We start from the raw sequence: 57,671 nt of genomic DNA, 5'->3' as shown, positions 1-57,671 counted from the left end.
GTGAAGCGTCGTCATGTTGCGGAATTCGAGAGTGACCGCCAGCGCCTCGCTCCCATGGATTTACGCCTGCGGGCTGCCTCGGGCCTGTCGGCAAGCGACATGCGCGACGATATCCTCTTTCCATGTCATCCCTGGCAGGCAGCGCGCCTGGAAGGAAACCCGGACTTTGCAGACCGGATACGATCGGGGGAAATCAGGATCACGCAAGCCACGGGCGATGCGGCCGCTCCGACCTCTTCGGTGCGTACTGTTTGGTTTTCGGATCAAAATCTCTTCGTCAAACTGCCAATCGAGGCACGGATTACGAACTTTCCTCGTGTAAATACCGATGAGCAAATCGCTCGCAGCGTGGCAGGCGCACGGGCAATTGCAGCGGTCGGGCCAGCCGTCGCGCGGGCCGGATTAACTGTGCTGGACGAGCCGGTCGGGCGTATTGTGCAGAGCTGCAAGGCAGGTGGTGGTTTCCGGTATCATCCCGAGACGGGATATTTGCTAAGGGACGCTGATTTTGGCAAAGGCCCGTCCCCTCTAGTTGTTGCCGGCCTCCTGGAGGCCAACCCGGCTAACGGCAAGCCAAATCTGGCAGAAGTCAGCGGACATTACCTGCAGGACCGCGAAAGCACTCATCGCTGGCTGACGGCGTATATGCGGATATCGCTCATCCCCTTGCTGCGCCTTTTCAGCGATACCGGCATCGCGCTGGAGGCGCATAGCCAAAACAGTCTTGTGCGCTTCGTGGATGGTTGGCCAGACCATCTCTTCATCCGCGATCTGGAGGGTATCGCGGTCGATCGGAGTGCGTTCGAACGCCGCTTCAGCGGCGAAGACGCTGCGCTTTTGGATCATGCCCTCTTCTATGATCGCAAGACGGTCTGGAGACGGTTCCTCTACTACGTGGTCGTCAACCATTTCTCCCACGTCGTCGCAACGGCAGCCGAGGTTTCCGGCATTGACGAAAGCGATCTATGGGGCAAGGCGAGGCGGGTTCTGGAAGAGGTTTCCGACTTGGCGGCCATCGGCGAACTTCTGGCGAGCAGCCAACTCCCTGCGAAAGCCAACCTGTTGAGTTGCCTCGGTGGATACGCCGATACGCCGAGTTACGTCCCTGTACCCAATCCCTTGCTGACAGGGAAGACCACAGCACCTTCCGATATCCGTCACACTATATTTGAGGAGGCGACCCCATGACGATCCAGTTCCAGGCGAAAACAGCACAAGTCTCCGCCCATGCCTTGCCGGATGCCCTGCATGCTGCGGGGAGCCGGGTTGTGTCGCAGACGCTGAGCGCATTTCTCACCGAAGGCCTCTTGCCGGATGCCGCGATTTTAGTCGCTCCCGCAACCGGCGGGACAGGGGAAGTATCGATACAGGCTTCCGACGGGGTGATCGTCTATCGCGCTCTTGTCAGGAGAACCGTCGCCTATGACCGATGGCTGGTGGAGGACGGCAGTGTCTGGCGGCTGAAATCGCAAGACGGCACCCGCTGCGACGATCCTCTGCTGCTTCTGGATGACCTGTTGCCTCTCGTCGTCGGCGACGCTTCGACCCACGAACGCTTCCGCGACGAAATCCGCAGGACATTTCTCAACCACACCGAAGCGTTGATTGCCAGTCGGCGTCGGGGAGGAGCGCTTGCCTCGCAAAGTTATGACGCAGCGGAGGCCAATCTTACCGATGGCCATCGCTATCATCCCAGCTTCAAATCCCGAACAGGTTTTTCACCCAAGGAAAACAGAAGCTACGGTCCGGAGTTTGCCAACGCTATCAAGCCGGTCTGGCTGGGAGTGCACAGGGACTTTTGCGCCAGCTCGTCCATTGCTGTGCCTGGAAACCAGGACCGACTTTTGCTCGCTTCCGCAGATGCACCCATGCTTGATGAGGATTTTCACATCCTGCCGGTTCATCCATGGCAATGGGAACGGGTGATCGAAGCTGCAACGATTGTCGCACGTGCCACTGGCCAGATCGTCTTTCTTGGAGAAGCACGGCACGACTATCTGGCTCAGCAGTCGATCCGGACCCTTGCCGATCAGACTTTGCCGGGGGCTTCCTCCCTCAAGCTTGCGCTTTCCATTCGCAATACCTCGACGGCGCGGACGCTGGCCGCTCACACCGTCCTTAATGCTCCGATCATCAGCGCCTGGCTGGAAGATGTTTTGCGCGGTGATCCATATCTTGATGCTTCGGGCACGATTCTTCTGCTGGAGCGTATGGGGACGACGGTGACCGCGCCGCTTGTGCTGGACAGGGGCGGAGATCTTCGCGGCGGTATGGCGGCGATCTGGCGGGATCCGGTACATAAATATCTTCGCGTGGAAACCGAAGCGGCATCGCCCTTTTCGATGCTGACCCATCTCGACGTTGACGGTCGCCCCTCCATCAAGCCTTGGATTGACGCCTTTGGCATGGAGAACTGGACACGTGAATTGTTGCGTGTTTCGGCAGTCCCCGTTGTGCATCTGCTGACGGCCCATGGCATCGCCTTGGAGAGCCACCAGCAGAACATGCTCCTGGTTCATCGAAACGGCTGGCCCGTGAGAGTTGCTCTCAAGGACTTCCATGATGGTGTTCGCTTCATACCGGAACGGCTGCGTGCCCGAGCGCCGGCCCTGGTTGCGACGCCAGCCGAACATGCCATGGTCAATCCAAATTCATATGTCGAGGCAAAAGATCCCAGCGACGTGCGTGACTTCATGTTCGATGCGCTCTTCGGGGTCAATCTCGCCGAGCTGGCATTCTTTCTCGAAAGACACTTCGAATTTAACGAACGCGCGTTCTGGCGCATGGCTGCCGGTGTCATCCATGAACACCTTCAAAATAACGAATCGGCAGGCAAAGGTGCAGTTTCGTTTGGCCTGTTTGACGATGAAGTCCTTGTAGAAGATCTGGCGCGACGCCGGCTCGATACCGGACAAGTCCCCCCTCGAAGCGTTCCGAACCCACTGATCCATGCTGGTGCAAGCGGTGAGGACGCGCGATGCTGACCGGGCGAACAAGGTTGCGCAATCTCCTAGATAACGGCAAAGCGGCGGGCGGGTTGTTCCTGTCGGTCCCCGCACCGACCATCGTTGAGGTGGCTGCTGTCGCAGGATTTGATTTCGTCCTCATCGATCTCGAACATACGCTGATCGACGGTCGAGAGCTTGAATTCCTGCTGGCAGCAGCGGACCGATCGGGCATCAGCGCGTTGGTACGCGTTCCGGACGCGCGCTCGGATCGCATCTTGCAGGTTCTTGATGCCGGGGCGGCTGGGATCGTGGTGCCACGATGCTCCAGCGTTGAAGATGCCAGGTCGGCGGTGGCACGAGCACGCTACGCGCCGCTCGGCTCGCGTGGTCTCAATGCGGGCCGTCTGGGCCGGTTTGGAGATTGCGACCTCGTGGAGTTTATCAACAAGCTGGATCGCGAGACCTTGATCATCGCGATGATCGAGGACAGGTCGGGTCTGGACGCCGTGGACGATATCGCGCGGATTGAAGGCATCGACGCAATCCTTCTCGGGGCCGCTGACTATTCTCAATCCATCGGCCTTCCGTGGCAGACAACCGCTCCGGAAGTCATTGACGCCGAGGCAAAGGTGGCTGGCGCAGTGAAAGCCGCAGGCAAGCATTTCTTCGTCATTCCTCGCCGTGACGAGGACGTGGAGCGTCAACTCACCCAAGGCGCGCTGGGTATTGTCGCGGCCAATGATCGCGGAATTTTGCGCCAGGCATTGACGCGGTCCGATCGGAGTTGGCGCAGCAAGTGCCTCTCACAGGCTCAAATTTCCAAGGAGAACGTATCGTGACGTATTTCAACCCTTCGCTTCAGCTTGTCGAGTCGCTGGTCAGGCAGGACCTTCCCGCCTGCGCCTATATCCACGATCTGGACGGGCTGGCGAGGCACGCCCGCGACATCGTGTCGAACCTGCCAGCGCAGAGCGAGTTCTTTTACGCCATCAAGGCGAATAGCGATCCGGCGGTACTTTCGACGCTGGCGCCGATCGTCGCCGGCTTCGAAGTCGCTTCGGCAGGAGAAATCCGCAAAGTGCGGCAAACCGCCGGCCCAAAGGTCCGTATCATCATGGGCGGTCCGGGGCGAACGGAAACTGATTTCATCGCCGCAATCGATCATGGAGTCGAGCGGGTCCATATCGAGAGTCTTCATCTCCTCCATCTGGCGGACATGGTGGCGGCTCGGGCCGGCATAAGGCTTCCAGTTCTGTTGAGAATCAACATGGCCGGCCCCGTTCCGGGCGCCACGATTACGATGGGAGGGCAGCCGACGCAATTCGGCATCGATGAGGCGCAGGTCGATGAGGCGCTTCAGCTCGTCAAGTCATGCCGGCACCTGCGCTTCGATGGCTTCCATCTCCACACCATCTCCAACAATCTGGATGCCGATGCGCATGCCATCTTCTGCAAGGAGGCGTTATTGAGGGCGCGCGATTGGGCCATACGAAATGGGCTTGAGGCGCGCGTCATCAATCTCGGTGGCGGCTGGGGAGTGGACTATGCCAATCTTGACCGAAGATTCGACTTCCGCCACCTCACTGAACAGCTTGCCGGCAGCATCCCTGCCGATAACACCGTGCTGCAGTTCGAATGCGGGCGCATCGTCGTCGCCTATTGCACGGTCTACGTTGCCGAGGTCATAGATGTGAAGACAACTCATGGTGAAACTTTTGCGTTGCTGCGGGGTGGTTCACATCATTTCAGGCTCCCCTCGGCCTGGCAGCATCGCCACCCGCACAAAATTTTCAACGGTCGCGCCTGGCGACGATCATGGCCGCGTCCCACGACCGGGAAAGCAGTTGTGACGTTTACCGGTGAACTGTGCACGCCGAAGGACGTCTTGCTGCGAAATGAAGAGGTTCACGACCTTGGCGTCGGCGATATCGTCTGCTTTCTGGCCGCAGGTGCCTATGGTTGGGACATTTCCCACCATGACTTCCTGAGCAATGCTCATCCGGAAAGGATATTCCTGAACGAGTCTGTCTCCAACGGTGACGAAAGGCTGATTGCATGACCTATTCAGAGTTGCTCCTGGTGCCACCATCGACCCTTTCTCCCCATGAGGAAATCATTCCCGATCGCGTCGCTGAAGTGACCGATCTTCTGATCCGGGATCAAAGCTGGACCAGCCCGATCTGCATTGAGCGCACAAGCCGATGCATCATGGACGGGCACCATCGTCACGCCGCAGCGTTACGTCTCGGACTAGCGCTCGTGCCGGTCGTCACGTTCGACTATGAGAACGTGCGGCTGGGGAGCTGGCGGCCCGACATGTCATTCGAACCCGACGAGATCGTCGAGCGCGCCCGGCGCGGCATTCTGTTTCCGCATAAATCGACGCGCCATGTGTTTCCACCGGTTCGGGTCGTGCCGGTTCCGTTGCATCAGCTTGTCATGCCCGGCGTAGAACGAGCAATATAAAGGGAGCCCCAATGATGGCCGTCATCAAGCCGACGGGTATTTCGACCGGCGCAAACAGGGTCCGTCCGAGACAATCGGCGATGATCATCAATATGGCTCCGATGAGAGCGCTGGCGGCCATCAGGTCGCGATATCGCCCCGGACCGAGGAGGCGAGCCGCATGTGGCGCCATTAACCCAACGAACGATACGGGGCCGAAGACCGCGGCAACCGTGCTGGCGCACAATGCCCCGGCCAGGAGATGGGCCCATTCCGCCGCCCGAAAATTCAGCCCGAGACTTGATGCTTTCGGCCGGCCCAGTGCCATTATGTCCGTAAGCGACAACAGCAGATAGGAAACAGGCACGATACAAATCAGGGCGCCGGCAAGAACCGTCAGGTCAGTTTTGCCAATGCCATAAGTTGATCCGGCGAGCCAGGTCGCGGCCTGACTTGCCTGAAAACCAGCCATGATGACCAAGGCGGTTGAAGCGGAGGCCGCAAATGCCGCCAGCCCAAGACCGATGAGCGCCATCGCCGACGGGGCGAGATTTCGCCGAAGCCCGAGGCTGGCAACAAAAACCGTGGCGGCAAGACCGCCAGCGACTGCTCCTGCCTGAACGCCGGGAAAGCCAAGTTCGGGAAAAAAAAGCAGTACGGCGACAGCGGCAAGGCCGGATGTTTGTGTGATGCCGATCAGTTCCGGACTTGCGAGCGGATTGCGAACGACCCCCTGAAGAAGGAGGCCCGAAAGCCCGAGAAGCGCGCCACCCAATGCCGCGCCGGCAACGCGCAATGTGCGGAGTTCCAGGATGCTATGCAGGTCTGTGGAGGGCACCCCGGCGAGGAAGGTCAGGGCGCTCCACGGCGAGATGAAGCGATTACCGCTGACAAGCCCCGCAATGCCCGCAAGGAGGAGCAGGATGACAAGAAAGGCGGGATGAGATAATCCGCGCAGGGCAGGAGCTGCCTGGTATCTGCTGGAAAATTCCGATGTGGTGCGATTTTCCTGTGCATGGCGCCAGGCCAGCAAGATGAGAACCGGCGCCCCGACGAGCGCGATCGGCACACCGACCGGCAATTCGATTGTGCTGGCCGACAGGTTCAGCACAAGAAGATCGGCCCCGACTGTCAACGCTATCCCGACGATCACGGCTGCAGGCAGCAAAAGGAGGTGTTTGGATATTCCCGCCAGACGTAGCAAGTTGGGCGCCACCAGCCCGACAAATACGACTGGTCCGGCGAGCGTGACGGCGAGCGCGGACAACCAGACGCCGAGAGCAAGCGCTATTCCGCGTATCAGAAGCAGGTTCTGCCCGAGCATTCTCGCGGTATCATCGCCGAGGCTAAGAATATCGAATTGTCTCGCAAGCATTAGCGCCACCAGAAATACCGGACAGAAACCGGCCAGAGCGCTGATTGCTGCCTGCCAATCCGTTTGAATGAGGCTTCCTCCGCCCCAAAGATGAAGGCTCGCGCCAGCCGTTTCATTCAAAAGTGAGATCGCCGCTGCTATCGCTCCTGCCATCAGCGATACCGCCATCCCCGACAAGGCAATCCTGACCGGCCCGGAACTGGCCCCGGAAACTGTCCAGGTGAGCCCGCCTGCCAGAACCCCACCCGCGGTGGCTGCCACGGCGTGTGGGACGAAGAGGGCGAGGGCGGGCACAACAGTAACGAGTGCAACGAACAGCTGTGCACCCGCCGTCACACCAAGAATCCCCGGCGATGCCAGCGGATTGCGTGTGGCTGCTTGAAAGAGCGTTCCGGCTACCGCGAGACACGCGCCGGTCAAAATGGCCGCCAGTGTCCGAGGAAGCCGAAGATAGTGCAGCATCATACTCGCTGGATCATCGGCCGATGCAGATAAAATGCTACGGAGGATAGTCGATATCGACGCTTCGATGCCGACCGAAGCGTGTAGATGTACAAGCGCCAGCGCTATTGACACGCAGGTTGCGATCACAACTGCGGGCGTTACCAATAGCCACTTATTCTTTGAGGAAGCGATCATCCCTGCTTGAGCGTTTCTGCCACTTTCGCGGAAAAGGCCTCGGCCGCCGGAATGCCGCCGAAAGGCCAAACCACGTCGGTCAGGCCAAAAAATCTGCCAGCACGCACAAATGGCATGCTTTGCCAGAGCGGGTTTCTTTCAAGCCTCGTAAGGCTGTTATCCGCACCGATCGCGACACCCAGAAACGTTACATCACCAAGAGCCAGCAACCGCTCTGGACCGACTGTCGTGAAGCCAAAACCTTCCGATGGCCCGTTCCAAGCGTTCTGAAGTCCCAGTCGCTCCAGCAGGCGGACGGGAAGCGAGTTCGAGGTGAAAAGACGAATATTGTTAACCCCGGACGGAAACTGGGCAAATACGATCCGCCGCGACAGGTCAGGGACTGATGCGAGTCGTCCGGCCCCCTTGGCGAGGAAATCGTCAAGACCGCGAACCGCATTGTCTGCGGCATCGCGGCGTCCAACTTTTTCGGCAAGCAACCGTAGTTCGTCAATCATAAGGGAGAGCTGGTCGCCGTTCTCCTTGCCGGTCCGGGTATAGTCGTAAAGGACCGTTTGGGCGATCTTTGAAAGTTGCGGCTGGATGCGCTCGTGTCGAAACTTGACACCCAGGATAAGATCGGGTTTCGCCGCGATGATTGCCTCAAGAGAGGGTTCCTGCCGGCGTCCCATATCCGCCGTTCCGATTGCTGCCAATTCCTGCGCGTCGGATGAAGTCTGCCCAAGATACTCCGCAAGATCGGCGACACCGACGAGAGGCAATCCGAGCGAACGAGTATGATCAGCATAACGCCATTCAAGGGCGACGACACGCGGCAGCGCCATTTCTGCGATCAGTCGCCCGGGGCGGAAGGCCGAGGCACAGGCGGCGCAGGAAAGAGCGGAAATAAATTTGCGTCGATTGAGGGCGATCATGTCGTTTCTCTTGGATGATTGGGAGCCCAGCCACGCGACGGAACGAGGAGCGGCGCTCCGTCGACAGGGTGAGCAAGCCGCAACATGTCGATGCCGAAAACACCACGTATGAACTCGGGCGTCAGGATGCGCTGGGGCGACCCTGTTGCGACACAGCGCCCCTTCGAAAGAACAATGACGTCGTCGCTATAGGCCGCTGCCTCGTTCAGATCGTGCAGAACCCAGCAGACGGTTAACTGCCGTTCAATCTGAAGCTTGCGAACAAGCTCCAGTATCTGAATCTGATAACGAAGATCCAGGTACGTTGTCGGCTCATCGAGCATCAGGATCTGCGTCTCTTGCGCAAGTGCCATGGCAATCAGCGAACGCTGACGCTCGCCTCCCGAAAGCGCTCCTATGGGGCGGCTGGAAAGATCAATGAGATCGGTGACGACGAGAGCCTCCTCAATGACCTCTCTGTCTCGCTTGGTCTCGGGCCGCCATATGGCACGGTGAGGGTGCCTTCCGCAGGCGACAAGATCGCGGACAGATAGCGCTGCGGGCGGCTGCATATCCTGTGGAAGAAACGCCAGCCACCGCGCGAAGTCGCGGCGACTGAAGGACGTAACATCACGACCTGAAAGGGTAATTTGCCCGGTTGTGGGTCGCTCCAGGCGCACCAGAAGTCTCATCAGGGAACTCTTGCCGGAGCCGTTTGGACCGACCAGAGCCGTGATTTTCCCTCCCGGTATCTCGCAGATGACCTCATTGAGAATGGTGCGACCGCCGGCGACGAACGAAAGCCCGGAACCGACCAAAGACGCGCCCGAGGAACATTCGGCTGTGCTGACCTGATAAGATGCGGCTACCATTCAACCTCATATGCGATTTTGAACGTTGTACCCGGCGATTTGATATGGCTCGTGTTGTTCGAATTTCTCAACAGCTGCGCATAGACGTTGTAGTAATCTTCATTGAAGATGTTGTCGATACCGAGACTGAGCTTGCCGCGCTCCAGCTTAAAATCACTTGCAAGGTTGAAAATCGCAAAGTCTTCCACCTTCGCGCCGCCAAATGCCACGCGGTCGTTGAAAGCGTCGTCGCGAGATCCGCTGTAGACGCCGTCGAGGCGCAACGACCACCAATCTGTCGGCATGTACTCGACATAACCTGTAACCTTGATCGGCGGAATGCGGAAACCGTCCAAAGCGATCTCGCGTCCGGTTGCGGTCGTTCGTTCACCATGCGTGTAGGTAAACGTTCCCCCGGCCGACCAATGGTCGTTGAAGCGGTAACTGGCCGCCAGTTCGATGCCCCTGATTTCTTCGGGATCCCGGTCCTGGATGAGAATGAAGTTTTCCGTGCGCAGGGCGCCCAGCTCAGACTTGCTCAGGAAGGCTGCGGCACTCCCGGTGAAATCTCCGACCGACGCCCGAATACCGACTTCGTAGTTGTCGTAGCTGAGGGGATGGATGTTGCTGCCCGTGAGATTGAAACCGCGCGGGGCCTGGCGAAGCTGCAGGCCGATGTCCGAGAGATCGTAGGACTGGGAAAAATCGGCAAACAAACTTATGCCGTCGATGAACTCGTAATTCACGCCGATGTTATAGAGCGCGCTGGAAAAATCGAGGCTGCCGCCTGCAATCGGATCGCCGATGATCGTTGTAAAATTGTCTACGGAGAAATGGGCCCATTGTTGTCGCACACCGCCACGCACCGTGACGCGATCTGTCGGTTTGACCTCAAGCTGGGCAAATAGCGAATACTGGTCGAGATCGAAAGGCGGTGTCCAGAGCGTCGTTCGCGTGCGATTGAAGACAGTTCCCCTGCTAAGGTCAAAAGCCGTACCATCAAAAAGATCGGCTGGGCCGACGGAGCTTTCCAATTGCGCATCCATTCCCCACATCAGATTGACGGGAAGTTCGTCACTGAGAGGAATGGGCGTGTTGAAAACAACGCTTCCGCCGTAAATGTCACTTTCGAAATAGGATTGGATGATCGCCGCGCGATTGCGAATGGCGCGCGCATCGGAAGGATAAAATCGCGATTCCGCTCTGCGGGCGAAGGCCTGGGCATCCAGTGTTCCGCCGAGAATATCCTCGTGTCTGTAGTCTATCGTTCCTTGAATATTGAACAGTCCGCCCTGTTCGTCGAGTGACAGTCCTTTCACGGCGCGAGCAGGAACAGTACCGGGCGGCAAGCCTGCAACGGTTGTGTCGGCCGCATAATCGCTGTCCTGCCTGATTTTCTTGACAATCAGCGAAGCGCCAAGGGTCTGATCATCGAAATGATGGCGTACCCGCCCGAAAAAGCTGCCGGAGACAGTATCGAAAAGATCGCCCTGGCTGGGCTCAGGCGCTATGCGGTCACCCTTGGCGTCGAATAGCCCGCGGTTGAAGTCACCTGATGCCGAAAAAGCAAAGTTGGTGTCCCCCGAGCTTCCTTGCACAGATTGCGAAAAGCGCGCATTCGCCCCCTGACCGCCGAAATTGGTGAGGCTGTTGCCGGTCTCCAGGCGTGATTTAAACCGTGTCTCGCCGCCGCCCTGGAGCGTCGTAATGTAAATGATGCCGCCTGTCGCGCCATTGCCGTAGAGAGCGGAGCCCCCATGGACGACCTCGATCTTCTCGATGGCGGAAACGTCAACATTGAACAGATCGCGGGAGGTGTCACGGTTGAGTTTCTGGGGAACACCATCAATAACGACGAGGGCGCTGCGCCCGCGTAGACCTTGACCGTATGTGGTGAAGGCACCGGTATACAGCGCCAGACCAGGGACTGCTTTTCCCAGAAGATCCGGCAAACTGTGCGACGTCGTGAGGAGTTTTTCGATATCCTCTTTTTCCAGAATCGTGACGTTGCGGGTCAGGCTCTCGGGAGCATTTCCAACACGATCGGCCTTGATCGTAATTGGCGCAAGGACGGTGTCGCCGCCGTTATCTTGTGCGAATGCCGAGAAAGTTGCGCTGCACAAGGCAAGTGTGGATACCGAAATTGAAAACAAAAAAGTCTTGGATAGCAATGATAAGTCCCCCATAATTCGATGGCTGTTACGAGCGCCACTCGCTCAGTAGGTTATTTGCATTCGGCCTGGCTCGTTCGGCTGGCCTTCGCGTTGGAGTGCCCAAAGGAAAAAGACCGATCAGCCGTTCGTGTGGATCGAGACCCATGATCTGCCTGACCCGTTCCGAGGAGCAGGGCCAGCCAGTAAGCCAGATCGAGCCGAAGCCTTCCGCGTGGACAGCGTGTAAAAACGTCGTCGCGACCGCACCTGCGCAAAGCAGTTGGTCCAGTTCGGGGAATGGTGCCGCTTTATCGGGACGCCAAACCAAAAACACTGTAGCCGGCGGTCCGATCAGCCACGCCCTCAACCGGGAGATCATTGCCGATTTCACGCCTTCGTTCTGTTCTTCAGCATCGTGCGCGCGAAGAAACTCTTCCAGGAGATCGCTAGCCTGATGATCTCTTACAAGAATGAACCGCCATGGCACCAAATTACCGTGATCTGGGACGCGGCTCGCGAGCATCAGGATATCGTTTAGTTTTTCATCGGATGGGGCGGGCGCACGCAACAGGGCAGGCGGAACGGAGCGGCGATTGCCCATATCTGCTTTTGAAAGCTCACTTGGCCAACTTTGATTTTTGGTTGAAACTTCCATATGGCGCAGGCCCGTTTTTCAATTTGTGCGGGCGCATAAAAGAGACGGATGGTATCCATGTCAATAAACTTGATGAAAATAGTCGTGTAAAGATTCTCGCTCAAACGAATTGGTGAGGCGGAACTGCAACTGCCGAGCTTCCGGCGTATCTCCGGCAGATCCTTCCGTGCCTAGACGAATAATCAGATTGCTCTCATCAATGCCAATTTTCGGCGGTTCACGAAAGGCGTCTAGGCGCAGTCCGCACCCATCAAGATGGGATTGAGCCGGACGTAATCAATCATTCGGTGTATGTCGGGGTCGCAACGATTAAGCGTTCTTCATATCCCTGATCGTTTCTTGCATCTTTTCGATCTCCGCCGTGATCTTGTTCGGATCGGCCTCACCGAGGAACGGCATGCTGGGGAGAAAGAGTGAGTTTTTATCCGAAGCCATTTTCTCGACCGCCTGCTCGATTTGATGAAGCTGACGGCTGGCCCGCTCTGCATAGTTTTTCTGACAAACGTTGGGACGCCACGCGCGATTGAGGACTGGAGATCGCCTGTCGCGCTTGCGGAGGTCCTCTTTTGCTTCGTCGAATTCGGCGCATGCGGTTGCCGCCTCGGTGAGCCTCTTCGGCAAGTCATCCTTTATCGACGCCAACTGAGTCTGCGCATTCTTGATCGCCTCTGCGGCCTCCTGAATTCGCCTCCGCTGCTGGTCTTGTTCCTGCTTGGCAAGTTCGGCCTCACGGCGCTCGTTCTCACGCGCGGCAAATGCCTTTGCTTCTTCCTGTGATTTTGCGCGGACGGTGGTCAGCCGCTGGGCAAATTTTGCTGTCTCAACGTGTTCGAGCTTTAAGTTTTTAGGGTTCAGAGCTGGATCACGCAGGCGCTCGCTGATCGTCTGGCGGCATTCGGTCTTCAGTTGGCCAAGCATTTCCTGTGGCATATCTTTGAAGACTGCCTCTTCCAGCCCTGAAAGAAGGCGTACGCATTCCTCGGCCTTTTTGGGGATCGTTTTGGGCGCATCGGCACTTGTCGAGAACAGGGAGGTGGAAGAAAATAACAAGAGGATTTGATCATCGCTCATTTCCGGCGCGGATTCGGTGCAGCTGGAAAGAGATAGTCCCCAAAAAAAGAGTGATGGCGATTGTGGACACAAGGCGCTTCATATGCAGATCTGACCTCGAATTATTATTTTACTGCAGGTTGTATGAATTAGATGACCGACCAATGCCAGCCTCTTTTGAGATTTTGTGGCATGGGAACTCCGGAAGCTCCGTCGGTCGTTAAGCGGAAAGCATTTGCAACCGCGCCACGCCTATATCTGTATAGGCGACTAGAGTGAAGTATCCTGTTCTTTCCAATTCGGACGAGAACACCGTCTGTCGTGGGCGAGCGGGGCTGACAACGAGGATCATGAGCGATTTTGGCATCCTGCGTGAGTGCAGATCAATCACCCATCGGGGATGCATTTCAATGCATATTGGACGTTTTTCTGCTTTAAATTGGCCGAAGTGTGTATTAATAATAGACGGATGATGGACCGACTACGAACCAGCCGAATACTAATCGAGCGCAAAGCGTATTCTCTGGTTGAGACATCGCTATCCGATACGCGCGTCGTTCTTATTGCCGGCCCTAGACAAGCGGGAAAAACGACGCTTGCGCGGCAATTTGAAGGCCCCGACCGGGCCTATCTCACTTTGGATGACGCGGGTACGCTGCAGGCTGCGCGTGCCGATCCTGTAGGTTTCATAAGAGGCGTCGACCGCGCTGTGATTGACGAGGTGCAGCGGGCTCCGGAACTGATGTTGGCGATCAAGGAAAGTGTTGATCGTGACGAAACGCCAGGGCGTTTCTTGCTGACAGGTTCTGCAAATCTAACGGCCATCCCATCCATAGCCGACTCACTGGCGGGCAGGATGGCAGTCATTCCGCTGCTACCTCTGGCGCAGGCGGAGATTCAGTCTGCACCGGGTCGCCTTTTGGATCGGCTGTTCGCGGGAGAAGCGCCGGTTGTAGAGACGGCCGCCGCCATTGGGACGGATTTGATCGACATTGTTGTAAGAGGGGGATACCCTGAGGCAATACGCAGACCGACACCGCGTCGACGGACTGCCTGGCTTGAGGACTATGTTGCACTCATTCTGGACCGTGACGTGCGAGACATCGCCAATATTGATCAACTCGATCGGATGCCCCGTCTTCTGAACATATTGGCCGAGCACGCTGGACAACTGGTCAATCATTCCAGCTTTGGTTCGGCGCTCGGGCTATCGAGTGTCACGACACAGAAATACGTTGCGATCCTTGAACGATTGTTCCTGATAAAGACACTGCCTCCGTGGTCGAACAATCGACTTAGTCGTCTAATCAAGACGCCGAAGCTGCACTTCATCGACACGGGATTGCTGGCGAGTATGCGAGAAGACGAAGCCGAACGGTTGCGGCTGGACCGCTTACGCTTTGGTGCTCTGTTGGAGAGTTTTGTTGTGTCGGAGTTGATGAAATTGGCGTCATGGAGCGAGCGACGCGTTTCATTCTCTCACTACAGGACGAAGGATAAGGATGAGGTCGATGTCGTTATCGAAGATCGGCGCGGTCGTATTATCGGAATCGAGGTTAAGGCGTCGGCAACGGTGAGAGCGCAAGACTTCCGTGGACTGCGCCAACTGCAGGAGGCTGTTGGTGACCGGTTCGTGAGGGGGCTGGTGTTGCACGATCATGATCGCGTGACGCCGTTTGGTGAAAAATTGCAGGCAGCTCCCACGTCGGTTTTATGGACGATGTAGATCGCGTAATCTATCTTATGGAACTTTTTCCGCCGGCTTGCCTCGCGTATCACCAAACGGAATTTGTTGGCCGCGGCGCTCGACGCATTTCTTTGCATGCATCCGCCAGCCTTGAACTTCTCGGCCATCGCCATACAGGTCGGATCACAGGTGTCGCCTATAATGAACGTTCCCCAAACTTCACTTTGACTTCATTGATGTCCTCGCACGGGCAAAATTTTTGGCTGTTGTCATCGGGTAGGTGCTGGTTTTCCTTCACATTCAGCCGGAAGCTCCATGCTTTTTCTCAGAGGGTTTGTACACTCCGCAGGCACGACCTACACGAACCTTGCCACCCGTCGCTTGGAGCTGTACCTGGCCGCTGTTGGGGAACCTAGTTGGTTTCCCGGATGTGACTGAACGTAAACCTCACTGACTGAACAAACTCGGTTGGATTTTCAAGCGCTGCAAAATGGCCCCCGAACGACGCTTGACTGAAATGTAGGAGGTTTTCGAACCGCTTTTCAGCCCAGCGTTTGGAGGTGCTCATGATCTCGTCAGGAAAAGCTGCCACTCCAGCCGGAACAGGCATTGGGTGGGAAGGCATGCCGGCACGTCGAAGACTTTGAGCAGTTTCCCAGTAAATCCTAATCGAACTGGGTCCTGTATTGGTCAGCCAATACAACATGATATTGTCGATCATCTCATCTAATGAGATAAATCGCTCGAGGCTCTCGTCCGATCCTGAAAGGTCTTGGAAAAGAGTGTATATCCACGAGGCCAGGCCGACCGGGGAATCTGCTATTCCGTAGGCTAGCGACTGAGGCCGAGTGCTTTGAAGCATATTATATGCAGAGAGTTCCTCGTCGTACCGACGAGCAATCGCGAGTAACTTTCGCTCCTCTTCATCGGCTTCCTGACGCTCCTCATCTGTAGGTTTGAATAGCACCATGTTGAGATGCAGGGCTGCCAGACCTTCTGGAGCCATGTACCCCATAACGGTGGTCACTCCCGCGCCCCAATCTCCGCCTTGCGCTACCCACTTCGCGTACCCAAGTCTTTGCATAAGCTTGGTCCAAGCGTTGGCAATGCGGGCTATGTCCCAACCTTCCTCGTTAGGTTGATCTGAGAATCCAAATCCTGGCAAAGACGGGATGATCAGATGGAATGCGTCATTTGCATTTCCCCCGTGGGTAACAGGATCGATCAAAGGTCCAATTACTTTTCTGAACTCCAGGATGGAGCCTGGCCAGCCGTGAGTCATTAGCATCGGTATAGCTTCAGGTTCGGCTGATCGAATATGCAGGAAATGGATGGCCACTCCGTCGATGACGGTTCGGAACTGATCAAATTGATTGAGGAAGGTTTCGCACTTTCTCCAGTCGTAGTTCCGAGACCAGTGTTGAACGAGGTTTTTCATCGTGTCTAGAGTGGGTCCCTGACTTGCATCACGTGCAGTTTCAGACGAAGGCCACCTAACGTTTTCGAGCCGAAAAGCCAGGTCATCCAACTGTGACTGCTCTACAGCAATCTCAAACTTTTCAATCAAGTTTTGCATATTCATTCCTAAACATTCGCTTTAACCGCCGGCTCGACGCGCTTCAGCGAGAAATTTCAGCGTCGACACCCACAAAATCTAGCGCCTCAACCATAGTTTAGGTCAAGCTCTATCTGTTGCATTTTATAGCGGGTAAACAAAACGCTTGACCGTAAGCGGCAAGCTGAGACTGAACCGCACCGGCTTTGCCGGAGACCCCAACTCGTGAGAAGTAGGGTCTATGACAAGCAAGACGACGAACAAATTCTCCCCTGAAGTCCGCGCCCGTGCCGTGCGTATGGTGACGGAGCATGAAGCCGAACATCCCGAGATGGTAATTGATCGTAACTACGATTGCCTTTCCGCCTGCAACAAGAGCGCGGATATGAGGCAATAACTCTCAGTCTGGCTCAAGGTGCGCTTGTCGATCCCTAGGAGATTTTGAGTGTATGACCGAAATGACGCATGCATCCGATCATGCCTGATTGTCGACTTTGAAGACAGGGTGTCCGGACGGATTACACAGGCCGCCCCTTTCTCGCCGGTTGCAGTTGGCAACATGCTCATCAATCGCGCATTCCGAGTTGGCATATCTATTGCTCCCGGCGTTATCCGAACCCTCGCGGGGCAGATGAGGAGCACCAGCGCTCAAGTCGCTCACGCTCTCCGTACCGCATGACAAGATGCTTAGCGCACCTGGGCTCCCCGGCACGCTAATTATTTTGACGGCCGAGCAGAACAGGAAAGACGATACGATTGAGAATCGGGACACCTAAGGAATTATATGAGGGCGAGGCGCGCGTCGGTATGACGCCCGACCGCGCGCAAGCTTTGTAGAAACTCGGATATGATTGCATTCATGAAACCGGTGCAGGCAAGGCGGCGGGTTTTTCCGACGACGCCTTATCGCGCAGCAGGTGTGACGATCATCGACAGCGCCGATGCGCTTTACGCCGGTTCCGACATCATCGCCAAGGTTCGTCCGCCGGAAACATCGGAGATTGATCGCCTATCTGCGAACAAGACGCTGATCTCGTTTTTCTACCCAGCCCAGAACAAGGACCTTTTGGAGCAGGCGAAGGAAAACGGCGCAAATGTCATCGCCACGGACATGGTGCCGCGCATTTCCTGCGCCCAGAAGATGCACGCGCTCTCCTACATGGCCCAATATCGCACGGTCATCGAGGCGGGCAATAATTTCGGCCGGTTCTTCACCGGCCAGGTCACCGCCGCCGGCGGCTCTTGCATTTGTTGACGCCACAGGGACCCGAAGTCCGCAGTAGTAACAACTGGGTGCTTTTGTAACTAACAAGCGACGGCGCGGCAGTGCCGGTTCGCGCTGCCAGAGGGTCACATCGGGGCTGGCCAATGTGCCTTTCGGTTTCCAATCGGATATTTCTACTTTGCTGATCGGCGGACATCCCCACCTTGCCGTCATAGCTTTTCTTGCAGTTCGGATTTAATAGGTAACCCCTTGACCTAAACTATGGTTGAGGTTGTATGAACGTTTCCGGGCCATTTTTTCAGCTCCGCTGCCGTGCGTTTGCCGGCGGGTCAACTCAATCCGGATCAGATCATGTATTTTCGCTTTCGCCTATCCGTACTCCTGCTTCCCTTGTCGACATTGATGACCTCATGCGACGATTCATCATCAGGCTCGCAAGCTGCCTATCCCCCTCCCTTGGTTAAAACCGTTTCCATGCAGACGGAGGATCTACCGCTCACGAAAGAATATCCAGGTCGTCTCCTGCCGATCAGACTCGCTGAGGTCAGGGCGCGCGTCAGCGGCATTGTGCTGCAACGCACTTTCGCGGAAGGATCGGATGTCACGGCGGGGGAAACCCTTTTCCAGATTGATCCCGCAAAGTTCGAAGCGGCGGTAGATGCTGCAAAAGCGCAACTCGCCCGCGCCGAAGCATCATTCTCACTCGCGTCGCAGCAAGAAGGGAGAGCTGAAAGTCTCCTGCAAAAAAATGTTGCCAGCAAGGATCAATACGACGTTGCTGTTGCCACACGCCAACAGGCCCAGGCAGAAGTCGCTGTCGCCAAAGCGAATCTCAAAACGGCCGAGCTTGACCTCGGCTACGCGTCGGTCAGGTCTCCGATCAATGGGCGAATAGATGCAGCGATCGTAACGGCCGGCGCATTCGTACGGCAAGAAGATGGGACACATATGGCTACCGTACGTGATCTCAGCTCGGTGTACGTGGACTTCATAGCGCCGCTGACAGATCTTACAGCGGTACAGAAGCTGTCCAGTGATGGTGCGCCAGGAGAGCAGGACAACAGCGCTTTCGTTGAGCTTATCACCAACAACGGTACGACATATGGGGAGCGAGGGAGGCTATTGTTTTCTTCCGCTGTGGTCAACGAAACAACCGGACAAGTATCGCTTCGCGCCGAGTTCCGCAATCCAAATCGATCCCTTCTACCAGGTACATATGTCCGCGTGCGTATGGCGCAGGGAACCGTCCACCAAGCTCTTTTGCTGCCACAGCGCGCTGTCCAATGGGACACGCTGGGTCAGGCCAAGGTTATGATTGTCCAGGACGGCAAAGCCGTTCCGCAACCCGTTATAGCAACGCGTTCCGTTGGTAGTCGTTGGCTTGTCACGGAAGGCCTGAAGGTCGGCGATCAGGTGATCGTCGATGGAGCTGAGAAAGCTATGGCCGGGGCACCCGTCACGGCGCAACCCATTGCTGCAGCGAGCACGGCGGTAACGCCCGATGCTGACTGCGACGGCGTGTGCACTCAGCAAGCAAAACTTTAAGGGGTCGAGCTATGCCTCAATATTTCATCGAGCGCCCGGTTTTTGCATGGGTCATCGCCTTGGCAATTGCCTTGGCTGGCGTCATTGCAATTCCGTTTCTTCCGATTTCGCAGTACCCTAATGTGGCTCCGCCGACGATTGCGATCACAACCAGCTATCCCGGAGCAACGCCGCAAAATCTCTACGACAGCGTTACCAAGTTGATCGAACAGGAGATGAACGGCGCCACGGGAATGCTGTATTATGACTCCGTCAGTGATAACCAGGGTAGTGTGACAATCAACGTCACATTCCAGTCGGGTACCGATCCACAGACTGCCACGGTTGACGTTCAAAACCGCATCAGCCGCATTGAAGCCCGTCTCCCTCCATCGGTCCTACAGCAGGGTATCCGTGTTGAAGAGACAAGCAGCGCCTTTCTGCTGTTCGTCGGACTGACCTCCACAGACGGTCGTCTGGGCCCCATCGATCTCGGCGAGTTCGCCGCACGCAATGTCATCGATGAACTGCGACGTCTTCCAGGCGTCGGCAAGGCGCAGCTCTTCGCAACCGAGCGCGCCATGCGTGTCTGGATTGATACCAAAAAACTAGTCGGGCTGAACCTGACGGCCCAGGACGTATCCAACGCCATCGCCGCGCAGAATGCACAGGTCTCCTCGGGCAGCATTGGCGCCCAACCGAGCGCAAACGGGCAGGAAATCACCGCCACCGTCTCTGCGACGGGACAATTGTCCACTGTCGATGATTTTGCCGAGATCGTTTTGCGTGCGAACCAAGACGGGTCCGTTGTGCGGCTCGCCGATGTGGCAAGGCTCGAATTTGGAGGCCAGAGCTACGCGCTGTCTTCGAAAATCAACGGAAAAGACGCGGCGCAAATCGGTATCCAGCTCAACTCGACGGGGAATGCGCTCATCACTGCACAAGCCGTCAAGACACGCATGGCTGAGCTTGCGGAGACATTCCCTTCGAGCATCAGTTACGAAATACCCTACGACACGACACCTTTCGTATCCATTTCGATCGAGAAGGTGATCCACACTCTGCTCGAGGCAGTCGCACTCGTGTTCGTGATCATGTTCCTGTTTCTCCAAAACTTCAGATACACGCTCATACCGACGCTCGTGGTGCCGGTCGCGCTGCTTGGAACCTGCGCGGCACTCTACATTTTCGGCTTCTCGATTAACGTCCTGACGATGTTTGCCATGGTCCTGGCAATCGGCATCCTAGTCGACGACGCGATCGTGGTCGTCGAGAACGTAGAGCGTATCATGCATGAGGAGGGACTTCCCCCCAAAGCTGCAACGGTGAAGGCTATGAAACAGATCACCGGCGCGGTGATCGGGATCACGGTTGTGCTGATCGCAGTTTTCGTGCCAATGGCCTTCTTCCCCGGCGCGATTGGAATCATCTACAAGCAGTTCTCATTGACGATTGTTATGTCGATGGTGTTTTCGGCGTTGATGGCGCTGACCCTCACGCCAGCTCTGTGCGCAACCATATTGAAACCAATCCCGCATGGCGGGGAGCACAAGAAGAACTGGTTTTTCCGCGGCTTTGACCGGGTGATCAATAAGACCACGTCTGGATACGGATGGCTGATCGTTGGCACTGTGAAACGCAGTCTCCGCATGATGGTCATCTATCTCGCGATCTTCGCCGCACTTGGGTACACCTACGTCAGGCTGCCGACCGGCTTCCTTCCACTCGAAGACCAGGGATACGCCATCGCAGTCACCCAGCTTCCTGCGGGTGCGACGACGGAACGGACCGATGCTTTGCTTGGAAAAGTCGACGAATTCTTCGTCAATCGTTCCGGCGTTGATAAGGTGGTCACGATTCTTGGCTTCGGCTTTAACGGCAATGGCCAAAATGCCGGTATCTCCTTCGCCACTTTCAAGGACTGGTCGGAAAGAGGCCCGGCAGATTCCTCAGATGCAATTGTCGGATCCGCTCTTGGTGCACTCGCCGGGCTACCAGAAGGCTCAGTGTTTACTTTGACGCCCCCGCCAATCGCAGCGCTCGGTAATGCCAGCGGTTTCAGTTTCCGGCTTCAGGATCGCGGTAATCTCGGAAACGCTGCGTTGGTAGAGGCAGCCAACAGCCTGCTGATGAAAGCATGGCAGAGCCCAGTCTTGCAATATCCCTATATTGAGGGCCTGCCGCCAGCCGCACAAATCGTACTGGACATCGACCGGCGGAAGGCGAATGCATACGGAGTGACGTTTGATGAGATCAACGCCGTTCTCTCAACCTCGATTGGGTCGCGCTACATCGGTGACTTCCCCAACGCAGGCCGCATGCAGCGCGTCATCGTTCAGGCGGAAGCAGCCGAGCGCATGGATGTCTCAAGCCTGCTGGAACTGAACGCCCGCAATTCGCGCGGCGAAATGGTCCCCCTTGGATCGTTTGCAACAGCCCGGTGGGCTTTGGGCCCAACGCAGGTCGTTGGCTATAACGGACTTCAAGCGGTTAAGATAAGCGGAAGTGCCGGCCCGGGTTACACCAGTGGTGATGCGATGGCCGAAATGGAGCGACTCGCTGGCGAACTGCCTCCGGGCTTTGGTTTCGAATGGACGGGGCAATCCTACCAGGAAAAAGCGTCGGGTAGTGCAGCACCATTCCTGCTTGGACTGTCGCTTGTCTTCGTTTTCCTTTGCCTTGCGGCCCTCTATGAAAGTTGGTCTATCCCGATTGCCGTCATGCTTGTTGTGCCGCTAGGTGCAATAGGCGCTGTGGTGGCTGTCATGCTGCGCGGTATTCCGAACGATATTTATTTCACGGTCGGCCTCATCACGATCATTGGTCTTTCCGCGAAAAATGCCATTCTTATTATCGAGTTCGCTCGGGAATTAAGAGCTGAGGGACGCCCTCTGCTGGAGGCGACGGTTGAGGCAGCAAAGCTACGTTTTAGACCGATCGTGATGACCTCTTTCGCTTTCATTCTGGGCGTGGTGCCGCTTGCCTTTGCGACAGGCGCGAGTTCCGCCAGCCAGCGCGCAATTGGGACGGGCGTCTTGGGCGGGATGATTTCTGCGACAGTCCTCGCCGTTTTGTTGGTGCCGACATTTTTTGTCGTGGTCTCGAAGCTTGCGCGCCACAGATCGGACCCCCTAGCCGTGTCGGCGGAAGACGCATCAAATGCCGCCACGGTATCTAGTCACTAAACCCATCTTGGGCTGCGTCGTCCGCAGCCCAAGAATCTTCTTGTGCCCTTCCGCGAGAGCGGAGTCGCATAGGCCAAGCCAACGGATATTGCAGCATGCGTAGGTCATGAAAATACAAATTCCTGAAAATTCGGAACTGAAGATTCTAAGACTAGGACAGGGATCACGTTACGTCGTCGCGCTTCAAACAAAGGACGAAGTGATTGCCAAGCCGTTCTGGACGGAAGCTCAGGCACTTACGTCCGAAAACGTCCCAATCTCCGAATGGGTCAAGGTCACAACGGAAGTGTTTGCTGCGATTCACGTGGATGACACGCCGCCTGATGTCCAGTTGTTCGCGAAGTCAACGCGACGCGGTCGCGTCCACGGCGTTGTTGTCTGGTCGAGGTCGGGGATTCACCCAAAGATTCTCCCCAACTTGGCAGAGGCAGTAGCGGTGACGCGGGCGTCATGCCGGAAACCCACTTTAGGATGAGGGCCACGTCGTCCGGCTTTAGCCGGCGTGCGGACAAATCGACAGGATCGAAGATGTCATTAGATATTTACGGAAAGGTTTCGATCACCTGTATTTCAGGAACGATAGAAACCGCGTTCCCGAGGAGTAAGGGTGAAGATTTGGCAAAAAATGCAGTTTCACTTCAGCGGAAGTTTACTTCCTAAACTGCAACTCGCGATCTGGTGACGCTACAGGTTTTCAGTTTCTTGGCTGACACAGCCTCCTCGTCTGACGGAACAACTCACGCTTCGAACTCAATGGTCAGAAATGGAATCATAATGATGGCACTGACCATCTTTCTCGGCCGCGCGGATTGTTTTGGAGAGATACTAAAGGCGCTTTTATCAGGTTCCGATTTAGCGACCGTTCTTCGCGGCGACTATGCTTCGGTGGTGATCGAAAGGACAGATTTTCGGAAAGAAATATCATTCAAACTGAGTGAGCAGACAACAGAAAGTAGGTTACAGTAATTTTGCGTAGCAGTGCCGGAGATCAAGCCAATTGGGCAGTGATCCCGATCAATCTTCGTGCTGCAGAAGAACGGCCCCTGTCGCACCCTGACCAAGTTCGTCCCTTGGATTCCTGAGAGGACATTCGCGCAGGGAAAGACACCCGCAACCGATACATCCGGCCATCTCGTCACGGAGTTGCGTCAGGGCTCTGATGCGTTCTTCCAGACTTTTATTCCAACTTGATGCAAGTTTGCGCCAGTCGTCAGCATTCGGCGTTCGCTCGGCAGGCAGTGCGGAAAGGGCACTCTTAATCTCTGCGAGCGAGATCCCTGCCCGTTGCGCGATACGTATTATTGCCACGCGACGCAGGAGGCTTCTTGAGTAGCGCCGCTGGTTACCGCTGCTCCTGCGGGGACTGATCAAGCCTTTCGTTTCATAAAAGTGCAGCGTCGACACTGCGACGCCAGCTCTCTTGGCAAGCTCTCCCACCGACAATTCATTTTCCAGACGCATAGAGATAAAAATCCTTGACCAAAACTATACTTGAGGTTTTATAACGGTAGTCACCTTGTTTTTCAAGGACTTTTTAGTCGAAACAACCGTGACAAAGGAATGCCCAATGGCACTCGAACTGCCTCATCTCGCTTACTCGTATGATGCCCTCGCCGACCTGGGAATGTCCGAAGAGACACTACGAATCCACCATAGCCTCCATCACAAAGCGTATGTCGACAACGGCAACAAGGCCCTCGCAGGGACAGAGTGGGAGGCCCTGAGCATCGAGGATATCGTCGTTGGTACCTACAACAGCGGCGCTGTTGCACAATCCCCGATTTTCAACAATGTTTCCCAGCATTGGAACCATACTCTTTTCTGGGACATTATTGGGCCTGGCAGAAAGACGATGCCTCCCGAGCTTGCCAAGGCTTTTGCTGAAGCATTCGATTCCCCAGATTCTTTCCGCGATGAATTTATTGCGAGCGGCGTCTCGCAATTCGGCTCGGGCTGGGTGTGGCTCATCCAGGATAAGGATAGCGGCACCTTACGGATCGTAAAGACGGAAAACGGCGTAAATCCGCTGTGCTTCGGTCACAAGATTCTGCTTGGTTGCGATGTCTGGGAACACAGTTACTACATCGATTTCAGAAACAGACGTCCTGCGTACCTTGAGAACTTTCTGGACAAACTCGTGAATTGGGAAGCTGTTGCCGCACGCCTGTAAGTCGCCGGCTTTTTCCCTTGCTGGTTGCCCCACATTCCCTGCGGCAACTAGCGGAGCAGTCGGGGGTTCCCACCGCACCCGGCTGGTCCATAGCCTTGGAGAATATGATGACTTATGTCGTGACCGAGAACTGCATCGCATGCAAGTACATGGATTGTGTGGAGGTTTGTCCGGTAGAGTGTTTCTACGAAGGCGAGAATATGCTGGTCATTCATCCAGACCAATGCATCGACTGTGGCATCTGTGAGCCTGAGTGTCCCGCCGCCGCCATTGTGCCTGATATTAAGCCAGGACTTCACCAATGGCTTGATCTCAATCGCTACTACGCGGGAATTTGGCCGCGGATTCATCATAAGCGAACCCCGCCTGCCAACGCCGATCTCATGAACGGCGCCGCCGCTAAATTATCGATATTTTCCAAACTCCCAGGAGGGGGCGACTAACGCCGATCGATCATGCAAAACAACATCATCGAAATAGCAGCCATGACTGCACACACTCACCTACCTCTTTCAACAAGCACTTCCCCGGCGATTTCGGCAAAAGAGTTCAAAGACTCGATGGCGAGCCTCGCGTTTTCTCTGTCCATCGTGGCTACCCGACATGGTGACGAACAGTTGGGGCGGACCGTAACCTCTTTCATGCCGTTGAGCGCGGATCCTCCGCACTTTATGATATCCATTGACGTAAGGAGCAGGATCATTGACCTTATCGGGGCAAGCAAAAGATTCTCTGTCTCGTTTCTTTCCGCTGGACAAGAATCCATTGCTGACGCTTTCGCCGCGAAGGGGAACCATGACAATCGCTTCGCTATCGATCATTGGGATGTCTGGCCCTCGAGTAACCCGAGACTTGTAAACTCAAGCATTGCTTTCGATTGCGAACTCGTAGGGTCGATTGATGTGGGAGACCATATGCTGTTTGTTGGAGCTATTGTCGAGACTACGTCAGCCCCTGATTTGCCCCTCCTTTGGCTGCAGCGAGACTATTGCCTGCCCTCCCCGCAAACCGCAAACAATGATCAAGGCTAGAATCATGGGGAATTCAAAGCTGTTATTATTTCGAAATTTCGGTTCTTGGGCCCTTGCCTTGTTTTTCATTGTCGGCGGGTCTATAAATTTTTTAGCAACTGATCAGATACGTTCTGATTATGTACACTGGGGATATCCAATCTGGTTCCACTATGTAACTGCTATATTGGAGTTTTGCGTGGCATTTCTCCTCGCGCGCAGGGAAACCCGGTTGCTCGGGTCGGTGTTGGGTGCTTTCGTTATGTTTGCTGCCGCCGCTACCGTTTTGCGAAGTGGTGACCCCATTCATGCCTTGCTTCCTCTGATCGTGCTTTCGTTGGTAGCTGTAAATGCTTGGTTTAACCTGCGGGAAAGTTAGTGGGTCGTGGACAGCGACTCGCGGTATGCCTGCTTTAAGCCATCCTTCGCTTTCAACAGGAGCGCACGTTAGGGACATCCTTCCAGACTGAGACAGCCTTACTTGAAGCGATGTTCCTTTCCCTGGACAGGTGAAGCATAGACCGTTTCACCCATTGAAATCTGACTGTCCCCGTCCGTGCGGACGATCAGAGACCGAAGCTGTAATATATCCAGATGCACAACGGTATCCGAACCCAACCTCTCGATGTGGCGCACCGTGCCGTGCCATTTTCCCTCGTTTGAAGACAGGGTGATATGCTCGGGCCGGATGCCATAGGTCTCGCAGCCCTCTTTCGCCGCGACCGCGCCTTCAAACAGGTTCATCTTGGGAGAGCCGATGAACCCTGCGACAAAGGCCGTAGCCGGATTGTTGTAAAGCCCGAGCGGCGTCCCGATCTGCTCGATGCGTCCGCCATTGAGAACGACGATCTTGTCGGCCATGGTCATGGCCTCGACCTGATCATGCGTGACATAGATCATCGTCGTTCCCAATTTTGCGTGGAGGTCGGTCAGTTCCACGCGCATCTGGGAGCGAAGCGAGGCATCGAGGTTGGAGAGCGGCTCATCGAACAGGAAAACCTTGGGATTGCGAATAATGGCGCGACCAATCGCGACGCGCTGCCGCTGCCCGCCCGAGAGTGCTTTTGGTTTCCGGTCCAGAAGATGCGTAAGTTGCAGCGTTTCGGCGGTTTTTCTCACTTTTTCCGTAATTTCCGTCTTCGGACGGCCCGCCAGTGACAGGCCAAAACCGATATTCTCGGAAACCGTCAAATGGGGGTAGAGCGCATAGGACTGGAACACCATGGCAATGCCGCGTCTGGAGGGTTCGGCCTCCGTCACGTCCTCTCCGCCGATGGATATCCTTCCCGAACTGGTGGTTTCCAGACCGGCAATCATGCGCAGCAGGGTGGATTTGCCACAGCCGGAGGGACCGACGAAGACACAGAACTCACCCGCTTCGACGGTCAGTTCGACATCTTTCATCACTTCCAGACTGCCGAAACTTTTGGAGAGTTTTTCAAGAACGACGCTTGCCATGAACTAGCCTTTCACCGCGCCAGCGGTCATGCCTGCTACGATTTGCCGGTTGAAGAAAATGAAGACGATCAGGGGCGGAATAGTGACGAGCAGAATGTTCATGAACAGCAGGTTGAACTGCGTCTGGAACTGCCCCTGAAAATTATAGAGCGTCAGCTGCACGGTCACATTTTCGCGGCCCGGAAGATAATAGAGCGGATTGGTAAAATCATTGAAGATGGTGATGGACTGCACGACGATGACGGTGACCGTGACCGGCTTCAGCAAGGGAAGGATCACGCGGAAGAATATCTGCCACGGCTTTGCCCCGTCTATGATCGCGGCCTCATCCAGATCCCTCGGTATTGTCGCAATGAAGCTGCGAAACAGCAGAATGGTGAAGGCGAGACCGTAAGCGATCTGGATCAGTATCATCCCGGAAATCGTCTTGAACAAACCGACCGATTGCAGGACCCATATGGTGGGAACGACGGCGGGCGGTATCATCAGGCCCGTCAGCGTCAGCGCATATATCAGCTTGTTCCAGCGGGAATCCCGCCGTTGCAGGATGTATCCCACCATCGCCCCGAACAGGACGAGGAAGACCACCGAGACGACCGTTATCAGGATCGAATTGAAATAGGCCAACATCAGCATGTAGTTGCGGGCCTGAATGACGTCCATGAAGTTTTCCCACAGCCGCCATTCTCCCGGCAGGGTAAATGTTAGTTCCGCCGCATCCTGACGCGTCTTCGCGGCGGTCAGAAATATGAAGAGGAAGGGGAGGATGAAAATGACGAAGCATAAGCCAAGCGCCACAACGCCCGTACAAAGCTGACGTCTGCTCATAGGTCCACCTCCTTGCGATTGAACCATGCCGTCATGGGCAGCACGATGAGGGCGATGAGGAGGAAGAGGATGACGTTACCGGCGGTCGACAGGCCGTAGAACCCTGCCTGATATTGCTTGTAGATAACGCTGGCCAGAACGTCGGATGAAAAGCCGGGGCCTCCCCGCGTCATTGCCCATATCAGGTCGAAGCTACGCAGGCCGCCGATCAGCGAAAGGGTGACGACGGTAACGGTTGCTGGCCGCACGAGCGGCACCGTGACCCGAAAGAACATTTGCCTGCGGGTTGCCCCGTCTATCTTCGCCGCCTCGTAATATTCCTGCCCGATGGAAGCGAGCCCGGCGATGAAGATGACGGTGGCGAGCCCGATGCCCTTCCACAGATCAACGAGGATGACGGAATAGAGAGCCCAGCCGGGATCGGTCAGCCAGCCCGGACCATCGATGCCGATAGCGGCAAGCGCCACATTGATGGTGCCGCGCGTGGGATGCATCAGAACCGAGAAGGTTATTCCAACGCCGATCGTGGAAACGAGCACCGGGAAGAATACGGCTGTCCGAAGAAAGCCTTGCGCCCAAATTCCGGACGTCAGCAGGACGGCTAGCAGCAACCCCAATATCGTCTTTGCCGCCGAAGTCAGCAGGGCATAGATGACGGTGTTGACGAGGCCCTGAATGAGAAAGGGCTCACGGAAGAACTGCTCGTAATTTTCAAGACCGATAAAATCGGCGTTGAACAGATCCCAGCGCGTGAGGCTGAACCAGAAAGAAGCTGCCGTCGGCACCAGAAACAGTACGGTGAATATGACCGCGGCCGGCAGGACGAACCAATAGGGATAAGGTGATGAACGTCTGATCATGGATGCTCCGAATGTCCCCCATTCGTCATTGCGAACGGGGGACCGGCTGGGAGGTTACCAATTCGGCAAGCCGAGTTGCTTTGCCTGTTTCTGCACATCCTGGTCGTAGAGCGCCGCCGCCTCCTTTGCGGGGCGTATGCCCGTTCCGACCTCGACGGTGATCTGCTCCAGGGCTGGCCCCTTCACGGGAGACAGAAACTCCAGCGCGGGGGTGGCGCGGCCCTCTGTCTGGAAGTAAGGCAGCATATCCGCAACGGCTGGCGGGATGTCTGCGGGAAGCTGGCAATCCTTGATGAGATAAGGACCGGACGGAACGACCTTCGCCATGATCTTGCACGCTTCCTTCGTCCCCATCCAGTCGACGAACTTCTTCGCTTCTTCCGCATGGTCCGACTTGGACGAAATATAGAGCGCGGCTGGCATCCACACCGTCAGGCCGTTCTTGGATGCATCAATGCCGGGCTGGCCGAAGAAACCGAGATTGTTTAGGAGGTCCGGGTAATTCTCGCGGACGCTTCCCAGACCGGATGTGATGGTCGGGTAGTGAGCCGCCTCCCCGGCAGCCACCATATGCATTCCCTCTTCATAGGTCGCCGCACCGAAATCGGCATTGAATATTCCGGCTTTCGCGACCTCTTCCAGATGCTCGAAACCGCGAAGAGCAGCGGGCGTCGTCGCATATTTCGCCTTGTTTGCCGTATAATCGGCGGCGAAATTCGGCACCTCCGCCTGCACATTGTGGAAGTCACCAAGGATCATGAGCTGCGAGGTCCATGTGGTGCCATAGGTCTGGGCGAGAGCGACCTTTCCGGCAGCCTTGATCTTTTCGTTATTGGCCATGAACTCGGCCCAGGTTTTGGGCGGGGTCAAACCCAGTTCCGCATAGATGGGGCGGCTGTAGAATATACCGCCAGCCATGGCAGGACCGAACGGAATACCACGGAGTTTGCCGCCCCCGTCCTTGACCACCGATTTGAAGCTGTCCAGCACATTGGCCTGAGACGGCAAATCGGTGACGTCCGCCATCGTCTGTTCCGGCTTCAGCGCCTGAAAAAGCGATCCCGTATTATATTGAAAGATGTCCGCCATTTCGCCGGTGGCAAGGCGTGTCTTGACGATGTTGTCACCTTCGGAACCGCCGGGGCGCAGTTCAACATCAAAGGTAACGTCGGGATGCTTTTCCATATAGGCCTCGGAGGCCGCCTCGAAAGCCGAGATGGATTCGACATTGTTGTCGATGAGAACGCTGAGCGTCACCTCTGAATGGGCAACGCCCGAAGCAAGCGCCAGGGTCGCTGCTGCAAGAATGCTGCACTTCATCATTCGCATGGTCGTTTCCTCCTTTGACCGGAATGAGTTAGGCTATTTGCCCGCGGCATTGCCGCAGGCATATTCTTCAGATCTGAAATGTAACGTTGTGCGTCCCGGCCTCCAGCCGAACCTGCTGGCTCTCTGCAATGGAAGCACCTCCCACCTGCAGATTCCTCCGGCCAGCCTTTGCCGACAGTTGCGCCGTCACACCCTTTGGCACAACAAGGGTGCATGAAACGTGGTCCCCTTCAATGCTCCATCCAGCCTCGATACGTCCGAAATGCGTATCGTGCCATGCCGAGACCGGCGAAAGAGCGGGCAGGATGGATGGGTCGAAGTCGATTTCCTCGAAACCCGGCTTGTCCTGCACGGGCTTGATACCCGCGACATCCTCGAACAACCACTGGCAAACCGCGCCATAGGCATAGTGGTTATAGCTGTTCATCAGCGGATCATAGATGGTGCCGTCCTCGGCAATCGCGTCCCAGCGCTCCCAAATGGACGTCGCTCCACGCTCCACCTGATAAAGCCAGCCCGGCACCTTCCTGTTCAGGAACATCTTCTCCGCAAGATCAAGCATGCCGAGCCGCGTCAGCGCGGGCAGCAAGGCCGGAGTGCCGATGAAGCCGGTTCCGATCACGCCGTCCGTTTCTTCCGCCACGCGGCGGAAATAAGCTTGGCCTGCCTCTTCATATTCTTCCGGCACAAGACCGTAGAGATAGGCCAGCGCCCAGGATGTTTGATCATTATGGGCAATGCGCCCGGACGGCGAGAAGAACTCGTGCTTGAAAGCAGCTTTTATCTGTTGCGCCTTCGCGGCAAGCCGGTCCGCCTCTTGCGAACGGCCGAGAACAGCGGCGATCCGCGCCGTCAGATCCGTCGAGATGAAATGATAGATCGTTGCGGCGCAATCATCTGCAATTGTCGGGCGCGGCTTTCTGTTGTCGCCCACAGGCTGCAACCAGTCACCGAAGGTAAAGCCATAAGCTCCCCATGCGGCAGGCGGACTGATCAGCGGGCCATCGGAAATGCCCCAAAGATAATCCAGCCATTTCAGCATGGCCGGAAAACACTCCTCAAGAGCGGACTTGTCTCCGTAATGCAGGTAAAGCTGCCAGGGAATGATAACGATGGCATCGCCCCAACCCGTGGACCCGGCCCAGTCACCGCGATCCTTGGTCGGGTGCATGCGGGTGGGGTCTGGCGAGAAGTGCGGCACTGCGCCGTTTTCACGTTGATCATGCATCACATCGCGCAGATATTTCTTCAGAAAGCTATGGCTGTCGGCCAGCCAGCAGGCGGTTCCGGCAAACACCTGCGCATCACCCGTCCAGCCCAGACGCTCGTCACGCTGCGGGCAATCCGTGGGTATCTCGATGAAGTTCGAGCGCTGCGACCAGATGGTGTTTTCAACCAGACGATTGACGGCCTCGACACCGGAGGTGAAGCCACCAGCCACGACCGGCACCGAGGAAATCGGCACCATCTCTATGTCGAGCAACTCTGCATTTCCGGTGATCGTCACCCGCGCATAGCGAAAACCCATAAAGGTGAAGAGCGGCGCATAGGTTTCCTCACCGTTGCCAGAGAGCGTATAGACAAGTTCGGCACGCGCGCTTCGGTAATTCCGGTTATCGAAATGACGATCATTGCCGACGATTTCCGAATGCTCGACACGGATCGTCGCACCTGCCTCACCCTTGACCTTAAAGCGGATATAAGCGCCCGCATTCTGGCCGAAGTCGAAGACGTGGCGACCGTCCGCCTCCGTCCACCGATCAACAGGCGCGATCGGCGACAATTCTTTTACAGCACCGGTTTCATGCGGCACCAGCAAATTCTTGTCGAAGGCGAGCGGCTCGACACCGTGATCGGACTGAAGGGCGATGCGGTTGTCGTAATCCTCGCCATAATAGATGCCGTTCTTGACGGCGGGCGTGAGGCCGCTCTTCCAGCTCTGATCGGTTTTCAGCGTCGGCAAACCGTCCGTTACCAGCTCGGCTATGGCTGCGATGCGTGAGCCCCAGCAATCGACAATCGGGTCTGTGGCCCACATCAACTGGCTGCGATACCAGCCATTGCCCAGCCAGATTTCGATGTGGTTTTGACCCTGCAAGAGATACTGCGCAACATCGTAGCTCTGGAACGCGATGCGGTCGTCATAGCAGGTCCAGCCCGGCGTCAGCAGATCGTCACCCACCCGATGGCCGTTGATGAAGGCTCGGTAGAGGCCAAGGGCGGAGATATGCAGCACCGCGCTGGACGGCACCTTCGCCAGATCGAATTGCTTCGACACGAATGAACCGGGGCCATCCCTCCCGCTGTCGCAGAGCGGCGCAACCATTGCGGCGGTGAACTGAAATGCGTGACCGGCAACGACGCCAGTCTGCCCTGAGACTACGTTCATTCATTCCTCCTCCCGGTCCGCCTCCCAGCAAAACCGTTAACGTGTATCGTTATACGTATATCATTCTACAAGACTGATTGCCGTGCAAGCATTTTTTGAATATGATTTGCTAACACAAGGATCGTTGACCGGAATATGAATAAAAATCAGAGCGTTGAACTGACGAGAGATCGTGTGACCATCCGCCATGTCGCGGAAGACGCGGGTGTTTCGGTCGCTGCCGTCTCCAAAGTTCTGAGAAATGCCTATGGCGTCAGCGAGGTATTGCGGACGAAGGTGCAGAACTCCATCGGCAAGCTGAATTACCGTCCCTCTACCGCAGCAAGGGCGATGCGCGGGCGCACCAATACCTTCGGCGTGCTGGCAATCGAGCTTTCGAACCCGTTCCTGCCCGGCGTTATCGAAGCGGCGAATGCTGCGCTGCTTGAATATAACTTCAAGTCGCTGATCGGACTTGGCCATTCCGCCACCATGATCGAGGCAACGATGATCGAATCCATGATCGACAACCGGATGGACGGTGTTCTGATCATTGCTCCGCGTATTTCAAGCGACGTATTGGAACGTTACGCCAAGGATATTCCAATCGTCGTCATCGCCCATCATGAGCCCCATGCGGAGACCTTCGATACGGTAAACTCCGATGACAGGCAGGGTGCCGTTCTGGCAGTCGAGGCAGCCCTGGCGGCAGGATATTCCGAACTCGCGATGCTGAGCTATGAAAACGCGGAGCTGCCCAGCGCCGTCGTGGCACGGCAAAGAGAGTGGGGTTATCTGGAGGCCATGCAACGGGCGGGGAAGGAAGCGCGCATCCTTCGCCTGCCGCCGATGGAACTGGATAGAACTGAGGAGATCGCAAGGTTTATCGCCTCCCCTGATCGTCCCCGCGCCGTTTTCGTCTGGTCGGATCTCGATGCGGTGCCGCTCATCAATGCGGCGAGAGTTTCAGGCGTTCGCGTTCCAGAAGATCTCGCGATCATCGGATATGATAACTCCCCCGTTGCCCGCCTTCCCCTTATCGGTCTCAGCAGCATAGATCAGAATGCCGAACTTCTCGGCAGAACCGCGATCAAGCTGCTTCTGGAACGGATAGACGGTCGCACCTCTGCGCGACACGTCCTGATCGAACCCCACATGGAAATCCGCGGCAGCATCTGATCCTCACCAGTTCGTCACCGAGCCATCCCTACGCTTGAGGTGCGGTGCTTCCCAGAATTCGAAGCTTTGCTTTGCGATCAGCTCCTCGTTGACCTCGACCCCGAGGCCGGGCGCGCCAGAGACCGGGTAGTACGGCCCTTCCAGTTTCGGCTGAACCGGGAAGAATTCCGAATTATCAAACCCAAGATGCGTTTCAGCCGGGCTGTTTCGCGTTTCAAGCCAGGAGAAGTTCGGAACCGCCGCCGAGAAATGAATGGTTGCCGCCGTGCAGATCGGTCCCAGCGGATTATGCGGCATCATGTCCACGTAATGCGTTTCGCTCCAGGCCGCGACCTTCATGCTTTCCGTCAGGCCGCCGACATTGCAGACGTCGAGACGGTTGAACTGGTGGATATCCCGCTCGATATAAGGCTGGAACTGCCACTTGGATGAGAACTCCTCACCGATGGCGAAGGGTACATCGGTCAGGCGACGCAAGGCTTCGTAAGCGCCGGGGGACTCGTCACGAATGGGTTCTTCGAGGAAATCGAGCGTGCCTTTCGGCATCTTCTGGCAGAAACTCGCCGCTTCCGCCACGGTCAGGCGGTGGTGGTAATCGATACCAAGCACCACATCGTCACCCAGCATCTCGCGCGCCTTGACGCACCATTTCGCGGTCGTCGCGATATGTTCACGCGGCTCATAAATCTCCTTGTTTTCATGGCCATCTGGAGACAGGCGCATCGCCGTCCAGCCGTGTTCGACAAGCATCTGCGCCTGTTCGATCATCGCTTCACCGGGGGCGGCGAAGGTCGTGGCGAATGTCGGAATGCGATCACGCTGCTTGCCGCCCAAAAGGTCACAGACCGGAACGCCGAGCGCCTTGCCCTTGATATCGAAGAGAGCGATATCGATAGCGGAAATCGCCGCCTGCAATACTCTGCCGCCTTCGAAATACTGGCTGCGATACATTTCCTGCCAAAGCGCGCCGATCTTGAAGGGATCGCGCCCGCGCAGGAATTCGGCATAATGCTCCAGCACACCGACGACCGCCTTCTCGCGCCCCGAAAGGCCGCTTTCGCCCCAGCCGAAAATACCCTCGTCGGTTTCGATTTTCACCAGAAGCTGGTTGCGAATGCCGACCTTGACGGCGTAGCTTTTGATCGCTGTGATCTTCATGTCGCCTCTCCTTACCAGTGCCAGAGCGTGCCGTCTTCAAGACGGTTCACCGGCAGATAGGCCCGCTGATAGGGATACTTTTCCGCAAGCTTCTCATCGATATCGACACCATGACCGATGGCATCACCCGGATGCAGATAGCCATCCTTCAGGCTCCACGCGCCGGGGAAAACTTCGAGGATTTCCGGCAGGTAGCCGGAATATTCCTGAATACCGAAATTCGGCACCCACAAATCAAGGTGGAGATTGGCACCGAGGCAGATGGGCGACATGTCCATCGCGCCATGGCAGGCAGTGCGGACGTTGTAGATGCCTGCAAAATCCATCACCCGGCGTAGCGCGGTGATGCCCCCGGCATGGACTGAGGTCATGCGGATATAGTCGATCAGCTGTTCTTCGATCAGCAGGCGGGCATCCCAGATGGTATTGAACACCTCACCAACGGCCAGAGGCGTCGTCGTATGCTGACGGATGATGCGGAAACCCTCCTGATGCTCGGCGGCAACCGTGTCTTCCAGCCAGAACAGGCGGGCGAATTCCAGATCCTTGCCAAGCCGCGCCGCCTCGATCGGCGTCAGGCGATGATGCGTATCGTGTAGCAGTTCGATGTCGTCACCATAGGCATCACGCACCGCTTCGAAGAGTTTCGGAACATGCCGCATATATTTCGAGGTCGACCAGACCTCCTCATGCGGAAAGGCGTCATCGACGGCGTTGTTGGTGACGGATTTCGCACCGGTGCCGTAGACACCGGGCAGACCCGGAATACCGACCTGCACGCGGATGGCCTTATAGCCCTGCTCGATCCGCTTGCCGACGGCCTCTATCGCTTCATTGATATCCGTGCCCTGCGCATGGGTGTAGCACAGCACCTTCTCGCGGCTTGCGCCGCCGACCAATTGATAAAGCGGCATGTTCGCGGCCTTGGCCTTGATATCCCACAGCGCCGTGTCGATGCCTGCAATCGCCGCCATCGTCACCGGGCCACGACGCCAGTAAGCGCCCTTGTAGAAATACTGCCAGATATCTTCGATCCGCGAAGGATCGCGACCGATCAGCAGCGGTGCCAGATGATCCTGAAGATAGGCGACGACAGCCTTTTCGCGTCCGTTGAGCGTGGCGTCGCCAACACCCGTCAGTCCCTCGTCGGTGAATATCTTGACCGTCACGAAATTGCGGCCGGGCGAGCAAACGATGATTTTAACGTCGGTGATTTTCATGGCTTATCCAATAGCGGAAACAGTACGGGTGGGATCGTAGCGGAAGCGCTGGGAAAGGCGTCTGTCACGCGGATCGGGATGAGGAATGGCGGAAAGCAGCGAGCGCGTGTAATCGTGCTGCGGATTGTTGACGACCTGATCGGTGTCGCCCATCTCCACGATCTTGCCGCGATACATGACGCCAACGCGGTCACACATGTATCGGATGACCGACATGTCGTGGGAGATGAAGACATAGGACAGCCCGAGCTGGTCCTGAAGGCTCATCATCAGGTCGAGCATCTGCGAACGCAGCGAAACGTCGAGCGCAGAGGTCGCCTCGTCGGCAACGATGAGCCGGGGCTTGACCGCAATCGCCCTTGCAATGCCGACGCGCTGGCGCTGGCCACCGGAGAAGGCATGCGGGTAGCGTTCACGCCATGTCGGGTCCAGCCCCACCTGTTGCATCAGTTCCGCAACACGGTCCTCGACTTCCGCGCCCTTCATGCCAGCAAGCTTGAGAGGTTCGGCAATGATCTGGCCGACGGTCTTGCGGGGGCTCAGCGAACCGACCGGGTCCTGGAAGATCATGCGGACTTCGCGGCGCACGTCCTTCAACGTACCCTTGTCGGCGGTGCGAAGATCGACTGCCTCCCCATTCGGGCGGCGATATGCCATGGTGCCTTCCTGCGGATCGTAAATCCTTAGCAGGCAACGTCCCATCGTCGTCTTGCCTGAACCGGACTCCCCTACGATGCCAAGGGTTTCGCCGGGACGAACCGCCAGGGATACATCATCCACAGCCTTCAGGCCGGACGGGAAGGTCAGAGATAGGTTTTTGACATCGAGAAGCAGCGGCGTTTCAGCCGGGATAGGCGGACGGCTGAGCCGCACCTCGGCCTTCTTTTCCAGCTTCACGACGGAACCGATCAGGCGGCGCGTATAGTCGTCCTGCGGGGCATGAAAGATTTGCTCGACCGAGCCCCTCTCCATCACCTTGCCGCGATACATCACCAGCACTTCGTCGGCGATTTCCGCCACCACGCCCATGTCGTGCGTGATGAAAAGCACGGCCATGCCGTGGCTCTTCTGAAGCTTCTTGATGAGGTCGAGAATTTCCGCCTGCGTCGTCACGTCTAGCGCGGTCGTCGGTTCGTCTGCAATCAGAACGGATGGATTGCAGGCCAGCGCCATGGCGATCATCACGCGCTGACGCATGCCACCGGAAAACTCGAAGGTGTAGCGGTCGAATGCCGTTTCCGGTCGCGGAATTTCCACCTGCTTGAGCAGTTCGATGACGCGGGCGCGCTGTTCCTTCTTCGGCGTACCGAAATGGATGCGCAGCGCCTCGCCGATCTGCGTGCCGATGCGATGGACTGGAGACAGCGAGCTCATAGGCTCCTGAAAGATCATGGCGATCTCTTTGCCGCGCACGGAGCGGATCTCCTTGCCGCGCGGGTCGAGTGTGGCAAGATCGGTGACGCTGCCATCCAGCCTTTTGAGCAAAATATGGCCGTCTTCGATGCGACCGGGCCTGTCGACGATCTGGAGGATCGAGCGCGCCGTCACCGATTTGCCGGAACCGGATTCACCGACGACGCAAAGCGTTTGCCCACGCTTCAGTTCGAAAGAAACGCCGTCCACCGCCTTGAAGATGCCGGTGCGGGTGGGGAAGTAGGTCTTGAGATTATCGACCTTGAGGATCGTTTCGTCACTGCTGGTCATGATACGGACTCATATGGGTCTGCGGCATCGCGAAGGCCGTCACCGAGGAAGTTGAGGGAAAGCACAGAGATCACAATCGCGGCGGCGGGCGTAAACAGCAGCCATGGCGCTTGGGCAACGGCACGGATGTTCTGCGCTTCCTGAAGAAGCACGCCCCAGGAGATGATCGGCGGCTGAAGGCCGACACCGAGGAAGGACAGCGCGGTTTCAGCGAGGATCATCGAGGGAATGGCAAGCGTCAGCGTCGCGATGATGTGGCTCATGAAGGACGGCACCAGATGGCTGAAAATGATGCGGAACTCGCTCATTCCATCCAGCCGTGCGGCAATCACGAAGTCCTCGTTTCGCAGGGACAGAAACTTGCCGCGCACCTCGCGCGCCAGACTGGTCCAGCCGATCAGCGACACGATGAGGGTAATGATGAAATATGTGCGCAGCGGCGGCCAGCCGATTGGAATTGCCGCAGCAAGTCCCATCCACAGCGGGATTGTTGGAATGGAGCGAAGCAATTCGATAGCGCGCTGGATGATCAGATCGATCCAGCCGCCAAAGAAACCGGAAATGCCACCGATGGTGACACCCAGAATGAGGCTCATGAACACGCCGACGAGACCGATGGAGAGTGAAATCTTCGCGCCATGCACGACACGGCTGAAGATATCGCGTCCGAGACGGTCCGCGCCGAAGATATAGAGGCTGTCGCCGGGCTTCGGATCGGTCAGGCCGAACAGCTTGATTTCCATGGGAATGAAGCCGAGCAGATTATAGGGCTGCTGCGCCTTGACGAAGAAGCCGACAGAAACGGGCTTTGCCGGATCAGGCGTAAACTCGCGTCGCATGGATTCCGTGTTCAGCGTCATCTTCAACTGATCGACATGGGGCTGAAACGAGCCGTCATGCATTAGTGAAATCCACTGCGGCGGCGCATAGGTGAAGCGGGCGTTCGTCGCATTCGGATCAGCGGGCGCGATGAAGTCCGCAAAGGCCGCGACCAGATACATGAAGATGATGACGACGAGGCTCACAAGCGCGATCTTGTGCTTCTTGAACTTGAGCCAGAACAGACGCCATTGACCGGCAACGGCAATGTCCCTGTTTTTCAGGTCGAGCGAGGGGCCGGTATCCGGCGGAAGATGGGTAATATCTGTCATTGGAGCCGAATCCGCGGGTCAGTTATGGCAAGCAGGATGTCCGAAATCAGGGTGCCGATGATGGTCAGCACCGAGATGAGCAGAATGAGCGAGCCAGCGAGATACATGTCCTGAGCAAGCAGCGCGCGCAGCAGCAGCGGCCCGGTGGTGGGTAGGCTCATGACGACGGAGACGATGATTTCGCCTGAGATAACCGCTGGCAAAATCCAGCCGAGCGTAGAGATCAGGGGGTTGAGCGCAAGCCGCACCGGATAACGCATCAACAGTTCGAATTCCGACATGCCCTTTGCACGGGCGGTCGTGACGTAAGCTTTCGACAACTCATCCAGAAGGTTGGCGCGCATGATGCGAACGAGGGCGGCTAGCGACCCGACGCCGATAACGATGACCGGCAGCCAGACATGCTGGAAGAAGTCTCCAAGCTTTGTCAGGCCCCAGGGCGCATCGACCATTTCAGGCGAGAACAGCCCACCGACGCTCTGCCCGAACCATGCCGACATGATGTACATGGCGGAGAGAGCCAGCAGAAAATCCGGCACGGCCAGAAAGAAGAAGGCGAGGAACGTCGCGGAATAATCCGAAATGGAATACTGGCGCACGGCAGACAGGATGCCGATCGGGATGGCGATGGCCCACACAAAGCAGAGCGTCAGCATCGATAGCAGAAGCGAAAAGCCGAGGCGGTCCCAGATGAGTTCCGTTACCGGGCGTCCCAGTTCGAATGAGATACCGAAGTCGCCCTGGGTCAGGATGCCCCACATCCACTTATAGTACTGGAAGTACATGGGCTGATCGAGACCGTAGCGCTCGCGCATGGCTTCCACGGTTCCGGCTTCCACCGCGCCGCCCTGGCTGGCCCAGTCCGCCATAAGCGTCGTGAGGTAGTCGCCGGGTGGCAATTGGATGATGATGAACGCGATGATGGATACGGCGAACAGGGTCGGTATCGCAAACACCAGCCGTTTGAGAATAAAACGAAGCATGGATCTCGCCATTCGGCATGAAATGGATCGAAGGGACCGGCAGCGGCATTCGCGCCACCGCCGGCAGGGGAGCCTTATTGAGCAGGCTTTTCGAAGTACCACTGCGTCAGGGTCGGCGCCGGGTGCCAGAGGTTGCCGGTGATCGGAATACCGTTCACCACATTCTTCAGATTCTTCGAGGTCATCATGTATTTCGGCATCGGGCGCGAGATGCCGATATTGAGGAAGTTGTCTGCCGAAAGCTCGAGAAACGCCTTCATCTTGTCGCGACGATCGTCGTCGGTCACGGCTGCGTTGACCTTGTCGTAGGCAGCCATCAGCTCCTTGATGTTTGCCGGAGGCTCTTCGCCGGTTTCGTGGTTCGAGTACCACTCGCTCCACCTCATGGCGAAGAAGATGTCCGCCTTCTGGAAGGGCATGTAGCAACGCGGATCGGTATAGACTTCAGACAGGCCACCGACACAGTTCCAGATATAGGCATCCTGCTCGTTTGCCGCCCACATCGTGTTCAGGCGCGCGCGGTCCGTCGTTCTGATCTGGATGTCGATACCGACGTCCTTGGCATACTGTTGAACCATCTGCATGACGTCCGGATAGGAAAGACCGAAGACATCCGCCACCATGAAGTTGATGGTGAGGCGCTTGCCGGTTTCATCCAGACGGAAGCCCTCTGCGTCCTTCTTCGGCAGGATCTTGTCCAGCATTTCGGCGGAAGCTTTCGGATCATACTCCGTATATTGCGTTGCCTCGCGTTCGTTGAACAACTCATGCTCGGGCTGCACGGCAACCTGCGCAGGCGCGCCCTGTCCGACATAAACCAGATCGATGATTTCCTGACGGTTGATGGCGTGGCTGAGCGCGATACGGAAATCCTTGTTCTGGAAAACCTTTCGCTTGACCGGATCGGTCGAGTTCAGGTTCAGCAGAATGACGGCATCGTTCGCTGGCAGGTCCTTTACGTCCACGAACTTGTAATTGCCGGTTTCCTGACCGTCGAACAGGACGGACTTGAAGGTGGAGTTATTGATGTGGCGAAACGCGAAATCGAACTCGCCCGACGTCATCTTCAGCGCCATCAACTGCGGATCGTCCAGCTTTGCCCAGGTGATGTTATCGATATAGGGAAGCTGATTGCCCGCAGTATCGACCTTCCAGTAATAGGGGTTACGGGTCGCAACGACGCGTTCCTGATCTGCATAGGGCACCGTCAGCACCCACGGGTTCATGGTCGGCAGCTCCAGATTCTGCCAGTAGGCAGGCTGGAACGTCATGGAAACCTTGGAGTTGAACAGCGCAACCCAGTCACCAGCGGCTGGATTCGACTTCAGAAGGGCCGGAATGCCGTCCTTGTTGTACTTTTCATGAAACTGGCTGAGGTAATGCTTGGGGTAGATGACCGGCAGATGGCCCTGCCCGTAGGCGAGCTGTTGCAGGAAGAGGCCGTAGGGCGACTCGAACTTGAATTCGACGGTAAGGTCATCGATCTTCGTCACCTTCACCGGCTTGCCGCCCACCGTAAAGGTCGGGTTTTTCGCGGGCGAAAGCGCCGAATTCATGAAGACGTCTTCATACCAGAACATGATGTCGTCGGCGGTAAACGGCTGGCCGTCGCTCCACTTCAAGCCCTTGCGCAGCTTGAAAATATAGGTCGTCGCGTCGTCCGAGGCTTTGAATTCTTCTGCCAGCGACGGCATCACCTTCTTCCATTGCGGGTCCCAGCGGACAAGCAGTTCGTTGGCAATGGTGCGGGTCAGATTATACTGGTCGCCATTGGCGAGGATCGTCGTGCGCAGCGTGCCGCCATATTTGCCGACGCCATCCACCATGGTTTCGACGAAGGGAGCTTCGGGCAAACGTTCGGCCACGGCTGGCAGCTCGCCACCCTTCACCTGCTCATCGAGCATGGGGGCCTGCTTGTAATCCGCAGCCCAGACATTGGCCGTGCTGCAAGCAAGTGCGGTCGCGAGTAGAGCGCCGTACAAACCAAAGCGACGCGGTGAAAACCGGTAATTCATTTCTTCTCCTCCGATTGCCGGCTCCACCACCGGCATCTTCCCAAAAAGCGGCCTCCACGCCGTCTTGCGCACAAAAACTTCCAGATCGTACATTATTTGTCAATATGAATGTATGAAAATGATGTTTTCCTATTGGCAAAGCCGGGGAAAATACTTTAAATGCAACCTTATGAGCACGATCACACAGCTATCCCCTTACGCGAATGACCCTGAGACAGCGGGCGAAGAGACCGAATTTTCGGTCTATGAGCGCCTGCGCGACGACATTATCAGCGGTCGACTTATGGCAAATGAGCGCCTGAAGGTGTCGGAGCTTGCCAGCAGGATGGGCACATCGACCAACCCGATCCGTGAAGCGCTGCAACAATTGCGCGGTGAAGGCTTCGTGCTCATGACGCCCAATCGCGGAGCTCGCGTGCGTCCGATCGATGAGGATTTTATTCGCGATATCTGCGAGATTGAGGTTTTGATCGAGCCCGCTCTAACCAGATGGTTCGTCGGTATAGCGACCGCCGGAGATATCGTCGACTTGGAGCGTGTCCAGGCCGAGATCGAGGCGCTGAATTACACTGATGAGGAAAAACACTCCGATCTTGACCTTCAGTTCCATCGACTGATGTACGATCGACATTACAATCGGCATGCGGTCGATCTCTGGCTGCGTCATCGGCAAATTCTGGGCGCTATCGGTCATGGCTATCCGACATCGTTAAGCCGTCAGACCAATGTGATTGAGGAACACCGGCAATTGATTGACCGAATCAAAGCGCAAGACGCTGATGGCGCAGCGAGCATGATCGCCCTGCATGTCGAAGGATCCGGCAGGAGTATCATCGAGCGGCTGCGATTGAGAAAACGGCAGGGCTGATGCAATAATTCGAGCGCCTGTCGCGGCACGCCGCGCTCAGAACTTGGGATTTTCCGAGGGGCGGCCCGACTAACGCTTTTTCGATCCGACGGGCTCGCGGTAGCGAAGGACGTCCATCAACAGGGCGAGCGCGGGTGACGAATGGCGCCGGCTCGGACAGTAAAGGTGATGGTCTGGAAAGTATGAGCATCAATCATCCAGCACCCGGATCAGGCGACCCTCCGCGATGTATGGAAGTGCTTCGTCCTCCGGGCTTGGTCGGCGAGCCACTGCGTGTCGTACGCGCGAGCAATCCGAAACTCCACACGTTCCTCGAGCCCGGGGACCGTTAGGCCCAACGTCGAGATTCCGAGCTTTGCGGCGGCGCGAGTGGAGCTGCGTTCACGTGCGACCACAACGAACGCCGCAAGGACAATGTAATACTCATTCGCCATTTATTGCTTCTGGCAACAGGACTAAGCAGATTATACCCACTAATGAAATTAAGGCGAAGGCATATACTGCTTTTCAACGGTTTTAGCTGGTATTTTCGTGACTCCTTGCCGATTGCCCAGCAGTGGTTTCGTCACAGCACGACTGTCGACTTCTATCTGATCGCCAGACAGCCTGTGACCAAACGGAGGTTGCAGGGGTGCCCCATTTATTTGAGCGGGAGTTAGTTTCTCGTCGCTTTGCAAAGGAGAATGCCATGCGGCAAATTCACTCTGACCTTGCGGGCGCCTTTGGATGCTATCTCTTTTTTCTTTTCCATGGGTGGCGCTATCGAATTCCATCAGGGTGGACGGACCCTGGTCGGCACCCGAAATGTAGCTCTTGCGGTAGAAACCATCTCGTCTAGGAGGGTTGATATCTCATCAGGCCACTCCGGATCGTCAATTGTGGTCCACCGCACTTCTGTTATAGAATGGCTTGGAGCTCTGCAAATAGGGTTCAGACGCTTCATCGGGTCGTCTATCGCCGCTTATCAACGCCAGGTTCGGCTTGATCGGGCGCGTGAGAATCTTCTGCGAGATCCAACGCGACCCATCGAAGATGTTGCCCTTCAATGAGGTTTAACAAACGCCGGACGCTTCAGCAAATATTTTACGGCAGCCTTTGTGTATCCTCGCTGGAGATTGCGCGCCGGCGCAAGTGTTATGATAGCAACTGAGTTTTCCGATCCTCGTTGCTCCAGGCGTCCTTCTGCCATCTGTCGCTACAAGAGCTGAATACCTAAAAACCCGCGCTTCGCAGTCAGACTTCCGTTGAGGAATCAATCTTGCCCCCTGCGTCGATCTGCTTAGGTGTCAACGCGCCTAATCATCCCCGATTGAAGCGATGCCCAATCATGCTTCAAGCGCGGCCTCAGTCAATATCATTCCTCGCATAAAATTAAGGGAACAAACCTCTTGACCTCAACTATAGTTCAGGTCGTATGGGTGTCCGGACCTCAATTTCAACGGCCCCGTATCGATACGCAGGGTGTTATCCGAATCATAAAAATGGCAAGTCGACTGCTCCAAATCTCATTTTCTATTCCCATATTGGCCCTCCTCGCCGCACGCGAAGATTCCAGTGGAGGCAATCAGGCCGCCTATGCTATCGCTGCAACGCAGCTTCCTGCCGGGGCAACGACTGAACGGACCGATGCACTGCTTGGAAAAGTAGACGACTTTTTCGTCATTCGTTCCGGTGTCGACAAAGTCGTGACGATCCTCGGATTCGGATTCGATGGCAATGGACAGAACGCTGGGATCTCTTTTGCGACCTTCAAGGACTGGTCAGAGAGAGGTCCCGCGGATTCTTCAGATGCAATTGTCGGATCTGCTCTTGGCGCCTTGGCGGGCCTGCCGGAAGGATCGGTCTTCACGTTGACGCCGCCCCCAATAGCAGCCCTTGGCAATGCCAGTGGTTTCAGCTTCCGCCTCCAGAACCGCGGCAATCTGGGAAATGCTGCTTTGGTTGAGGCGGCCAATGGATTGCTGATGAAGGCATGGCAGAGCCCTGTACTTCAATATCCCTATATCGAAGGCTTGCCACCAGCCGCACAGATTGTGCTCGACATCGACCGTCGAAAAGCGAATGCCTATGGCATCACATTTGATGCGATCAACACCGTTCTATCGACCTCAATCGGATCTCGTTATATTGGCGACTTTCCGAATGCTGGCCGTATGCAGCGCGTCATCGTCCAGGCGGAAGCGGCTTAGCGGATGGACGTGTCGAGCCTGCGCAAACTCAATGCTCGCAATTCGAAGGGCGAAATGGTCCCTCTTGAGGCCTTCGCTACAGCCCGGTGGGCTCTCGGTCCAACCCAGGTTGTCGGCTACAACGGACTTCAAGCTGTCAAGATCAGCGGGAGCGCTGCCCCTGGATTTACCAGCGGCGATGCGATGGTTGAAATGGAACGGCTGGCAGGTGAGCTTCCGCCAGGCTTTGGTTTTGCATGGACCGGGCAGTCCTATCAGGAAAAAGCATCGGGCAATGCAGCACCCTTCTTGCTCGGCTTATCTCTTGTCTTCGTTTTTCTGTGCCTGGCGGCCCTTTATGAGAGTTGGTCAATCCCAATCGCGGTAATGCTTGTTGTGCCACTCGGCGCTATAGGAGCAGTCGTAGCGGTTAATCGCTGAGCCCGCGGGAGTTTCACATCTTTAAAAAGAAAAGGAAACGAGGGTGTATTTCAAGCTTCACGCTGACGTTTCAATCACTTGCGCAACGGGTACAATAAGGACGTTGTTCCCGACGAGGGAGGGCAAAGATCTTGCAAAAAAGGCAATTGCGCTCCAGCGAAGATTTCCGTCGGAAATTGCAATCTACGATCTGGTAACGATGCAGATATTGAGCTGCCTTATTGATCTCGAGGCGCTTCCCGATGGCAAAAGTAGCGCGTCCAGGTCGGCCGTCAAAGATGGCATTCTGATGATGGCCCTGACGATTTTTCTAGGCCGTCCTGATCATGTAGATGAGATTTCAAAGGCTCTCGAGTGCGCAAAGGACTTGGTGATCGTCCTGAACGAAGACTGTGCGTACTTGGCGATCAAAGGCCCTTCGTCGACTGCAAAGATTTCCTTCAAGCTTGCCCGTCATGCCCCAAAAGGCCTCTTACATTGATGCTGTCCCATGCCGGCCCGATATGAACAAGCCGCTTCAAATTTTGTCGAACTGTTGTCTCATCACCCGGATAATGGCTGGCATCTTAGATGATGCCTTTCACGGCGAACTTCGACGCGGGAATGATAGCTGAGTGAGTGGCGCAGTTCGATGTAACGTTCCACCTTCTCGCCGAGGAATCGGGCAAAGGCGGTCATGCAGCGCCTCCCGGAAGGGGAGTGCGACCTCGGCGAGCTGCGAGGCCGCAACCTTCACGTACACGGCCGTTGTGTTGATGCTCCGGTGACCAAGAAAATCGGCGACCTCGTTGATTGGCCTTCGCTGCCCGACAAGCTGGGTGGCGAGGCTGTGGCGCGGGAGATGTGCCCCGGCAACCCGCCCAAGTTCGACCCTGCCATGGACAAGAAGGCGGAACGAATATTTGCCGACGAGACGACCCTGCCTACACTGGCGCCTCGGTCCGGGTCGGCGAAAACCGCATGGCTATGGGCCTATGCCAGGGATGACCGAACGTTCTGAGGTAACGGCCCGCCCATTGTGGCCTATCGCTTCGAAGGCAGTCGGGCGACCGATTGCGTCGCACGGCACCTCAGCGGCTATCGCGGGATTCTGCAGGTTGACGGGTACGGGGCCAACAGCAAGCTTGTCCGCAAGGACGGCGGCAACGACGGCGTTATTCTGGCTGGCTGCTAGTCACATAGCCGCCGCAAGTTCTATGAATTGCGGGTCGCGACAAGCTCCAAGGTTGGCAACAGAGACAGTCGAGCGAATGGCAACGTTCTGGGAAATAGAGGATACCGTCCGTGGTCAAAGCCCTGAGGCGGGTGTCGCTGCCCGACAAGACCGCTCGGCGGGGATAGTCCGTGACCTCTTCACTCTCTGGCAGACGACTTTGCCGCGAGTATCAGGCAAATCCAAACTCGCCGAAGCTCTACGGTACTCGATCAAGCGTCGTGACGTCTTCGAACGCTTCCTCACGGACGGCCGTGTCGAGCTCGACTCCAACATCGTCGAGCGAGCGATCAGACCTTAGACGATCACAAGCAAAAACAGTCTCTTTGCCGGCAGCGACGGCGGCGGCAAGACATGGGCGACAATCGCCACGGTGCTGCAGACTGCAAAGATGAATTCTGTCGATCCCCAGGCTTGGCTGACGCAGACGCTCGAGCGCATTGCAAATGGCTGGCCTAGCAGCGAAATCCAAAACCTTATGCCGTGTAGCTACGAGGCCTGAACGGCCTCAGCTTGCCGCTTACCTTCCTTCCGTCTATAGCAGACTAGGCACCGGCTAGTGGCTCGTCAATTGCTCGTGTGATCAAAGTCGTGAAACAACATCGACGGTGTCGCCGTACGGTGACGCTCGTCGGTATAAGCACCTTCTAGTCGATCGATTTTCGCCGCCCGAATACGACCCGTTGATCGAAGATTGGCGAGCATGGACTCGATGTCGTCGCTTCCACCGATCGGGCGTCCGGCGACGGTAGGTAGACCGGAATGCTTCTGAGCCCAGTAACGGATCTCGCGCTCCGCGGGAGGATACGAAGCACCCAGGCGATACAAGCGACTTTCGGTTCTTGCCCAACGAGGCGGAGATGCGGCGTCGATCGCTACAACGACAGAGGTGTTGCCATGGCTACCCTCTTCGATTTCCGGATGACCAAAAAACTAGCCGTGCATCCAGCCGTGCCCGTTATCCGCCAGTACCCAGCCTTGCAGAAGAGGTGCAGCGGACAGCTCGTCCTCCAGCAGAGGCGGAGTTGCGCTGTCGCCTCTGAACGGTTCGTCACTCACCCAATGTCCTCCTTGTCGTGACGCCTATTTTCGACCTCACTCCGGAAGCGTCGGCCGACGAAAAATAAGTAGCGCAGTCCACCTCATGTCAGCCATGCAGGGCGGAGGTCAGCCACGAACAGGCACGGTCTACAGCTATCGTCCTGCGAGCTTTAAGCGGCACGAGAACATTGTACCTACCCTCCACTTCGATACTCGTGTTGCCTACGGCAACCAAGCTTCCATCGTCAAGAAAGGTCTGCACCAACGCGCCCCAGCCCAGAGCGACCCCCTGCCCCGCACGCGCGGCGGATATCGTTTCGGTGTAGTGATTGAACCGCAGCGAAGGCTTGAGCGGAAAGTCGAGACCGAACCTCGACATGCAGTGGCTCCAGGTGAGCCAGGACCGCTCCTCCGCTTCGGTATCAATGAGTTCGTCGGTGATGCTCAACGAACCAGGCACGCGTCGCTCTAGGTATTCAGGCGAACAGACCGGAGTGATCGTGTCTCCCCGTGAAGCGATTACCGTGCCGTCGTTGAAAGGAGGTATTCCGAACCTGATGGCGACGTCCACCTGTCCTTCGTCGAGGTCGATCTTGCTGTCCTGCGATACGACGCGGATCTGGATTCCGGGGTTCTGCGCTCGGAAATCAGGAAGTCTGGGCAGAAGCCAGAACCACGAAAGCGCGACGGTCGCTCCGATGGTGACGACATCCTCCGAGGAGCATTTGATCGAATGGATCACGTCGGAAATGTTGGCAAAGCTTTGAGCCAGCGTCGTGCCGAGCAGTATACAGGCTGGCGTGGGCTCGATCGCTCGATGCTTTCGCACGAACATCATCTCCCCCAGCTCTTCTTCGAGAAGTCCGATCTGGCGGCTGACTGCTGCCTGCGTGACCCCAAGTTCGCCCGCAGCGGCCGTGAAGCTTTTTCGCCTCAATACGGCTTCCAGCATGATCAGCGACGTGAGCGACGGCAGCCGTTTCCGGAACAACATCCCATGACCTTCACATAAGCCTGCGTTATGCGAGCGTGATTTTTTATGCCGTTGAACACCCCGTTTAGCAAGAGCAAATTCGCTCTACCAAAGAAATGGGGAACACTATGCTGAACAGGTTGCCATCCGATATTTCCGCTCTTCTTGCATCACGCACGCCCGGCCATTCGCTGCCGGCCGGCCTCTACACGCGCGAAGACGTCTTCGAAGCCGATATCGACGTCTTCTTCCACAACCACTGGATCTGCATCGGGGTTGAATGCGACGTTCCGGAACCCGGCGATGCGACCGTCGTCGATATCGGCAAGACAAGTCTCATTCTGCTGCGTGACGACGAAGGCGAGATCCGCGTGCTTCACAACGTCTGTCGCCATCGCGGCTCGCGCCTTCTCGACGCCGGTACGACGATCGTATCGAAGCTGGTCTGTCCGTACCATACTTGGACGTACGAGCTTACAGGCGAGCTTTCGCACGCACCGCACATGGGCAAGGACTTCGACAAGGAGTGCCACAGCCTCAAGGCCGTGAACTTCAAGTCCATAGGGGGCCTGATCTACGCCTGCCTGTCCGACAATCCGCCGGAGGATATCGCCAAGCTTGAGGAGACGATGGCCGAACGTCTGGCGCCCTACGACATCCGGAACGCCAAGATCGCCCACCAGGCCGACGTCGTGGAGGAAGGCAACTGGAAGCTGACGATGGAAAACAACCGCGAATGCTACCACTGCTCCGCGAACCATCCGGAGCTCTGCGTCTCGTTCGTCGATCTCGACTTCGGCTTCGACCCAGAGACGCTGAGCCCGGAAGACAGGGAGCAGGCAGAAGAGCATCTCCGCATGTACGAGGAGCGTACCAAGGCTTGGGAAGCTGACGGGTTCTCCTCTGCGGCCGTTGAGCGGTTGACCGACTGCGCGACGAACTTCCGGAGCCAGCGCCTGATCATTTCCGGAGCGGGGGAATCCCAGACCTACGACGCCACCGCCGCCTCCTCGAAGCTCCTGGGGCACATGACCCGCAAGGACTTGGGCGACATGCATCTGTGGGGTCATAATAGCTGGAACCATTTCATGGGAGATCATGCCGTGGTTGCGATCGTGATACCACTATCGGCGGGGAAGACGCTGGTCAGGACAAAGTGGCTGGTCCACAAGGACGCCGTCGAGGGCAAGGACTACGATCTCGACAAGCTGACGGACGTCTGGATCGCCACCACGGACCAGGACGCCGATCTGGTCGCACGCTCACACGCGGGTGCCCTCGATCCCGCATATAGGCCAGGCCCCTACTCGAAATTCTCCGAGACCAACCTAGACAAGTTCGCGACGTGGTACATCGATAGGATGCGGGCACATGGGTATTGATCTGACCTCTGTTCAGCTTGCTCCGGGCTCGCGTCCGTTCTGGGATCCAGAAACGGACGAGACGCTCATCTGCATCGACGTCGCTCAGGAGACGCACGACGTCAAAAGTTTCACGTTCGCCTCGCCGGAGGGGAAGCGGTTCCAGTTCGAGGCCGGGCAGTATTTCCTTTTCGACTTCCCTACCGGCACTGAGGGAGAGGCGCGCTGCTACAGCATTTCCTCGTCGCCTCAGCGCAGCAACGCGTTCACCGTCACAGTGAAACGCGTTCCCGGCGGCAGAATCTCAAACTGGCTACACGACAACATGGCGCCGGGGATGTCGGTCAAGGGTCAGGGGCCGCTCGGAAACTTCACGCGACCGAAGAACGGTGGCAATAAGTTTCTGCTGCTTTCCGGCGGATCGGGAGTGACGCCGGTCATGTCAATCACGAGAGACCTGGCCGACCGCTACGAGACTGCCGACATCGTTTTCCTTCATGCTGCGCGGACGCCAGGAGATATCATCTTCCGTCACGACCTTTCGGGGCTCGCAACGCGCATGAAGTGCCTGCGTCTGCAGTTCCTCCCCGAAAGCACAGTCGGGGAGAAGTCTTGGCCGGGCGTCACCGGCCGCATCTCGCCGGAATTCTTGAAGCTCGCAGTTCCAGACATATCGGAGCGGGTCGTTATGTGCTGCGGCCCGGCGCCTTTCATGTCCTCGGCGCGCTCGATTTGCGGGCAGCTCGGCGTACCTCCGCAAAACTACATCGAGGAAAGCTTCGACGCCGCGGTCATCGACGAGCCGGTGACGATCGTCGAAAGTGGGCCGGCAGCGAAGATCTACCAGGTCGAGTTCTCCAAGCAGAAGAAGACCCTTGAAATCTCGTCGGAACAGAGCGTTCTGGCTGCGGCGAAGAAGGGCAGCGTCAGGCTGCCGTCCTCCTGCTCGAACGGCGTCTGCGGAACCTGCAAGTCGAAGCTTGTGTCGGGATCTGTCGAGATGAATCACAACGGCGGCATCCGCCAGCGCGAGGTTGATGCGGGTTTCTTCCTGCCGTGCTGCTCCAAGCCGCTTAGCGACCTTGTCATAGATCGATAGATTGGAGTTTCTGATGTTGAAGGAACTGGAACCGGCGCGTTCCGGCGGCGCCGATGTGTTCAAGGACGAACGCAAGAAGGCCTATCTCAATCCCGAGGGCGCCGATCGCCCTTTGGTGAGCGCGATACCCGCCTCGACCCTGGATCGTGCGAGACGATACCGTCTAGACAGACTGCGCAAGCAGATGCGCGAGTGGGACTGTCCCGCCCTGCTCCTCTACGATCCGGTCAACATACGGTATGCGTTCGACTGTTCGAACATGAGCATCTGGACGATGCACAACCCTTCAAGATACGCGCTGATCGTAGCGGACGGCCCGGCGATAATGTTCGAGTTCGACGGATGCGAGCATCTCAACGACGGGCTGCCGGGGATAGACGAAATACGCACCTCGAAGTCGTTCCTCTTCTTCACAGCGGGGAACTTGGTCGAGGACCGAATAAAGTCTTGGGCCGACGAGATAGCGGAGATCCTCTCTTCGCACTCGGGCATCGGGCGAATCGCGGTCGACCGTCTGGAGCCTGCTCCCGCTACGGAGCTTCAGCGGCGGGGCTTCACGCTTCTCGACGGCCAGGAGCTCGCCGAACGGGCGCGCTCCATCAAGAGCGCCGAGGAGGTCGAGCTCATGCGGTGGACCATCCGAGTGTGCGAGGCGGGAATGGCCAGAATGTACGAGATCTCGGAGCCCGGTCGCACCGAACGCGAGATCTGGGCCGAACTCCATTTCGAGAACGCGCGCAGCGGCGGCGAATGGCTCGAGACGAAGTTACTGACGGCGGGTGTCCGAACGAACCCCTGGTATCAGGAATGCTCCGACTACGTCGTGCAGCGTGGCGAGATGATCTCCTTCGATACCGACATGATCGGACCATACGGCTACTGTGCCGACCTTTCCCGATCATGGACATGCGGTCATGTGGCGATGACCGGGAAGCAAAAGAACCTCTACGGCGCGGCGCGCGACCAGATCGAGCATAACCTCTCGATAATCAGGCCGGGCATGAGCTTCCGCGAATTCAACGAGAAGAGCTGGCGGATACCCGAAAGGTATCAGCCCTATCGCTACACGCTGGCGGTTCATGGCACTGGGATGGCGGACGAGTGGCCTGGCATTCTACTGCATCCCGACTTCGATCCCGACTTTGAAGGGGTGATCGAGGAAGGCATGGTGCTGAACGTCGAAAGTCTGATCGCGGAAAGCGGCTCTGAGAGCATAAAGCTCGAGACGCAGGCACTCGTCACGACTGGGGGCGCGGAGCGCCTTGATACCTTTCCGTGGGAGGATGACTGAGATACTCAATCGACGCCGACTGAAAGCGGTCTCATAATCGATCTAGAGTCATGGCTGGCGGTGCGTCTGCATCCGCCAGCCATTCTGTTAACTTACGTGGCAAGCGCTCCGCTCTTCTTTGCAGTCCAGGTCGCAATGTAATCCATCAGCCCCGGCGACAGGCAGTCATAGGGTTCCAGACCCGCCTGCTTCAGCGTCGAACGGACCTCCTCCATCTTCGCGGGATCGAAGCCGCTCTCGATGATCGAGGAGACGAAGGCGGCGAAGCCAGGCTTCGCCCATCCTTTTCCGTCGAAAAGCTCGGGGTGGATGAAGGCCAGTCCCTTGAACGGATGGTCGCGCTCGACCGGGCCGTACATGTGGACGCCGCATTCCTTGCAGGCGTAGCGTTGAATGAGCGCGGACGCGTCTACCACTTCCAGCTTCTCGCCATTGTCGAGCACTTCGATCTTGTCGGTCGGAGCAACGGCTACGATAGAAAACGCCGACCCCTCCGGCTTCCAGCACTTTGTGCACCCGCACGCGTGATTATGGGCGATGTCGCCGGACACCTTTACCTTCACCGGCTTGGTGCTGCATCCGCACACCAGCGTTCCGCCCGAGAAGCTGGCTTCTGTCGCCTGGTACCCTGAATCGACGACTGGATGGATATTCAAACTGGGCATGTCGTAGTTCCTTTCCTCCCGAGCCGGAGCGGAATTGCTTCGGCCAAGCTTCTTTCTTCAGTCGCGAAGCCTTTCGGCGTGCCAGCGAAGGTGATCGTCCATAAATGTGGAGATGAACAGGTAGGAGTGGCCGTAGCCATCATGCATTCTGAGGGTCAGCGGAATGCCCGCTTCTCTGCACGCGTCCTTTAGATCTAACGGCCTGAGCCCCTCCTCGAGAAAAGAGTCGCTGGTGCCCTGATCGACGAGCAGGTCCCGAATTCTCCGACCGTCCTCTATCAAGTTGCAGACGTCGTACTCCCGCCACCTCTCCCGGTCCGCTCCAAGATACTTCTCGAAGGCGGAACGCGACCAGTTCGAAATGCTCGGATGGGAGATCGGTGCGAAAGCGGAGCAGCTCGCATATCGGCCCGGGTTCTTCAGGGCTATCGTGATGGCGCCGTGTCCGCCCATCGAATGCCCGAGGATGCCCTGCCGAGACATGTCGGCGGGAAACTCGCTCTCGATCAGCTTGGGGAGCTCGTCGACGATGTAGGTGTACATCCGATAGTGGGAGGCGAAGGGCGCCTGCGTAGCGTCGAGATAGAAGCCCGCCCCCTTTCCGAAGTGCCAGTTGTCCGGCTCGTCGGGAACGCCCTCACCTCTAGGGCTCGTGTCTGGGCACACTATGATCAGGCCGAGTTCGGCGGCCAGTCGCCGATACTCTCCCTTGTCCATCACGTTGGCATGCGTGCACGTGAGACCGGAAAGGTACCACAAAACGGGAAGTTTTTCTTTCGACGCCTGAGGTGGAACGAAGACCGCGAACGTCATTTCGCATCCGCAGACCTCCGATTGATGCGAGTAGACGCCTTGGGTTCCGCCAAAGGACTTGTCAGTGGAGACGGTCTTCATGGTTCAGTACACCACGACGCCGCGAATGCTTTCGCCCTTGTGCATCAGGTCGAAGCCCTTGTTGATGTCTTCGAGCGGCATGGTGTGGGTAATCATCGGGTCGATCTGGATCTTGCCTTCCATGTACCAGTCGACGATCTTCGGCACATCGGTGCGGCCGCGCGCGCCGCCGAAGGCCGTGCCCATCCAGTTGCGACCGGTGACGAGCTGGAACGGACGCGTGGAGATTTCCTGACCGGCGCCGGCAACGCCGATGATGACCGACTTGCCCCAGCCGCGATGCGAGGCTTCCAGCGCCTGACGCATGACCCTGGTATTGCCGGTGCAATCGAACGTGTAATCCGCGCCGCCGATCAGGTCGCCGTTGCGCTTCGTCATGTTGACGAGATAGGGCACGATATCCTCGCCGACTTCCTTCGGGTTGACGAAGTGGGTCATGCCGAACTTCTCGCCCCAGGCCTTGCGGTCATTGTTGATATCGACACCGATGATCATGTCAGCGCCGGCAAGACGCAGGCCTTGCAGAACGTTGAGGCCAATGCCGCCGAGACCGAAGACGATTGCTGTCGAGCCGATCTCCACCTTGGCGGTGTTGATGACCGCGCCGATACCGGTCGTCACGCCGCAGCCGATGTAGCAGACCTTGTCGAAGGGCGCGTCGGGATTGATCTTGGCGAGCGCGATCTCCGGCAGAACCGTATAGTTCGAGAAGGTCGAGCAACCCATATAATGATGGATCTTGTCCTTGCCGATGGAGAAGCGCGAGGTGCCGTCCGGCATCACGCCCTGTCCTTGTGTGGCGCGGATGGAGGTGCACAGATTGGTCTTGCGCGAGGTGCAGGAATAGCATTCGCGGCATTCCGGCGTGTAGAGCGGAATGACATGGTCGCCCTTCTTGACCGAGGTGACGCCCGGTCCGACATCGACGACGACGCCCGCGCCCTCATGACCGAGAATGGCCGGGAACAGACCTTCCGGATCGGCGCCCGACAGGGTGAAATCGTCTGTATGGCAGATGCCGGTCGCCTTGACCTCAACCAGCACTTCGCCGGCGCGCGGGCCTTCGAGTTGAACGGTCATGACCTCAAGCGGCTTGCCTGCCTGAATGGCAACAGCGGCGCGAACGTCCATTGCATGTTCTCCTTTTTTCGTCGTTGTGTGTGGGCGTCGTGGTCCAGGCGCTTTCAATCCACGCCTTCGATCAAAATGAAGGCCGCGTCGGCCGCGTCGTCCCGGAGCTTCTTGGCAGGAGCATACTCGTCGCTCTCCCAAAAGGCCTTCGCTCGATTGAAGCTATCGAACTCGAAGATCGTCGTGCGAGGCCGAGGAGCGCCCTCGACGACCACGGCACTTGCCGGCCGTACGAGAAGCCTGCCCCTGAAGCGCTCGAGAACCTCCGTCGCAGCGGTTCCGTATTCCGAATACTTCGTCGGGTCCGTCATCGTAAGCTGTGCAATGAGATATCCCTTCGCCATCTCAGCTTTCCCTTGGTTCGATACTACATGTTCGCATAGACCGGCCCCTCGCTACCCTGCGGCGGCACCCAGTTGATGTTCTGATTGGGGTCCTTGATGTCGCAGGTCTTGCAGTGGACGCAGTTCTGCGCGTTGATGACGAAGGTCGGCTCCCCGTCTTTCTCCACCCACTCATAAACCTCGGCGGGACAGTAGCGCGTAGAAGGTCCGGCATAGACGTCATGCTCGGAACGCTTCTGCAACTCCATGTACTTTACCTGAAGATGAACCGGCTGGTCTTCCTCATGGTTGGTGGAGGAGAGATAGACAGAGGACAGGCGGTCGAAGGTGAGCACACCGTCAGGCTTGGGGTAGGCGATTGGTTTGTGCTGCGATGCAGGCTCCAGGCTTTCTGCATCCGTCTTGCCGTGCTTCAGCGTGCCGAAAATCGAGAAGCCGAAAAGTTGGTTGGTCCACATGTCGAGACCGCCGAGACCGACGCCAATCGCCGCGCCGAATTTGGACCAGAGCGGCTTTACGTTGCGAACGCGCTTCAGGTCCTTGCCAATATCGGTATCGCGCCATTCGTTCTCGATCTCGATCACTTCGTCATTGGCGCGACCTGCGGCCAGCGCATCGGCAATCCTGTCTGCCGCCAGCATGCCGGAAAGCACGGCATTATGGCTGCCCTTGATGCGCGGCACGTTGACCAGACCGGCGGAACAGCCGATCAGCGCGCCGCCCGGGAATGTCAGCTTCGGCACCGACTGATAGCCGCCTTCGGTAATGGCACGCGCGCCGTAAGACAGGCGTTTTCCGCCCTCAAAAGTGGGCTCGATGGCCGGATGCGTCTTGAAACGCTGGAATTCCTCGAAAGGATAAAGATAGGGGTTCTTGTAGTTCAGGTGCACCACGAAGCCGACGGCAACGAGATTATCTTCCAGATGGTAGAGGAACGAACCGCCGCCCACCTTCATGCCCAGTGGCCAGCCGAAGGAGTGCTGGACGAGACCCTGCTTGTGGTTCTCCGGCTTGACCTGCCAGAGTTCCTTGATGCCGATGCCGAACTTCTGGACATCGCTGTCCCTGGACAGATCGAACTTCTTGATGAGTTGCTTGGCCAGCGATCCGCGCACACCTTCACCGATCAGCACATATTTGCCCATCAGCGCCATGCCGCGGGTATAGGCCGGACCCGGCTCACCATTGCGCTCGATGCCCATGTCGCCGGTCGCAACACCGATCACCGCACCTTCGTCATTATAAATCATCTCGGTGGCGGCAAAACCGGGATAAATCTCGACGCCGAGACCTTCCGCCTTTCCCGCCAGCCATCGACAGACCAGCCCGAGCGAGACGATGTAGTTGCCGTGGTTGTTCATCAATGGCGGCATGAGGAAATTCGGCAGACGGATGGAGCCCGCTGGTCCCAAAAACAGGAACTGGTCGTCCTTGACCTCGGTCTTGAAGGGATGCCCCTCCTCCTCGCGCCAGCCGGGTAGCAGACGATCGATACCGATGGGATCGACAACCGCGCCAGACAGAATATGCGCACCGACTTCGGCGCCCTTTTCCAGCACGACGACGGAAAGATCAGGGTTTACCTGCTTCAGCCGGATGGCAGCGGAAAGACCCGCAGGCCCCGCGCCGACGATGACAACATCAAATTCCATCGATTCGCGTTCAGGAAGGTTCTGATTGCTCATAAGCGAACCCGCTCACTGTCGCTTTGCATTACGGTTGGAGTGCTGGAGGAACGACCCGGCACACCTTCTTCCAAAGACCGAACCTGGTGATAGACGCGCAAGGTATCCTCCTCGAAGTGCCGAAGTTCCAACAGTCGCCGTTCTTCCGACCATCCTGCGGCCTCGGCAGCGATGACCGAAATTTCTTCGGCACGGCTGCGACCGAGGCTTGGATCAAGTCCGTCTTTCAAGCGTCTCCGGATAAGGTCAACGAGGCGCACGACATGTTCGTTGCGAACGATCGCGGCGATATCCTTGTCGACGCCCCGAGGAAGAATGCCCCTCGGGGGCTCTCCCCGCCTTCCAAGCTTATTCTCGACGCACTGAGCGGCAAGACGGCCGGCATGCCGATGCATCATGATGTAGGATCCGGTGACCGTTATCAGACCGGGTAGTTCGGCATCCTCGAACGCTCGAACAGGAAGGCTTACGGTCTCGCCGTCCAGCGTCGACATGGGTCGAACCCCGCACCATGCGTGGAGCACGTCATTCCTGGTGAGATGAAGATTGGGAAAAAGCAGGTTTGCTTCGTTCAGAATATAGTCGATCTCAGACCCAAGGACACGGACGTCGTCCGGATCGTCCTCGACGACGAGCTCGGTCGGCCCGATGAAGTGGTGGTCGCCCCAAGGGAAAACATAAAACGTCTCCCCCTTGCTGGAAAACGCCTCAAGCCCCTGCCCTTTCCAAGCGTCCGGAAGGCGTACCATCACGTTTACGCCCTTTTTGCCGATCACGCGTTTTGTATCGCCCGACCGCGCGCCCGATACACGGTCGACCCAAGGGCCCGCAGCGTTCACGATCGTCCTTGCCAGGACGCGCACTTCCGCGGAGGATCCC

General features: G+C 57.0%; 48 protein-coding genes and 5 pseudogenes (2 of these 53 cut by a window edge). 24 read left to right on the top strand and 29 right to left on the bottom strand.

Annotated features, from left to right (window positions below; genetic code table 11):
- The 5 genes in view from J5276_RS25000 to J5276_RS24980 are tightly spaced (each overlapping or abutting the next) and all read left to right on the top strand, a layout consistent with a single transcriptional unit that may run on beyond the window.
- On the top strand, nucleotides 1-1,188 hold the 3' portion of the coding sequence (locus J5276_RS25000) for an IucA/IucC family siderophore biosynthesis protein (protein ID WP_209160437.1). 531 nt of this gene lie to the left of the window's left edge; only the last 1,188 of its 1,719 coding nucleotides appear in the window; its start codon lies beyond the left edge, outside the window; the stop codon is at nucleotides 1,186-1,188.
- Nucleotides 1,185-2,984 carry an IucA/IucC family siderophore biosynthesis protein gene (locus J5276_RS24995; protein WP_209160435.1) on the top strand — a complete coding sequence of 600 codons (1,800 nt, stop codon included), beginning with the start codon at nucleotides 1,185-1,187 and terminating at the stop codon, nucleotides 2,982-2,984. Before J5276_RS25000 ends, J5276_RS24995 begins: the two co-directional genes overlap by 4 nt.
- Nucleotides 2,978-3,787, top strand: coding sequence for an HpcH/HpaI aldolase/citrate lyase family protein (locus tag J5276_RS24990; protein WP_209160433.1), 810 nt, complete (start codon nucleotides 2,978-2,980; stop codon nucleotides 3,785-3,787). The genes J5276_RS24995 and J5276_RS24990 overlap by 7 nt, the downstream gene beginning before the upstream one ends.
- Nucleotides 3,784-5,007, top strand: coding sequence for a type III PLP-dependent enzyme (locus J5276_RS24985; protein WP_209160431.1), 1,224 nt, complete (start codon nucleotides 3,784-3,786; stop codon nucleotides 5,005-5,007). The genes J5276_RS24990 and J5276_RS24985 overlap by 4 nt, the downstream gene beginning before the upstream one ends.
- Complete coding sequence (locus J5276_RS24980) at nucleotides 5,004-5,414, top strand: ParB N-terminal domain-containing protein (protein ID WP_209160429.1); 411 nt, start codon at nucleotides 5,004-5,006, stop codon at nucleotides 5,412-5,414. Before J5276_RS24985 ends, J5276_RS24980 begins: the two co-directional genes overlap by 4 nt.
- On the opposite strand, the gene J5276_RS24975 is transcribed toward J5276_RS24980, so the two are convergent.
- The 6 genes from J5276_RS24975 to J5276_RS24950 all read right to left on the bottom strand — a co-directional run bounded on the left by J5276_RS24975 (nucleotide 5,386) and on the right by J5276_RS24950 (nucleotide 13,030).
- A complete protein-coding gene (locus tag J5276_RS24975) occupies nucleotides 5,386-7,407 on the bottom strand; it encodes an iron ABC transporter permease (RefSeq protein ID WP_229002283.1) in 2,022 nt (673 codons plus the stop codon). The two genes, J5276_RS24980 and J5276_RS24975, sit on opposite strands and share 29 nt — an antisense overlap.
- Nucleotides 7,404-8,321, bottom strand: coding sequence for an iron-siderophore ABC transporter substrate-binding protein (locus tag J5276_RS24970; protein ID WP_209160425.1), 918 nt, complete (start codon nucleotides 8,319-8,321; stop codon nucleotides 7,404-7,406). The genes J5276_RS24975 and J5276_RS24970 overlap by 4 nt, the downstream gene beginning before the upstream one ends.
- The gene (locus J5276_RS24965) at nucleotides 8,318-9,172 is read right to left on the bottom strand and encodes an ABC transporter ATP-binding protein (RefSeq protein WP_209160423.1); all 855 of its coding nucleotides are present in this window, start codon (nucleotides 9,170-9,172) and stop codon (nucleotides 8,318-8,320) included. Before J5276_RS24965 ends, J5276_RS24970 begins: the two co-directional genes overlap by 4 nt.
- Nucleotides 9,166-11,274 (bottom strand): TonB-dependent receptor, encoded by a 2,109-nt coding sequence (locus tag J5276_RS24960; protein WP_209160421.1) that lies wholly within the window; start codon nucleotides 11,272-11,274, stop codon nucleotides 9,166-9,168. The genes J5276_RS24965 and J5276_RS24960 overlap by 7 nt, the downstream gene beginning before the upstream one ends.
- 76 nt (nucleotides 11,275-11,350) lie before the next feature.
- The gene (locus J5276_RS24955) at nucleotides 11,351-11,959 is read right to left on the bottom strand and encodes a nitroreductase (RefSeq protein WP_196379981.1); all 609 of its coding nucleotides are present in this window, start codon (nucleotides 11,957-11,959) and stop codon (nucleotides 11,351-11,353) included.
- Between the two features lie 309 nt (nucleotides 11,960-12,268).
- Nucleotides 12,269-13,030: a hypothetical protein gene (locus tag J5276_RS24950; protein WP_209160419.1), complete on the bottom strand. Its 762-nt coding sequence runs from the start codon at nucleotides 13,028-13,030 to the stop codon at nucleotides 12,269-12,271.
- Between the two features lie 451 nt (nucleotides 13,031-13,481).
- Between J5276_RS24950 and J5276_RS24945 the strand changes: the two genes are divergently transcribed.
- On the top strand, nucleotides 13,482-14,735 hold the full coding sequence (locus J5276_RS24945) for an ATP-binding protein (protein ID WP_370647651.1): 1,254 nt from the start codon (nucleotides 13,482-13,484) through the stop codon (nucleotides 14,733-14,735).
- 373 nt (nucleotides 14,736-15,108) lie between these two features.
- Here the strand turns inward: J5276_RS24945 and J5276_RS24940 are convergent, their stop codons facing one another.
- Nucleotides 15,109-16,272: an epoxide hydrolase family protein gene (locus J5276_RS24940; protein ID WP_209160417.1), complete on the bottom strand. Its 1,164-nt coding sequence runs from the start codon at nucleotides 16,270-16,272 to the stop codon at nucleotides 15,109-15,111.
- 220 nt (nucleotides 16,273-16,492) lie between these two features.
- Between J5276_RS24940 and J5276_RS24935 the strand changes: the two genes are divergently transcribed.
- From J5276_RS24935 to J5276_RS24910, 6 genes and pseudogenes are all read left to right on the top strand, one after another.
- Nucleotides 16,493-16,648 (top strand): hypothetical protein, encoded by a 156-nt coding sequence (locus tag J5276_RS24935; RefSeq protein WP_209160461.1) that lies wholly within the window; start codon nucleotides 16,493-16,495, stop codon nucleotides 16,646-16,648.
- A gap of 458 nt (nucleotides 16,649-17,106) precedes the next feature.
- Nucleotides 17,107-17,488 (top strand): annotated as a pseudogene (locus tag J5276_RS24930) (NAD(P)(+) transhydrogenase (Re/Si-specific) subunit alpha); the annotation flags it as partial.
- Between the two features lie 339 nt (nucleotides 17,489-17,827).
- Entirely contained in the window at nucleotides 17,828-19,021 is a 1,194-nt protein-coding gene (locus J5276_RS24925) for an efflux RND transporter periplasmic adaptor subunit (protein WP_209160415.1), read from the top strand.
- An 11-nt stretch (nucleotides 19,022-19,032) separates the two neighbouring features.
- Nucleotides 19,033-22,185, top strand: coding sequence for an efflux RND transporter permease subunit (locus J5276_RS24920; RefSeq protein WP_209160413.1), 3,153 nt, complete (start codon nucleotides 19,033-19,035; stop codon nucleotides 22,183-22,185).
- Between the two features lie 106 nt (nucleotides 22,186-22,291).
- A complete protein-coding gene (locus J5276_RS24915) occupies nucleotides 22,292-22,660 on the top strand; it encodes a hypothetical protein (protein ID WP_209160411.1) in 369 nt (122 codons plus the stop codon).
- Nucleotides 22,661-22,962: 302 nt separating this feature from the next.
- Nucleotides 22,963-23,151 carry a hypothetical protein gene (locus J5276_RS24910; protein WP_219256752.1) on the top strand — a complete coding sequence of 63 codons (189 nt, stop codon included), beginning with the start codon at nucleotides 22,963-22,965 and terminating at the stop codon, nucleotides 23,149-23,151.
- Between the two features lie 48 nt (nucleotides 23,152-23,199).
- On the opposite strand, the gene soxR is transcribed toward J5276_RS24910, so the two are convergent.
- Entirely contained in the window at nucleotides 23,200-23,646 is a 447-nt protein-coding gene (soxR, locus tag J5276_RS24905) for a redox-sensitive transcriptional activator SoxR (protein ID WP_209160406.1), read from the bottom strand.
- A gap of 106 nt (nucleotides 23,647-23,752) precedes the next feature.
- Between soxR and J5276_RS24900 the strand changes: the two genes are divergently transcribed.
- The 4 genes from J5276_RS24900 (at nucleotide 23,753) to J5276_RS24885 (ending at nucleotide 25,744) form a co-directional block, all read left to right on the top strand.
- Nucleotides 23,753-24,355 carry a superoxide dismutase gene (locus J5276_RS24900; protein ID WP_209160404.1) on the top strand — a complete coding sequence of 201 codons (603 nt, stop codon included), beginning with the start codon at nucleotides 23,753-23,755 and terminating at the stop codon, nucleotides 24,353-24,355.
- 107 nt (nucleotides 24,356-24,462) lie between these two features.
- Nucleotides 24,463-24,798, top strand: a complete 336-nt coding sequence (gene fdxA, locus J5276_RS24895) for a ferredoxin FdxA (RefSeq protein ID WP_209160402.1) — start codon at nucleotides 24,463-24,465, stop codon at nucleotides 24,796-24,798.
- A gap of 12 nt (nucleotides 24,799-24,810) precedes the next feature.
- Nucleotides 24,811-25,386 (top strand): flavin reductase family protein, encoded by a 576-nt coding sequence (locus J5276_RS24890; protein ID WP_209160400.1) that lies wholly within the window; start codon nucleotides 24,811-24,813, stop codon nucleotides 25,384-25,386.
- Nucleotides 25,387-25,390: 4 nt separating this feature from the next.
- Nucleotides 25,391-25,744 carry a DoxX family protein gene (locus J5276_RS24885; RefSeq protein ID WP_209160398.1) on the top strand — a complete coding sequence of 118 codons (354 nt, stop codon included), beginning with the start codon at nucleotides 25,391-25,393 and terminating at the stop codon, nucleotides 25,742-25,744.
- 98 nt (nucleotides 25,745-25,842) lie between these two features.
- Here the strand turns inward: J5276_RS24885 and J5276_RS24880 are convergent, their stop codons facing one another.
- The 5 genes from J5276_RS24880 to J5276_RS24860 all read right to left on the bottom strand — a co-directional run bounded on the left by J5276_RS24880 (nucleotide 25,843) and on the right by J5276_RS24860 (nucleotide 32,229).
- The gene (locus J5276_RS24880) at nucleotides 25,843-26,823 is read right to left on the bottom strand and encodes an ABC transporter ATP-binding protein (RefSeq protein WP_209160396.1); all 981 of its coding nucleotides are present in this window, start codon (nucleotides 26,821-26,823) and stop codon (nucleotides 25,843-25,845) included.
- A gap of 3 nt (nucleotides 26,824-26,826) precedes the next feature.
- The gene (locus tag J5276_RS24875; RefSeq protein WP_209160394.1) at nucleotides 26,827-27,651 is read right to left on the bottom strand and encodes a carbohydrate ABC transporter permease; all 825 of its coding nucleotides are present in this window, start codon (nucleotides 27,649-27,651) and stop codon (nucleotides 26,827-26,829) included.
- Complete coding sequence (locus tag J5276_RS24870; RefSeq protein ID WP_209160392.1) at nucleotides 27,648-28,511, bottom strand: carbohydrate ABC transporter permease; 864 nt, start codon at nucleotides 28,509-28,511, stop codon at nucleotides 27,648-27,650. The genes J5276_RS24875 and J5276_RS24870 overlap by 4 nt, the downstream gene beginning before the upstream one ends.
- Nucleotides 28,512-28,565: 54 nt before the next feature.
- Nucleotides 28,566-29,840 carry an ABC transporter substrate-binding protein gene (locus tag J5276_RS24865; protein ID WP_209160390.1) on the bottom strand — a complete coding sequence of 425 codons (1,275 nt, stop codon included), beginning with the start codon at nucleotides 29,838-29,840 and terminating at the stop codon, nucleotides 28,566-28,568.
- 67 nt (nucleotides 29,841-29,907) lie between these two features.
- Nucleotides 29,908-32,229, bottom strand: coding sequence for an alpha-L-rhamnosidase (locus tag J5276_RS24860; protein ID WP_229002318.1), 2,322 nt, complete (start codon nucleotides 32,227-32,229; stop codon nucleotides 29,908-29,910).
- A 135-nt stretch (nucleotides 32,230-32,364) separates the two neighbouring features.
- Here J5276_RS24860 and J5276_RS24855 point away from each other — a divergent pair, with 135 nt between their 5' ends.
- Complete coding sequence (locus tag J5276_RS24855) at nucleotides 32,365-33,387, top strand: LacI family DNA-binding transcriptional regulator (RefSeq protein WP_209160388.1); 1,023 nt, start codon at nucleotides 32,365-32,367, stop codon at nucleotides 33,385-33,387.
- Between the two features lie 3 nt (nucleotides 33,388-33,390).
- Here J5276_RS24855 and J5276_RS24850 read toward each other — a convergent pair whose 3' ends face one another.
- The 6 genes from J5276_RS24850 to J5276_RS24825 form a co-directional block, all read right to left on the bottom strand.
- Nucleotides 33,391-34,545 (bottom strand): mandelate racemase/muconate lactonizing enzyme family protein, encoded by a 1,155-nt coding sequence (locus tag J5276_RS24850; RefSeq protein ID WP_209160386.1) that lies wholly within the window; start codon nucleotides 34,543-34,545, stop codon nucleotides 33,391-33,393.
- Between the two features lie 11 nt (nucleotides 34,546-34,556).
- Nucleotides 34,557-35,765: a D-mannonate dehydratase ManD gene (manD, locus tag J5276_RS24845; RefSeq protein WP_209160384.1), complete on the bottom strand. Its 1,209-nt coding sequence runs from the start codon at nucleotides 35,763-35,765 to the stop codon at nucleotides 34,557-34,559.
- Nucleotides 35,766-35,768: 3 nt separating this feature from the next.
- Nucleotides 35,769-37,469, bottom strand: a complete 1,701-nt coding sequence (locus tag J5276_RS24840; RefSeq protein ID WP_209160382.1) for an ABC transporter ATP-binding protein — start codon at nucleotides 37,467-37,469, stop codon at nucleotides 35,769-35,771.
- Nucleotides 37,466-38,620, bottom strand: coding sequence for an ABC transporter permease (locus tag J5276_RS24835; RefSeq protein WP_209160380.1), 1,155 nt, complete (start codon nucleotides 38,618-38,620; stop codon nucleotides 37,466-37,468). Before J5276_RS24835 ends, J5276_RS24840 begins: the two co-directional genes overlap by 4 nt.
- Nucleotides 38,617-39,603, bottom strand: coding sequence for an ABC transporter permease (locus J5276_RS24830; RefSeq protein WP_209160378.1), 987 nt, complete (start codon nucleotides 39,601-39,603; stop codon nucleotides 38,617-38,619). The genes J5276_RS24835 and J5276_RS24830 overlap by 4 nt, the downstream gene beginning before the upstream one ends.
- Nucleotides 39,604-39,677: 74 nt before the next feature.
- On the bottom strand, nucleotides 39,678-41,618 hold the full coding sequence (locus J5276_RS24825) for an ABC transporter substrate-binding protein (protein ID WP_209160376.1): 1,941 nt from the start codon (nucleotides 41,616-41,618) through the stop codon (nucleotides 39,678-39,680).
- A gap of 169 nt (nucleotides 41,619-41,787) precedes the next feature.
- On the opposite strand from J5276_RS24825, the gene J5276_RS24820 reads away from it, so the two are divergent.
- Entirely contained in the window at nucleotides 41,788-42,486 is a 699-nt protein-coding gene (locus tag J5276_RS24820; protein ID WP_209160455.1) for a GntR family transcriptional regulator, read from the top strand.
- 69 nt (nucleotides 42,487-42,555) lie between these two features.
- Here J5276_RS24820 and J5276_RS30530 read toward each other — a convergent pair.
- Both J5276_RS30530 and J5276_RS30525 read right to left on the bottom strand, forming a co-directional pair.
- A pseudogene (locus tag J5276_RS30530) lies at nucleotides 42,556-42,738 on the bottom strand (LysR family transcriptional regulator); the annotation flags it as partial.
- Nucleotides 42,728-42,920, bottom strand: a pseudogene (locus J5276_RS30525) (LysR family transcriptional regulator); the annotation flags it as partial. The pseudogenes J5276_RS30525 and J5276_RS30530, both read right to left, overlap by 11 nt.
- A gap of 1,047 nt (nucleotides 42,921-43,967) precedes the next feature.
- Between J5276_RS30525 and J5276_RS24815 the strand changes: the two are divergent.
- A pseudogene (locus J5276_RS24815) lies at nucleotides 43,968-45,095 on the top strand (efflux RND transporter permease subunit).
- Nucleotides 45,096-45,138: 43 nt separating this feature from the next.
- Nucleotides 45,139-45,576 carry a hypothetical protein gene (locus J5276_RS24810; RefSeq protein ID WP_209160374.1) on the top strand — a complete coding sequence of 146 codons (438 nt, stop codon included), beginning with the start codon at nucleotides 45,139-45,141 and terminating at the stop codon, nucleotides 45,574-45,576.
- 99 nt (nucleotides 45,577-45,675) lie between these two features.
- Here the strand turns inward: J5276_RS24810 and J5276_RS30520 are convergent, their stop codons facing one another.
- Entirely contained in the window at nucleotides 45,676-45,888 is a 213-nt protein-coding gene (locus J5276_RS30520; RefSeq protein WP_229002327.1) for a hypothetical protein, read from the bottom strand.
- 90 nt (nucleotides 45,889-45,978) lie between these two features.
- Between J5276_RS30520 and J5276_RS24800 the strand changes: the two are divergent.
- Nucleotides 45,979-46,810 (top strand): annotated as a pseudogene (locus J5276_RS24800) (IS66 family transposase); the annotation flags it as partial.
- Nucleotides 46,811-47,455: 645 nt separating this feature from the next.
- Here the strand turns inward: J5276_RS24800 and J5276_RS24795 are convergent.
- Nucleotides 47,456-48,343 (bottom strand): LysR substrate-binding domain-containing protein, encoded by an 888-nt coding sequence (locus J5276_RS24795; RefSeq protein WP_209160372.1) that lies wholly within the window; start codon nucleotides 48,341-48,343, stop codon nucleotides 47,456-47,458.
- Nucleotides 48,344-48,450: 107 nt separating this feature from the next.
- On the opposite strand from J5276_RS24795, the gene J5276_RS24790 reads away from it, so the two are divergent.
- The 3 genes from J5276_RS24790 to J5276_RS24780 are packed head-to-tail and all read left to right on the top strand — an operon-like array spanning nucleotide 48,451 to nucleotide 52,073.
- Nucleotides 48,451-49,704 (top strand): aromatic ring-hydroxylating dioxygenase subunit alpha, encoded by a 1,254-nt coding sequence (locus J5276_RS24790; protein WP_209160370.1) that lies wholly within the window; start codon nucleotides 48,451-48,453, stop codon nucleotides 49,702-49,704.
- On the top strand, nucleotides 49,694-50,782 hold the full coding sequence (locus J5276_RS24785) for a hybrid-cluster NAD(P)-dependent oxidoreductase (protein WP_209160367.1): 1,089 nt from the start codon (nucleotides 49,694-49,696) through the stop codon (nucleotides 50,780-50,782). The genes J5276_RS24790 and J5276_RS24785 overlap by 11 nt, the downstream gene beginning before the upstream one ends.
- 13 nt (nucleotides 50,783-50,795) lie before the next feature.
- Complete coding sequence (locus J5276_RS24780) at nucleotides 50,796-52,073, top strand: M24 family metallopeptidase (RefSeq protein WP_370647641.1); 1,278 nt, start codon at nucleotides 50,796-50,798, stop codon at nucleotides 52,071-52,073.
- A 92-nt stretch (nucleotides 52,074-52,165) separates the two neighbouring features.
- Here the strand turns inward: J5276_RS24780 and gfa are convergent, their stop codons facing one another.
- The 6 genes in view from gfa to J5276_RS24750 are tightly spaced (at most 57 nt apart) and all read right to left on the bottom strand, a layout consistent with a single transcriptional unit that may run on beyond the window.
- Nucleotides 52,166-52,738, bottom strand: a complete 573-nt coding sequence (gfa, locus tag J5276_RS24775; protein WP_209160365.1) for an S-(hydroxymethyl)glutathione synthase — start codon at nucleotides 52,736-52,738, stop codon at nucleotides 52,166-52,168.
- A gap of 57 nt (nucleotides 52,739-52,795) precedes the next feature.
- On the bottom strand, nucleotides 52,796-53,632 hold the full coding sequence (gene fghA, locus J5276_RS24770; protein ID WP_209160363.1) for an S-formylglutathione hydrolase: 837 nt from the start codon (nucleotides 53,630-53,632) through the stop codon (nucleotides 52,796-52,798).
- 3 nt (nucleotides 53,633-53,635) lie between these two features.
- Entirely contained in the window at nucleotides 53,636-54,763 is a 1,128-nt protein-coding gene (locus tag J5276_RS24765; protein ID WP_209160361.1) for an S-(hydroxymethyl)glutathione dehydrogenase/class III alcohol dehydrogenase, read from the bottom strand.
- A gap of 53 nt (nucleotides 54,764-54,816) precedes the next feature.
- Nucleotides 54,817-55,107, bottom strand: a complete 291-nt coding sequence (locus tag J5276_RS24760; protein ID WP_209160359.1) for a DUF1330 domain-containing protein — start codon at nucleotides 55,105-55,107, stop codon at nucleotides 54,817-54,819.
- Nucleotides 55,108-55,130: 23 nt separating this feature from the next.
- The gene (locus tag J5276_RS24755; protein ID WP_209160357.1) at nucleotides 55,131-56,792 is read right to left on the bottom strand and encodes an electron transfer flavoprotein-ubiquinone oxidoreductase; all 1,662 of its coding nucleotides are present in this window, start codon (nucleotides 56,790-56,792) and stop codon (nucleotides 55,131-55,133) included.
- Nucleotides 56,789-57,671 carry the 3' portion of an FAD-dependent oxidoreductase gene (locus J5276_RS24750; protein WP_209160355.1) on the bottom strand. The gene runs 692 nt beyond the window's last position, so only the last 883 of its 1,575 coding nucleotides appear in the window; the start codon falls outside the window, past its right edge; the stop codon is at nucleotides 56,789-56,791. Before J5276_RS24750 ends, J5276_RS24755 begins: the two co-directional genes overlap by 4 nt.

It is taken from the genome of Agrobacterium sp. S7/73, from assembly GCF_019355535.1.
GTDB classification, from domain to species: Bacteria; Pseudomonadota; Alphaproteobacteria; order Rhizobiales; family Rhizobiaceae; genus Agrobacterium; species Agrobacterium tumefaciens.
Note: the sequence above shows the minus strand (reverse complement) of the source record. Positions and strands in the feature narration are given on the sequence as shown.

Coding starts and splice junctions, on each gene's coding strand:
- J5276_RS24995 (WP_209160435.1), top strand. CDS start 1,185: ATGACGATCCAGTTCCAGGCGAAAACAGCACAAGTCTCCGCCCATGCC.
- J5276_RS24990 (WP_209160433.1), top strand. CDS start 2,978: ATGCTGACCGGGCGAACAAGGTTGCGCAATCTCCTAGATAACGGCAAA.
- J5276_RS24980 (WP_209160429.1), top strand. CDS start 5,004: ATGACCTATTCAGAGTTGCTCCTGGTGCCACCATCGACCCTTTCTCCC.
- J5276_RS24975 (WP_229002283.1), bottom strand. CDS start 7,407: ATGATCGCTTCCTCAAAGAATAAGTGGCTATTGGTAACGCCCGCAGTT.
- J5276_RS24970 (WP_209160425.1), bottom strand. CDS start 8,321: ATGATCGCCCTCAATCGACGCAAATTTATTTCCGCTCTTTCCTGCGCC.
- J5276_RS24965 (WP_209160423.1), bottom strand. CDS start 9,172: ATGGTAGCCGCATCTTATCAGGTCAGCACAGCCGAATGTTCCTCGGGC.
- J5276_RS24955 (WP_196379981.1), bottom strand. CDS start 11,959: ATGGAAGTTTCAACCAAAAATCAAAGTTGGCCAAGTGAGCTTTCAAAA.
- J5276_RS24950 (WP_209160419.1), bottom strand. CDS start 13,030: ATGAGCGATGATCAAATCCTCTTGTTATTTTCTTCCACCTCCCTGTTC.
- J5276_RS24945 (WP_370647651.1), top strand. CDS start 13,482: ATGGACCGACTACGAACCAGCCGAATACTAATCGAGCGCAAAGCGTAT.
- J5276_RS24940 (WP_209160417.1), bottom strand. CDS start 16,272: ATGCAAAACTTGATTGAAAAGTTTGAGATTGCTGTAGAGCAGTCACAG.
- J5276_RS24935 (WP_209160461.1), top strand. CDS start 16,493: ATGACAAGCAAGACGACGAACAAATTCTCCCCTGAAGTCCGCGCCCGT.
- J5276_RS24925 (WP_209160415.1), top strand. CDS start 17,828: ATGTATTTTCGCTTTCGCCTATCCGTACTCCTGCTTCCCTTGTCGACA.
- J5276_RS24920 (WP_209160413.1), top strand. CDS start 19,033: ATGCCTCAATATTTCATCGAGCGCCCGGTTTTTGCATGGGTCATCGCC.
- J5276_RS24915 (WP_209160411.1), top strand. CDS start 22,292: ATGAAAATACAAATTCCTGAAAATTCGGAACTGAAGATTCTAAGACTA.
- J5276_RS24910 (WP_219256752.1), top strand. CDS start 22,963: ATGGCACTGACCATCTTTCTCGGCCGCGCGGATTGTTTTGGAGAGATA.
- soxR (WP_209160406.1), bottom strand. CDS start 23,646: ATGCGTCTGGAAAATGAATTGTCGGTGGGAGAGCTTGCCAAGAGAGCT.
- J5276_RS24900 (WP_209160404.1), top strand. CDS start 23,753: ATGGCACTCGAACTGCCTCATCTCGCTTACTCGTATGATGCCCTCGCC.
- fdxA (WP_209160402.1), top strand. CDS start 24,463: ATGACTTATGTCGTGACCGAGAACTGCATCGCATGCAAGTACATGGAT.
- J5276_RS24890 (WP_209160400.1), top strand. CDS start 24,811: ATGCAAAACAACATCATCGAAATAGCAGCCATGACTGCACACACTCAC.
- J5276_RS24885 (WP_209160398.1), top strand. CDS start 25,391: ATGGGGAATTCAAAGCTGTTATTATTTCGAAATTTCGGTTCTTGGGCC.
- J5276_RS24880 (WP_209160396.1), bottom strand. CDS start 26,823: ATGGCAAGCGTCGTTCTTGAAAAACTCTCCAAAAGTTTCGGCAGTCTG.
- J5276_RS24875 (WP_209160394.1), bottom strand. CDS start 27,651: ATGAGCAGACGTCAGCTTTGTACGGGCGTTGTGGCGCTTGGCTTATGC.
- J5276_RS24870 (WP_209160392.1), bottom strand. CDS start 28,511: ATGATCAGACGTTCATCACCTTATCCCTATTGGTTCGTCCTGCCGGCC.
- J5276_RS24865 (WP_209160390.1), bottom strand. CDS start 29,840: ATGCGAATGATGAAGTGCAGCATTCTTGCAGCAGCGACCCTGGCGCTT.
- J5276_RS24860 (WP_229002318.1), bottom strand. CDS start 32,229: ATGAACGTAGTCTCAGGGCAGACTGGCGTCGTTGCCGGTCACGCATTT.
- J5276_RS24855 (WP_209160388.1), top strand. CDS start 32,365: ATGAATAAAAATCAGAGCGTTGAACTGACGAGAGATCGTGTGACCATC.
- J5276_RS24850 (WP_209160386.1), bottom strand. CDS start 34,545: ATGAAGATCACAGCGATCAAAAGCTACGCCGTCAAGGTCGGCATTCGC.
- manD (WP_209160384.1), bottom strand. CDS start 35,765: ATGAAAATCACCGACGTTAAAATCATCGTTTGCTCGCCCGGCCGCAAT.
- J5276_RS24840 (WP_209160382.1), bottom strand. CDS start 37,469: ATGACCAGCAGTGACGAAACGATCCTCAAGGTCGATAATCTCAAGACC.
- J5276_RS24835 (WP_209160380.1), bottom strand. CDS start 38,620: ATGACAGATATTACCCATCTTCCGCCGGATACCGGCCCCTCGCTCGAC.
- J5276_RS24830 (WP_209160378.1), bottom strand. CDS start 39,603: ATGCTTCGTTTTATTCTCAAACGGCTGGTGTTTGCGATACCGACCCTG.
- J5276_RS24825 (WP_209160376.1), bottom strand. CDS start 41,618: ATGAATTACCGGTTTTCACCGCGTCGCTTTGGTTTGTACGGCGCTCTA.
- J5276_RS24820 (WP_209160455.1), top strand. CDS start 41,788: ATGAGCACGATCACACAGCTATCCCCTTACGCGAATGACCCTGAGACA.
- J5276_RS24795 (WP_209160372.1), bottom strand. CDS start 48,343: ATGTTGTTCCGGAAACGGCTGCCGTCGCTCACGTCGCTGATCATGCTG.
- J5276_RS24790 (WP_209160370.1), top strand. CDS start 48,451: ATGCTGAACAGGTTGCCATCCGATATTTCCGCTCTTCTTGCATCACGC.
- J5276_RS24785 (WP_209160367.1), top strand. CDS start 49,694: ATGGGTATTGATCTGACCTCTGTTCAGCTTGCTCCGGGCTCGCGTCCG.
- J5276_RS24780 (WP_370647641.1), top strand. CDS start 50,796: ATGTTGAAGGAACTGGAACCGGCGCGTTCCGGCGGCGCCGATGTGTTC.
- gfa (WP_209160365.1), bottom strand. CDS start 52,738: ATGCCCAGTTTGAATATCCATCCAGTCGTCGATTCAGGGTACCAGGCG.
- fghA (WP_209160363.1), bottom strand. CDS start 53,632: ATGAAGACCGTCTCCACTGACAAGTCCTTTGGCGGAACCCAAGGCGTC.
- J5276_RS24765 (WP_209160361.1), bottom strand. CDS start 54,763: ATGGACGTTCGCGCCGCTGTTGCCATTCAGGCAGGCAAGCCGCTTGAG.
- J5276_RS24760 (WP_209160359.1), bottom strand. CDS start 55,107: ATGGCGAAGGGATATCTCATTGCACAGCTTACGATGACGGACCCGACG.
- J5276_RS24755 (WP_209160357.1), bottom strand. CDS start 56,792: ATGAGCAATCAGAACCTTCCTGAACGCGAATCGATGGAATTTGATGTT.